Annotated in this window: 54 protein-coding genes (1 of these 54 running past the window's edge); 25 read left to right on the top strand and 29 right to left on the bottom strand. The window is 39.5% G+C overall.

Going from position 1 to position 57,671, the window contains the following annotated elements; translation table 11 throughout:
- Positions 1 to 443, top strand: partial view of a GDP-mannose 4,6-dehydratase gene (gene gmd / locus B2107_RS02775; protein ID WP_293952946.1) — the 3' portion only. 709 nt of this gene lie to the left of the window's left edge; only the last 443 of its 1,152 coding nucleotides appear in the window; the start codon falls outside the window, past its left edge; the stop codon is at positions 441 to 443.
- 90 nt (positions 444 to 533) lie between these two features.
- A complete protein-coding gene (locus B2107_RS02770; protein WP_293952944.1) occupies positions 534 to 1,463 on the top strand; it encodes a hypothetical protein in 930 nt (309 codons plus the stop codon).
- Between the two features lie 205 nt (positions 1,464 to 1,668).
- Here B2107_RS02770 and B2107_RS02765 read toward each other — a convergent pair whose 3' ends face one another.
- The 5 genes from B2107_RS02765 to B2107_RS02745 form a co-directional block, all read right to left on the bottom strand.
- Positions 1,669 to 5,421 carry an ATP-binding protein gene (locus tag B2107_RS02765; protein ID WP_293952942.1) on the bottom strand — a complete coding sequence of 1,251 codons (3,753 nt, stop codon included), beginning with the start codon at positions 5,419 to 5,421 and terminating at the stop codon, positions 1,669 to 1,671.
- 166 nt (positions 5,422 to 5,587) lie between these two features.
- Positions 5,588 to 6,361: a succinate dehydrogenase/fumarate reductase iron-sulfur subunit gene (locus B2107_RS02760; protein ID WP_293952940.1), complete on the bottom strand. Its 774-nt coding sequence runs from the start codon at positions 6,359 to 6,361 to the stop codon at positions 5,588 to 5,590.
- Positions 6,362 to 6,375: 14 nt separating this feature from the next.
- Positions 6,376 to 8,310: a fumarate reductase/succinate dehydrogenase flavoprotein subunit gene (locus B2107_RS02755; RefSeq protein WP_293952938.1), complete on the bottom strand. Its 1,935-nt coding sequence runs from the start codon at positions 8,308 to 8,310 to the stop codon at positions 6,376 to 6,378.
- 57 nt (positions 8,311 to 8,367) lie between these two features.
- The gene (locus tag B2107_RS02750) at positions 8,368 to 9,138 is read right to left on the bottom strand and encodes a succinate dehydrogenase cytochrome b subunit (protein WP_293952936.1); all 771 of its coding nucleotides are present in this window, start codon (positions 9,136 to 9,138) and stop codon (positions 8,368 to 8,370) included.
- Between the two features lie 171 nt (positions 9,139 to 9,309).
- Positions 9,310 to 9,906, bottom strand: a complete 597-nt coding sequence (locus B2107_RS02745) for a porin family protein (RefSeq protein ID WP_293952934.1) — start codon at positions 9,904 to 9,906, stop codon at positions 9,310 to 9,312.
- A gap of 87 nt (positions 9,907 to 9,993) precedes the next feature.
- Between B2107_RS02745 and B2107_RS02740 the strand changes: the two genes are divergently transcribed.
- The 6 genes from B2107_RS02740 (at position 9,994) to pruA (ending at position 14,426) form a co-directional block, all read left to right on the top strand.
- Entirely contained in the window at positions 9,994 to 10,203 is a 210-nt protein-coding gene (locus tag B2107_RS02740; protein ID WP_293952932.1) for a hypothetical protein, read from the top strand.
- Positions 10,204 to 10,208: 5 nt separating this feature from the next.
- Positions 10,209 to 10,541, top strand: coding sequence for a tRNA-binding protein (locus B2107_RS02735; RefSeq protein ID WP_409456568.1), 333 nt, complete (start codon positions 10,209 to 10,211; stop codon positions 10,539 to 10,541).
- Positions 10,542 to 10,550: 9 nt separating this feature from the next.
- Complete coding sequence (locus B2107_RS02730; protein WP_293952928.1) at positions 10,551 to 11,018, top strand: nucleoside deaminase; 468 nt, start codon at positions 10,551 to 10,553, stop codon at positions 11,016 to 11,018.
- Between the two features lie 101 nt (positions 11,019 to 11,119).
- On the top strand, positions 11,120 to 11,728 hold the full coding sequence (locus B2107_RS02725) for a superoxide dismutase (protein WP_293884679.1): 609 nt from the start codon (positions 11,120 to 11,122) through the stop codon (positions 11,726 to 11,728).
- A gap of 265 nt (positions 11,729 to 11,993) precedes the next feature.
- Positions 11,994 to 12,629, top strand: coding sequence for a peptide-methionine (S)-S-oxide reductase MsrA (msrA, locus tag B2107_RS02720; RefSeq protein WP_293952926.1), 636 nt, complete (start codon positions 11,994 to 11,996; stop codon positions 12,627 to 12,629).
- 159 nt (positions 12,630 to 12,788) lie between these two features.
- Positions 12,789 to 14,426 (top strand): L-glutamate gamma-semialdehyde dehydrogenase, encoded by a 1,638-nt coding sequence (gene pruA / locus B2107_RS02715; RefSeq protein WP_293952924.1) that lies wholly within the window; start codon positions 12,789 to 12,791, stop codon positions 14,424 to 14,426.
- Positions 14,427 to 14,733: 307 nt separating this feature from the next.
- Here pruA and recA read toward each other — a convergent pair whose 3' ends face one another.
- The 4 genes from recA to B2107_RS02695 form a co-directional block, all read right to left on the bottom strand.
- Entirely contained in the window at positions 14,734 to 15,759 is a 1,026-nt protein-coding gene (gene recA, locus B2107_RS02710; protein WP_209577765.1) for a recombinase RecA, read from the bottom strand.
- 68 nt (positions 15,760 to 15,827) lie between these two features.
- Positions 15,828 to 16,505, bottom strand: a complete 678-nt coding sequence (nth, locus tag B2107_RS02705; protein ID WP_293953263.1) for an endonuclease III — start codon at positions 16,503 to 16,505, stop codon at positions 15,828 to 15,830.
- Between the two features lie 162 nt (positions 16,506 to 16,667).
- Positions 16,668 to 16,859: a hypothetical protein gene (locus tag B2107_RS02700; RefSeq protein WP_209577767.1), complete on the bottom strand. Its 192-nt coding sequence runs from the start codon at positions 16,857 to 16,859 to the stop codon at positions 16,668 to 16,670.
- An 80-nt stretch (positions 16,860 to 16,939) separates the two neighbouring features.
- Positions 16,940 to 18,565: a S8 family serine peptidase gene (locus B2107_RS02695; protein ID WP_293952923.1), complete on the bottom strand. Its 1,626-nt coding sequence runs from the start codon at positions 18,563 to 18,565 to the stop codon at positions 16,940 to 16,942.
- A gap of 338 nt (positions 18,566 to 18,903) precedes the next feature.
- Here B2107_RS02695 and B2107_RS02690 point away from each other — a divergent pair, with 338 nt between their 5' ends.
- Positions 18,904 to 21,012 (top strand): S9 family peptidase, encoded by a 2,109-nt coding sequence (locus B2107_RS02690; protein ID WP_293952921.1) that lies wholly within the window; start codon positions 18,904 to 18,906, stop codon positions 21,010 to 21,012.
- Positions 21,013 to 21,036: 24 nt separating this feature from the next.
- Here the strand turns inward: B2107_RS02690 and B2107_RS02685 are convergent, their stop codons facing one another.
- On the bottom strand, positions 21,037 to 21,300 hold the full coding sequence (locus tag B2107_RS02685) for a hypothetical protein (protein WP_293884674.1): 264 nt from the start codon (positions 21,298 to 21,300) through the stop codon (positions 21,037 to 21,039).
- 576 nt (positions 21,301 to 21,876) lie between these two features.
- Here B2107_RS02685 and B2107_RS02680 point away from each other — a divergent pair.
- The 3 genes from B2107_RS02680 to argC all read left to right on the top strand — a co-directional run bounded on the left by B2107_RS02680 (position 21,877) and on the right by argC (position 25,039).
- Complete coding sequence (locus B2107_RS02680) at positions 21,877 to 22,593, top strand: GNAT family N-acetyltransferase (protein ID WP_293952919.1); 717 nt, start codon at positions 21,877 to 21,879, stop codon at positions 22,591 to 22,593.
- 142 nt (positions 22,594 to 22,735) lie between these two features.
- The gene (argG, locus tag B2107_RS02675; protein WP_209577777.1) at positions 22,736 to 23,920 is read left to right on the top strand and encodes an argininosuccinate synthase; all 1,185 of its coding nucleotides are present in this window, start codon (positions 22,736 to 22,738) and stop codon (positions 23,918 to 23,920) included.
- A 105-nt stretch (positions 23,921 to 24,025) separates the two neighbouring features.
- Entirely contained in the window at positions 24,026 to 25,039 is a 1,014-nt protein-coding gene (gene argC, locus B2107_RS02670; RefSeq protein ID WP_293952918.1) for an N-acetyl-gamma-glutamyl-phosphate reductase, read from the top strand.
- A 433-nt stretch (positions 25,040 to 25,472) separates the two neighbouring features.
- Here argC and B2107_RS02665 read toward each other — a convergent pair whose 3' ends face one another.
- Complete coding sequence (locus B2107_RS02665) at positions 25,473 to 25,607, bottom strand: hypothetical protein (protein WP_293952916.1); 135 nt, start codon at positions 25,605 to 25,607, stop codon at positions 25,473 to 25,475.
- Positions 25,608 to 25,965: 358 nt separating this feature from the next.
- On the opposite strand from B2107_RS02665, the gene B2107_RS02660 reads away from it, so the two are divergent.
- On the top strand, positions 25,966 to 27,258 hold the full coding sequence (locus B2107_RS02660) for a DUF3472 domain-containing protein (protein ID WP_293952914.1): 1,293 nt from the start codon (positions 25,966 to 25,968) through the stop codon (positions 27,256 to 27,258).
- A gap of 95 nt (positions 27,259 to 27,353) precedes the next feature.
- Here the strand turns inward: B2107_RS02660 and B2107_RS02655 are convergent, their stop codons facing one another.
- A complete protein-coding gene (locus tag B2107_RS02655) occupies positions 27,354 to 28,190 on the bottom strand; it encodes a hypothetical protein (protein WP_293952912.1) in 837 nt (278 codons plus the stop codon).
- Positions 28,191 to 28,461: 271 nt separating this feature from the next.
- Here B2107_RS02655 and B2107_RS02650 point away from each other — a divergent pair, with 271 nt between their 5' ends.
- The 4 genes from B2107_RS02650 to B2107_RS02635 are packed head-to-tail and all read left to right on the top strand — an operon-like array spanning position 28,462 to position 30,788.
- The gene (locus B2107_RS02650) at positions 28,462 to 28,977 is read left to right on the top strand and encodes an RNA polymerase sigma factor (protein WP_293952910.1); all 516 of its coding nucleotides are present in this window, start codon (positions 28,462 to 28,464) and stop codon (positions 28,975 to 28,977) included.
- 42 nt (positions 28,978 to 29,019) lie between these two features.
- Positions 29,020 to 29,709, top strand: a complete 690-nt coding sequence (locus tag B2107_RS02645; protein ID WP_293952908.1) for a hypothetical protein — start codon at positions 29,020 to 29,022, stop codon at positions 29,707 to 29,709.
- 6 nt (positions 29,710 to 29,715) lie between these two features.
- Entirely contained in the window at positions 29,716 to 30,237 is a 522-nt protein-coding gene (locus B2107_RS02640) for a DUF4252 domain-containing protein (protein WP_293952906.1), read from the top strand.
- 5 nt (positions 30,238 to 30,242) lie between these two features.
- Positions 30,243 to 30,788, top strand: a complete 546-nt coding sequence (locus B2107_RS02635; protein ID WP_293952904.1) for a DUF4252 domain-containing protein — start codon at positions 30,243 to 30,245, stop codon at positions 30,786 to 30,788.
- Between the two features lie 97 nt (positions 30,789 to 30,885).
- Here B2107_RS02635 and hemL read toward each other — a convergent pair whose 3' ends face one another.
- From hemL to B2107_RS02610, 5 genes are all read right to left on the bottom strand, one after another.
- A complete protein-coding gene (gene hemL / locus B2107_RS02630; RefSeq protein ID WP_293952903.1) occupies positions 30,886 to 32,196 on the bottom strand; it encodes a glutamate-1-semialdehyde 2,1-aminomutase in 1,311 nt (436 codons plus the stop codon).
- Between the two features lie 3 nt (positions 32,197 to 32,199).
- A complete protein-coding gene (gene hemB / locus B2107_RS02625) occupies positions 32,200 to 33,183 on the bottom strand; it encodes a porphobilinogen synthase (protein ID WP_293952901.1) in 984 nt (327 codons plus the stop codon).
- A gap of 93 nt (positions 33,184 to 33,276) precedes the next feature.
- Positions 33,277 to 34,863, bottom strand: coding sequence for a hydroxymethylbilane synthase (hemC, locus tag B2107_RS02620; RefSeq protein ID WP_293952899.1), 1,587 nt, complete (start codon positions 34,861 to 34,863; stop codon positions 33,277 to 33,279).
- A gap of 321 nt (positions 34,864 to 35,184) precedes the next feature.
- Complete coding sequence (hemA, locus tag B2107_RS02615) at positions 35,185 to 36,426, bottom strand: glutamyl-tRNA reductase (protein ID WP_293952897.1); 1,242 nt, start codon at positions 36,424 to 36,426, stop codon at positions 35,185 to 35,187.
- A 218-nt stretch (positions 36,427 to 36,644) separates the two neighbouring features.
- Complete coding sequence (locus tag B2107_RS02610; protein ID WP_293952895.1) at positions 36,645 to 37,484, bottom strand: hypothetical protein; 840 nt, start codon at positions 37,482 to 37,484, stop codon at positions 36,645 to 36,647.
- Positions 37,485 to 37,701: 217 nt separating this feature from the next.
- On the opposite strand from B2107_RS02610, the gene B2107_RS02605 reads away from it, so the two are divergent.
- Positions 37,702 to 38,100, top strand: coding sequence for a hypothetical protein (locus B2107_RS02605; protein WP_293952893.1), 399 nt, complete (start codon positions 37,702 to 37,704; stop codon positions 38,098 to 38,100).
- A gap of 45 nt (positions 38,101 to 38,145) precedes the next feature.
- Here B2107_RS02605 and B2107_RS02600 read toward each other — a convergent pair whose 3' ends face one another.
- The 4 genes from B2107_RS02600 to rbfA are packed head-to-tail and all read right to left on the bottom strand — an operon-like array spanning position 38,146 to position 40,928.
- Positions 38,146 to 38,796: a hypothetical protein gene (locus B2107_RS02600; protein ID WP_293952891.1), complete on the bottom strand. Its 651-nt coding sequence runs from the start codon at positions 38,794 to 38,796 to the stop codon at positions 38,146 to 38,148.
- A 2-nt stretch (positions 38,797 to 38,798) separates the two neighbouring features.
- Positions 38,799 to 39,887 carry an aminotransferase class V-fold PLP-dependent enzyme gene (locus tag B2107_RS02595; protein WP_293952889.1) on the bottom strand — a complete coding sequence of 363 codons (1,089 nt, stop codon included), beginning with the start codon at positions 39,885 to 39,887 and terminating at the stop codon, positions 38,799 to 38,801.
- Complete coding sequence (gene aat / locus B2107_RS02590; RefSeq protein ID WP_293952887.1) at positions 39,880 to 40,527, bottom strand: leucyl/phenylalanyl-tRNA--protein transferase; 648 nt, start codon at positions 40,525 to 40,527, stop codon at positions 39,880 to 39,882. The genes B2107_RS02595 and aat overlap by 8 nt, the downstream gene beginning before the upstream one ends.
- Positions 40,528 to 40,556: 29 nt before the next feature.
- The gene (rbfA, locus tag B2107_RS02585; protein ID WP_293952885.1) at positions 40,557 to 40,928 is read right to left on the bottom strand and encodes a 30S ribosome-binding factor RbfA; all 372 of its coding nucleotides are present in this window, start codon (positions 40,926 to 40,928) and stop codon (positions 40,557 to 40,559) included.
- 673 nt (positions 40,929 to 41,601) lie between these two features.
- Between rbfA and argH the strand changes: the two genes are divergently transcribed.
- Positions 41,602 to 42,933: an argininosuccinate lyase gene (argH, locus tag B2107_RS02580; RefSeq protein WP_293952883.1), complete on the top strand. Its 1,332-nt coding sequence runs from the start codon at positions 41,602 to 41,604 to the stop codon at positions 42,931 to 42,933.
- 84 nt (positions 42,934 to 43,017) lie between these two features.
- Here argH and B2107_RS02575 read toward each other — a convergent pair whose 3' ends face one another.
- On the bottom strand, positions 43,018 to 44,076 hold the full coding sequence (locus B2107_RS02575; RefSeq protein WP_293952882.1) for an aldose epimerase family protein: 1,059 nt from the start codon (positions 44,074 to 44,076) through the stop codon (positions 43,018 to 43,020).
- 246 nt (positions 44,077 to 44,322) lie between these two features.
- Between B2107_RS02575 and B2107_RS02570 the strand changes: the two genes are divergently transcribed.
- Positions 44,323 to 45,681 (top strand): deoxyguanosinetriphosphate triphosphohydrolase, encoded by a 1,359-nt coding sequence (locus B2107_RS02570; protein ID WP_293952880.1) that lies wholly within the window; start codon positions 44,323 to 44,325, stop codon positions 45,679 to 45,681.
- Between the two features lie 29 nt (positions 45,682 to 45,710).
- Positions 45,711 to 47,822: a type IA DNA topoisomerase gene (locus B2107_RS02565; RefSeq protein WP_293952878.1), complete on the top strand. Its 2,112-nt coding sequence runs from the start codon at positions 45,711 to 45,713 to the stop codon at positions 47,820 to 47,822.
- Positions 47,823 to 47,855: 33 nt separating this feature from the next.
- Here the strand turns inward: B2107_RS02565 and B2107_RS02560 are convergent, their stop codons facing one another.
- Genes B2107_RS02560 through B2107_RS02545 form a run of 4 tightly spaced genes read right to left on the bottom strand, consistent with a single transcriptional unit; the run spans position 47,856 to position 50,032 of the window.
- On the bottom strand, positions 47,856 to 48,746 hold the full coding sequence (locus B2107_RS02560) for a TIGR01777 family oxidoreductase (protein ID WP_293952876.1): 891 nt from the start codon (positions 48,744 to 48,746) through the stop codon (positions 47,856 to 47,858).
- A gap of 27 nt (positions 48,747 to 48,773) precedes the next feature.
- Positions 48,774 to 49,154 (bottom strand): hypothetical protein, encoded by a 381-nt coding sequence (locus B2107_RS02555; protein ID WP_293952874.1) that lies wholly within the window; start codon positions 49,152 to 49,154, stop codon positions 48,774 to 48,776.
- A gap of 4 nt (positions 49,155 to 49,158) precedes the next feature.
- Entirely contained in the window at positions 49,159 to 49,521 is a 363-nt protein-coding gene (locus B2107_RS02550; protein ID WP_293952872.1) for a hypothetical protein, read from the bottom strand.
- Between the two features lie 4 nt (positions 49,522 to 49,525).
- A complete protein-coding gene (locus tag B2107_RS02545) occupies positions 49,526 to 50,032 on the bottom strand; it encodes a GbsR/MarR family transcriptional regulator (protein ID WP_112373885.1) in 507 nt (168 codons plus the stop codon).
- Between the two features lie 218 nt (positions 50,033 to 50,250).
- Between B2107_RS02545 and B2107_RS02540 the strand changes: the two genes are divergently transcribed.
- From B2107_RS02540 to B2107_RS02530, 3 genes are all read left to right on the top strand, one after another.
- The gene (locus tag B2107_RS02540; RefSeq protein ID WP_293952870.1) at positions 50,251 to 51,234 is read left to right on the top strand and encodes a hypothetical protein; all 984 of its coding nucleotides are present in this window, start codon (positions 50,251 to 50,253) and stop codon (positions 51,232 to 51,234) included.
- Between the two features lie 122 nt (positions 51,235 to 51,356).
- Positions 51,357 to 51,755 carry an energy transducer TonB gene (locus B2107_RS02535; RefSeq protein WP_293952868.1) on the top strand — a complete coding sequence of 133 codons (399 nt, stop codon included), beginning with the start codon at positions 51,357 to 51,359 and terminating at the stop codon, positions 51,753 to 51,755.
- 79 nt (positions 51,756 to 51,834) lie between these two features.
- Positions 51,835 to 52,602, top strand: coding sequence for a suppressor of fused domain protein (locus tag B2107_RS02530; protein ID WP_293952866.1), 768 nt, complete (start codon positions 51,835 to 51,837; stop codon positions 52,600 to 52,602).
- A 59-nt stretch (positions 52,603 to 52,661) separates the two neighbouring features.
- Here the strand turns inward: B2107_RS02530 and lat are convergent, their stop codons facing one another.
- Together lat and B2107_RS02520 are read right to left on the bottom strand one after the other, a co-directional pair.
- Complete coding sequence (lat, locus tag B2107_RS02525) at positions 52,662 to 53,951, bottom strand: L-lysine 6-transaminase (protein WP_293952864.1); 1,290 nt, start codon at positions 53,949 to 53,951, stop codon at positions 52,662 to 52,664.
- A gap of 20 nt (positions 53,952 to 53,971) precedes the next feature.
- Entirely contained in the window at positions 53,972 to 55,501 is a 1,530-nt protein-coding gene (locus tag B2107_RS02520) for an aldehyde dehydrogenase family protein (RefSeq protein ID WP_293952862.1), read from the bottom strand.
- A gap of 126 nt (positions 55,502 to 55,627) precedes the next feature.
- Between B2107_RS02520 and B2107_RS02515 the strand changes: the two genes are divergently transcribed.
- Positions 55,628 to 56,800, top strand: coding sequence for an acyl-CoA dehydrogenase family protein (locus tag B2107_RS02515; protein WP_293952860.1), 1,173 nt, complete (start codon positions 55,628 to 55,630; stop codon positions 56,798 to 56,800).
- 449 nt (positions 56,801 to 57,249) lie between these two features.
- Here B2107_RS02515 and B2107_RS02510 read toward each other — a convergent pair whose 3' ends face one another.
- Positions 57,250 to 57,480 (bottom strand): hypothetical protein, encoded by a 231-nt coding sequence (locus B2107_RS02510; RefSeq protein WP_293952858.1) that lies wholly within the window; start codon positions 57,478 to 57,480, stop codon positions 57,250 to 57,252.
- Positions 57,481 to 57,671: the final 191 nt, after the last annotated feature.

Genomic DNA, 57,671 nt, shown 5'->3' with positions numbered 1-57,671 from the left:
ATGTGGAAGCGATGTGGTTGATTCTTCAACAGGAAACACCGGAAGATTTTGTAATAGCCACAGGTGTGACCACTACCGTTAGAGAGTTTGTACGGATGGCTTTTGCTGAATTGGGTATTGAGATTGAATTTAGTGGAAAAGGAGAACAAGAAAAGGGGGTTATTATTGATATTGATGAAGAGCGTTTGCTGCAGTTGAATATCGATCAGTCAGTGATTAAATTTGGTCAGACTGTTGTCAAAGTTGATCCTACATATTATAGGCCGACTGAGGTCGACTTACTTATTGGTGATCCCACAAAAGCAAATACAAAACTCGGATGGAAGCCAAAATATGATCTCCAAATGCTGGTAACAGATATGGTACAATCTGATCTTCACTTGATGAGGAAGGAAGAATATTTGAAAAAAGGAGGATTTGAAACTTTAAATTATTTTGAATAAGTTACAATCTGTAGCAGAAAATAAAACTGGAATAATTTTTGTTTAAACATTCAATAGTATAGATTTATACTATGAATATGACAGTATATTATGATAAATTCAGACGTTGTTTCGAGTAAGAAAGAAGAAGAAGAAAAAAAGAAAGATTCTTCGAAGATTTACTTCTTTATCATTGCGATAGCGGCATTACTTGCAACAAATATATATTTTTATGTTAAGTTTAAAACCAACGGTGAAAAGGTTTATACGCTTACAGTTGAAAAAGAGAATCTTCAGGTGCAGATAGATCGTATTGAAGCTGAATTGGATAAAATCGATGTAGAAAATGTGCAATTGACTCCAGAGATGACACTGCAAAAGCAGGATTCCAGAATGGAGATTGCGGTGCTTCGTAAGAAGCTCGAAAATAAAAGTATTACTCCTAAGGATATCGATGACGCGCAGCTAAAGATCGATCGGCTTAAAAAACAGGTTGATACTTATCGTGTAAATGTTCAAAGGCTGATTCAGGAAAATCAAATTTTATCTAAACAAAATGTTAATCTGAATGAATCTGTAGTCGAAAAGGAAAAGCAAATTACTTCATTGGTGACTTCAAATTCTGAATTGAAAGAGAAGGTTGCAACAGCTTCTGCCCTGAAAGTTTCAAGCATTAGTATAAATGGCCTTGAAGTCAAAAAAAATGGAAAGGAATTAGTAGAAGAACGTGCTAAGAAAATTGACAAGTTAAAAGTCAGTTTTACCATTGCTGATAATCCTTTAGCAAAAAATGGAGAACGTGATATATATGTCAGAATTATCGATCCACAAGGAAATCTAGTCGTGCAGGACGATAATATTTTCTATGTACATGGCGAGAAATTGCAGTATACATTTAAACATAATATTTTGTTTACCAACAAGGGTGAAGATTATATCATTTATTGGGCGGCAGAGCAGGGATTTTCTAAAGGTGCCTATACGGTATTGTTATATGAAGATAATGCAATCATGGGACGATCAACGATTGTGTTGCGTTAAAAGGAGATAAACGAATAGAAAAGCTCTTTACATGGTTGTAAAGAGCTTTTTTAATGAAATACAAATCCGTAATACATCGATCCTTAAAAAATAGGGTCATGGCTATCAAGTCACTTTAATGTATTGAATACCATCAATATTAGGCTATAAGCTCGATATACCTGGTTTCTCCAATTTCTGTTATCGCTGTTGCTTCTAATCACTATTAAGATTCTGTCAGCTGTAAGGGAAGCAGGATATGAAATGTCGTGCCTTCGCCTTCTACGGTCTCAAAATAGATCTGGCCGTTACTTGCTTCGATTGTTTTCTTGACAAGTACCAATCCTAAACCATTTCCCGAACTTTTTGTGGTGAAATTTATCTGGAAAATTTTATCCTGCATTTCCTTCGGAATTCCATATCCATTGTCTTTGATATCTATTTTAACAAAATTATCCGAGTAGCGTTCAATGAAAATTTCGATTTTCATGTTTTTTCGCCCATAGCCACCCTCGATTGCATTTTTTATCAAATTATTGAATGTCCGCAAGAGTTCATTACCATCAGCTTTTACAATCAATGTTTTATGATCAGCGTTATTGATGAGACGGATACTAACACTCGGTGTATTATTGTATAACGAAATCGACTTTATTATTTTTTCAACGATATTGATATTCTCCATTATGGTATTTGGAAATTTTGCAAAATGCGAAAATTCGGATGCAATATGCGTCAGTGCATCGATTTGCTCGATAAATGAAATAGAGAATTTATTAAATCTGTCTGGAAATTTAGGGTCATCATCTTTGTAAGACCTGCGTAGTTGCTGAATACCTAATTTCATTGGTGTCAGTGGATTTTTAATTTCATGCGCTATCTGCTGGGCCATCTCACGCCAGGTGGATTCCCGCTCCGTATCTTTGATTTTATTGGCATAGTCTTCAAGTTTTATGATCATGAGGTTATATTCTTTGATCAATGTGCCTATTTCATCATTTCGCTGCCAAAATAATGGCTCATTGGGTTGTCCCAAGCGCAGCTGTGAAATTTTCTTACTGATGATGCTCAGTGGATTGGTGACACTGTTGGCAACAAACGTGGCATAAAATCCAAAACCAATGATGATCAGTGAATAAATATTTACTATCGTATTTAAAAGAAGATTTTTATTGATATTTTCTTCTTTTTGAAGGGAGAAGTTTGGTATACCAATATACGCCAGTGTATTGTAATTTTTGTCCCTGATGGTGGCGTAGCTCGTCTCAAATTGGAAAGTACCTATCCGCTCATCTTCAATTGTCTCTGACTTTTTTAATATCGATAGATTCTTCAGTGCAGCGGGATTGATGAATGTAGAGAAAAGCTCCAAATCGTAAATTCTACGCTGTGAACTATACAGCAATCTACCTGATTTTGAATAAAGATTGAAGTCCTTCGATATTGTTTCGGACAATGTCTTTAGAATGCTGATGAGTTGAGTTTCGGTGGAAATTTCATCCGTATAGGTCAGCATATTTTCCATCCGTTTGCCAAGTTCGATTATAAAACGCTCTTTACTTGTTTTATTGTTGTTATAAAGTTGTTTATTGATACTTATATAAGAAATTACACCTGAAATGAGAATAGCGAGTATGACCGAGGAGATAATAGATGTTTGAATACGTGTAGAATATTGTATCTTATTCACAATTCTGTAGAACTGATACCTTAAATTCCGGAAAGTAAGTTTGGTGTTTTTAAGAAAAATATAGAGTGATTTTATGAAGTGGTAAAGCATAAAAATCATAAAGAACACCAGAAATAGAAAAGATGTAGTCGCTAAATAATCCCAAAAAGAAGGTTTTTGTTTACTGATAACATAGGTTGAAAATTTATTGGCGATGTAGGCCATGTGCAGATATGCATCTTTGTCTAGAATCTCAATATATTCTCCAGGAGTACCTTTGAGACCTCTTAAATTGTTTTCATAAGTGTATTTTCCAAATTGTGTTATTAGAGAACCTGCTTTATAAAGGGCTATCGAATAATCTCCTTTATTATAGTACTGTGAATTGTTGATCCGCATATCGGTAAGGATTTCGGGATAAGGGACGGTATAACTGAAGTCTTTATTGGAGAGATTGATAATAACGTTGACGATTCTATTTTGGTCAATCGCCACTGGAATGATAGAAAAGTATTCATGTGTACCCAGCTCTCCGCCAGCACGATAGAAGTTTTGAGTTACTTTTATCGACTTATTGATCACTTTTTCCCGATATTCATTGAGCTTATTCTGGCTTGCGGCATTAAGTGGATTATTGTTCTGATCATAATAATAGGCTTTGAATTCGTACTTGGAGAGATAGCCGCTGAAGTATTTTTTCTTAATGAAGTCGTTGATGCCCTCAGTGTTTGTGTAGGGTAGACTGATATTAAATAGATGCTTTAATTCTTGATCGTTTGCCAGACTACTTTCAATATCGGAGAATAACGAAACGGCATTCACATCATCTTCGGACTGTAGGTTGCCCAACAATATCTTCATGTCAATCAAGTTCCTTTCCTGGTAGAAACGGGCGTGCGTAATAGCACTTATGATTGCCCAAAGTATCAGTACCGCGATGTAGTTTGTGAGTATATGCCGATTGAAATACTTCTCACCAAATGATTTAATAAGGATTATTAGCGCAAGCAGTAAGTTGACTAGGCTATTTTTTTCTATATAAAAGGAAATGATCAAAATGACAAAGACGACACATGCCAGTTGAATGTTGAGTAACTGCGTTGGTTTTAACTCTAATTTTTTAAGGAAAAATAGCACAAGGTCGATGTAGATACTTAAAGCCAGAATACCGATGCCGACGACGCCAAGATCGACCCAACTTAGGAAATGTAAATCGACCAGTTTTGTAAAATCAAAATAAATATTGTTGGAGTGCGTAATTAACGTTCCGGAGATATCGTATAATAGCCCGAACGACAGGTATATACTCAGAATAAATCCGATGGCTATGGGCACTCGAAAGAGCCGGATGTTTTTTATTTTGTCAAAATTAAGCTCTTTGCGAATTGAATAGATAAATAGAATGAGCCATAATATTAAGATTGTGGTGGACATGACCGACCAGATGTTCGGGAAGAAACGATTATAGGCATAGTTGCGCGAGTCGAAAATTGAAAATGTCGCATTTTCAGAGAGCAAATTCCATTTAAGATCGGAGAATTTGACCAAACTAAATATCGCCAACAGCAATAGAATAGACCACCAGGCCCTGCCTGTTTTGGCCATATGTAGGCAAAGACTATTGAAGAAGATCAACCACGCAATTAAAGCAAGTAACCAGCAGAAAAATTGCAAAATTGTATAAGCATTTTCATGCTCTCCGTCTTTGAGCTTAACAGAAAAAAGGTAAGATCCCTCTTTACTGTAAATGTTTTTAATGGCTACCGTATCTGTATAGGATGCAATATCGATATTTCTGGAGTCGAAGAAGTTTCTCCGCAGTGAACTGCTTAAATAGAGATTGTTGTTATTGGTATATCCTTTTACAATAATATAGGCGAGTATACTGATATTGCCAATTGTTTTCTTTCTAACAACGTAAGAGCGGTTATCATCTTGGATAAAATTGGATTTTTCAGGAAATCCCTGATCAGTAATCGGTACAAATAGATGTGTGCTCCACATCTTCGGCTCATGGTCCTTAAAAAGAAATAGATAGACGTTTTCTTTGGTTTTGAATTTTTCAAAGGCCTGATAAACCGCGATTGGATACTGATCGTAGTTTTTGAAAGTTTTGAGTAAAAGAGAATCGTTGAAAATACGGTCCACTTTTTTCTCTTGTTGAGCGATATAGTTATTAAGCGATTTTGTATCAATGTCTAATATTTCCTTATTGGTAACAGATTCTTTGATGGTGATAGCTGTTCCTATAAAGCATAGCGTTAATATAAGTAAGAGTAGTCGAATTTTTATACCAGAATTCACGTTCATCAATTTACATTATTGTAAATATAAAAAAAAGTCCTTGCTTTCTTAGGGCAAGGACTTTTATATTATTTTTCTACATGACCTCCTTTGATTGGTCAGAGAGAATTTTTGCACTATTTTCGCTGCTTTGTAAGCTATTGAAAACACGAAAGGTATCGAATGCCGATAATTAAACGTGAGGCTCTTCTTGTCGGAAGATTTTAGCAGTCAAATACTCGCGGTTTAAGCGAGCGATATTTGTTAACTTGATACCTACAGGACATTCAGCTTCACAAGCACCAGTATTGGTACAGTTACCGAAACCTTCCGCATCCATTTGATCTACCATTGCCTGCGCGCGTTCATATCGCTCAGTTTGCCCTTGTGGTAACAGCGCAAATTGAGATACTTTTGCCGATACGAATAACATCGCAGAAGCATTTTTACATGCTGCGACACAAGCGCCACAACCGATACATGTCGCTGATTCGAAAGCTTCATCAGCAATACGTTTAGGGATAGGAATGACATTGGCGTCAGGAACACCACCTGTATTGATATTGACATATCCACCGGCCTGTTGAATGCGATCAAACGAAGTACGGTCAACAGCAAGGTCTTTTAATACAGGGAATGCAGCAGCTCTCCAAGGTTCAATCACGATCGTTTGTCCGTCGTGGAAGCTACGCATGTGCAATTGACAAGTTGTTGTACCTTCTTTAGGACCGTGAGGGCGACCGTTGATTACTAATGAGCACATCCCACAGATACCTTCACGACAGTCGTGATCGAAATATACAGGATCTTCTCCTTTACGAGTCAACTCTTCATTGACAATATCAAGCATCTCTAAGAAAGACATATCATCAGCGATATCGTTTGCCTGATAAGTTACAAATTGACCTTTATCTTTATCATTTTTTTGACGCCAAACTTTCAGCGTTAAATTCATATGTTGTGCCATGATAATTTTCTTTCTTATTTATAACTTCTTTGTGTTAACTGAACGTTCTCGAATACCAAGTCTTCCTTGTGCAATTGCTCAGGTACATTGTCTCCTTTGTATTCCCAAGCAGATACATAAGCGAATTCCTCGTCATTACGTTTTGCTTCACCTTCTTCGGTTTGGCTTTCCAAACGGAAGTGACCTCCACAAGATTCTTCGCGTTGTAAAGCATCCACAACCATCAATTCACCCAATTCTAAGAAGTCAGCTACGCGGCCAGCTTTTTCTAACGAAAGATTTAATTCTTCATTTTCTCCAAGCACTCTAACATTCGTCCAGAACTCTTTTTTCAACTCTTGAATCAAACCTTGCGCTTTTTTCAGACCTTCAGCTGTACGAGCCATACCACAATATTCCCACATGATGAGACCTAATTTTTTGTGGATATCATCAACAGTTTGTGTACCGTTTAAAGACAATAATTTGTTGATTTTCTCTTCAACTTCCTTGCGGGTAGCCTCGAAAGCAGGATGATTATGATCTACTGGTGCAAATGAACCTAATTTTGCTAAGTAATCTCCCACAGTGTAAGGAATTACGAAGTAACCGTCGGCAAGACCTTGCATCAACGCCGAAGCACCTAAGCGGTTTGCACCGTGGTCGGAGAAGTTACACTCACCTAAAGCATATAAGCCTGGGATTGTAGTCATCAAGTTGTAATCAACCCATACACCACCCATTGTGTAGTGAACAGCAGGGTAGATACGCATTGGTTGTTTATAAGGGTTTTCGTCAGTGATTTGATAATACATGTCAAATAAGTTGCCATATTTAGCACGTACAGCATCCTCACCTAAACGACCAATAGCTTCTTTGAAATCCAAGAATACGGCGAAACCGGTTTTACCAACACCACGGCCATCATCAACAGCTTCTTTTGCATTACGTGATGCCACGTCGCGTGGTACTAAGTTACCGAATGAAGGGTATTTACGCTCCAAGAAATAATCTCTGTCTTCTTCTTTGATATCGTTGGCTTTGATCTCACCTTTACGCAATCTTTCAGCCATTTCTTGAGTTTTAGGAACCCATACACGGCCGTCATTACGTAAAGACTCTGACATCAGTGTCAATTTAGATTGGTGATCTCCAGTTACCGGGATACACGTTGGGTGGATTTGAGTGTAACATGGGTTAGCGAAGTAGGCACCACGTTTGTGTGCTCTCCAAGCAGCTGTTACATTACAACCCATCGCATTTGTAGACAAGAAGAATACGTTACCGTAACCACCAGTACACATCAATACTGCGTGTGCAGCATGCGTTTCGATTTTACCTGAAACTAGGTCACGCGTTACGATACCTTTCGCATGCCCATCGATCATCACAAGGTCTAACATCTCATGACGGGTATACGATTTTACTTTCCCTTTTTTAATCTGGCGGTTCAATGCTGAATAAGCACCTAACAATAATTGTTGTCCTGTTTGACCACGGGCATAGAACGTACGGCTTACCTGTGCACCACCGAAAGAGCGGTTATCTAATAAACCTCCATATTCACGTGCAAATGGAACACCTTGAGCGACACATTGGTCGATGATATTAACAGATACCTCTGCCAAACGGTAAACGTTGGCCTCACGAGAGCGGTAATCACCACCTTTGATTGTATCGTAGAATAAACGGAAAACAGAGTCCCCATCGTTTTGGTAACTCTTTGCTGCATTGATACCACCCTGTGCCGCGATAGAGTGTGCACGACGTGGTGAATCTTGATAACAGAATGTAATTACATTGTATCCTAACTCGGCTAACGAGGCTGCTGCAGATGCACCAGCAAGTCCTGTACCAACAACAATAACTGTAAATTTACGTTTGTTAGCAGGGTTAACCAGCTTCAGATTAAATTTATGATTTGACCACTTTTGGGCTAATGGGCCCGCTGGTACTTTTGAATCTAACATATCTCTTAATTTTATATTGATCGATAGAGCCGGAGCTTTATCTTAAAAGATTCTGAATTATTTAAAGAAGAAAAACAATGGCATTATTGCAAAGCCAATTGGAATTAATACCCCAAATACCCAAACACCGATTGCTCTGACAATTCCAATATATCTTCTGTGGTTAAAACCTAAAGTTTGGAATGCAGATTGGAAACCATGAATTAAGTGGAACGCCAAAGCTGCCATTGCAATCACATACAAAGCTACCAATGCAACATTTTTGAAAGCAAAATCAACTTGCTTGTACAAATCTCTTGCCTTTACGATTTGAACATTGTTTTCTACCGTTTCTTGGTAGTCATGGAATTCAGATGCTTGAAGTTCTCTCGCTGTGGTTTGCCCAGTTGCCAAATCAGTACGGTATTCGATGTACGGCACTTCATCATTGTGAAACTTCCACCAAAAATTAGACATGTGTGTCGCTAAGAATACTAAAATGACAGTACCTAAGATACCCATGTTGCGTGAATTCCACTTGCTGTTTGCTTGACCATCATATTTGGCATAACCAATAGGACGGGCGGCCTTGTTTTTCATCGACAATATAATAGCGTAGATGACGTGAACAATTACCGAAGCATACAATAAGTAAGAGACAACTTTGATTGGTGTAAAGTGAGTCATAAAATAGGCGTACTTGTTGAACGCTAGACCCGCATCATCTTTAAATAATTGCAAGTTACCAACCAAGTGAACAACTAGGAATAAACATAGGAAGATTCCTGTTAAGCTCATGATTAGCTTCTTCCCAATCGAAGAACTGAAAACTGGCTTTGATTTACTCATTATCCTTGTAATTTAATTTTAATTAGGCAAATCTACTATTTGCTATTAAATATGATACCATTTTGACAAGAAAAAGCAACAATTTAGAACGGTTCTAAAGTTTATTGAAATAAAAAGTCCGTTTTGAATAAAAACGGACTTTCGAACGGTATATAAACTCAGCTTAACCTACTAAAGAATACTAAATAATCTGTAGCCTAAACCGATACTCCACATATTGATTTTTGGATTTGCCTGACTCTCATTATTGACTTTATTTAAGCCCATTTCATAACGTAGATCTACACGCAAACTGGAAACATCAGCGCCTACACCAAATGCCCATGAGGTACCACTCTTTTTATAGTTATTTGGATTTAATTGATCAAAAACCTTATCTTGTTTGTCATCCACCTTAAATGAGAATATTGGCCCCGTCTGGATTCGAGCGCCAATCGGACCTAAGCCAAAACGTTTGCCCAATAACACCGGAACATCCACTGTCGTAAATTTAACATCTGTAGATTCACCATTTTGATTGGTTACTTTTGTGTTTTTACCTGTTAAATAAACCTCAGGCTGAATATGGAAACCTAATACACCAACACGGCCATAAAGCCCCGCTTGATAGCCAGCTTTCGTGTCAGAATTGAAATATTTGCCATCGCTTTTAAGCTTTGAGAAGTTTAAGCCACCCTTAACACCCACCTCAAATCCAGGAAGAAGCTGCGCCTGTGCCGTTGCTACGCTACCAAAAATCAAAAGTAATGCTGGTAAAATCTTTTTCATAATCTTTTATTTATGTATATATTGTATCTTTAAACAAACTTTTACAGTTCAGTAAAGATATACAAATTTTATACCTAAATCTTAGTTATGCTGAAAATTAACGAAGAACAATGGCAAGTAGCCAAAGAGAAACTCCGTCGCAAGTACAATCATTTAAGTGATGAAGATTTAGCTTTTCAAGCAGGAGATGAAGATAAGTTGATCAATAGATTGTCTTTGCGTTTGCGGCGAAAACCTTCCTATGTTTTATTTACGATAGGTAAAGAGATTCAGGATATCAGTAGCAATAGATTATGAGTGATATGATTAGCTGGGGCGATTTTGAGAAGGTGGATTTGAGAGTAGCAACAATTTTGGATGCACAGGATTTTCCAAAAGCGAAGAAACCAGCCTATCAACTGAAACTTGATTTTGGTGATGAGATAGGGATACTGCGAAGCAGTGCCCAGATTACGGTACACTATAGCAAAGAAGAACTGATCGGAAAACAAGTCGTTGCAGTCGTGAATTTCCCCAAAAAACAGATCGCTAATTTTTTTTCGGAATGCCTGGTGACCGGTTTTCCAGATGAAAATGGCGATATTGTTTTGACTTCTGTTGATAAAAAATTACCAAATGGATCTAAACTTAGCTAAGTTTGTGTCATGACATTTATAGATTTTGAAGGAACACAACTGATCGATAGTGATGAGTCTTTTATGCGTATGGCATTGAACGAAGCAAAGATGGCATATGAAGAAGGAGAAGTGCCTATTGGAGCAGTTATTGTTCATCGTGGACGTGTAATAGGGAGGGGGCATAATTTGACACAGCGACTGAATGATGTGACCGCTCACGCAGAGATGCAGGCATTTACAGCAGCTGCAAATTATCTTGGCGGTAAATACCTGGATGAATGTACTTTATATGTCACCATAGAGCCGTGCATTATGTGTGCTGGAGCAGCTTATTGGACACATATCGGGAAGATCGTGTATGGAGCAAAGGACGAAAAACGTGGTTATTCACATTTTCATGATAAGATATTGCATCCCAAAACCGTAATTTCATACGGTGTTTTGCAAGCAGAATGCGCTGATTTAGTAAAATCATTTTTTCGTCAAAAACGTTAGTGAGATATTGAATTTATTGTAATACATAAAAACATAACGTTATATATTGTGTTATATTTGTATATATAAATAGAGTAATAAACATTTAAATTAAAATAGATATGGCATTTGAATTAGAAGCGTTACCCTACGCAGCCGACGCATTGGAACCACATATTGATAAGACTACAATGGAAATCCACCATGACAGACACCATCAGGCCTATGTGGATAATTTAAATAAAGCAATCGCAGGCACAGACGCAGAGAATCTATCGTTATTGGATATCATCAAAAATGTAAGTAAATATTCTGCAGCTGTACGTAACAACGGTGGTGGTCATTATAATCACTCTTTGTTTTGGAAAGTTTTAGGTCCAAACGCTGGTGGAGCCCCAACAGGTGAATTAGCTGAAGCAATCGATGCTACTTTTGGTTCATTTGATGAATTGAAAAAGCAACTTCAAGCTGCTGGCGCCACTCGTTTTGGGTCTGGTTGGGCTTGGTTAATCGTTGATGCTGATGGAAAATTAGCTGTAACTTCTACACCAAATCAGGATAATCCATTAATGGATGTTGCTGAAGTGAAAGGTACACCAATTCTTGGTATTGACGTTTGGGAGCACGCTTATTATTTGAAATTTCAAAACAAGCGTCCAGCGTATCTGGAAGAAATTTTCAATGTGATCAACTGGGATGCCGTAGCGCAAAACTATGCCGCATCGAAATAAAAGTTCATTTGATAATACAATCAGAAAAGCGACAATTCAATTTATTGTCGCTTTTTTTTTTGAAAGTTTCCCGCGGTATTAGCTAAGAAGAGCCTTCATTTCGCTCTACTTGCTAGTTGTAGCTACGAAATCACGAAGGTTTGTTTCAGTAAACAGCGTTTATTTTTATATTATTTGATTCTGTACAGCGTTGCTGATAAAACGAGTACTTTATCTAGCGTTTACAACCAAATTGATAACTATGCATGTGAAAAATCTTTTTATAATGTTGGTGGCATTTGTTGCCTGTACATCCTGTCAGGGGCATAAACCACAGACCAAGCAAGTGGACTTCTCTAAATTGCCTTTAAAAAATGCGGCTAAGCTGGATACGGCGACATTTGCCGCAGGCTGTTTTTGGTGTACCGAAGCACAGTTTAAAGAACTGAAAGGTGTTGTAAATGTTGTGTCAGGATATACCGGAGGATGGACCAAGAATCCGACCTATACCCAAGTTTGTAGTGGAAGCACCGGGCATGCCGAAGCAACTCAGATTATTTTTGATCCCGGTGTGATCAGTTATGATAAGCTATTAGAGGCATTTTTTGTAGCACACGATCCGACTGAACTTAATCGACAAGGAAACGACGTCGGTACGCAATATCGGTCGGCTATATTTGTACATACTAAAGAACAGCTTGACAAGACGCGGTATTATCTTTCGGCTTTGGAAAAAGAAAAGGTTTTTAATAAACCTATTGTAACCGAAGTAGTTCCGGCAACGATATTTTATCCGGCAGAAGACTATCATCAAGATTATTACCGCTTAAATGGAAAGGAACCTTACTGTCAATTGGTCATTAAACCGAAATTGGAAAAATTTAAACGTATCTTTTCCAAGGTGGTGAAAGAGGGACAGTAACTTTGGGTATTCATAATATTTAAGGTAATTTTACGCTATTAGCGCTATTTAGTGTCAAGTTAATAAGTTGAAATCATGATCTTTCATACCAAGTAATAGGGTGGATAGCCTTCATGATTAATGGATAGCATTTTTGATTGAATAATAAATACTTGTAATATGTCTAAAGGATTTTTTACAGTTCCTGTTCCTACCAATGAACCGGTGTATACTTACGCTGTCGGAACAAAAGAACGCAAATTGTTGAAAGCAGCAATTGATGAGGCACGTTCAAAACAGATCGATATCCCAATGTATATTGGCGGTGAAGAAATCACTACTTCTAAAAAAGTAACAATAGCTCCTCCACATGACCATCAGCATATTTTAGGTCAATACAACCAAGGCGATAAATCTCACGTAACAGATGCAATCAATGCCGCTTTAGCCGCAAAAAAAGATTGGGAAAATCTTGCATGGGAAGATCGTGCAGCAATATTCTTAAAAGCTGCTGAATTGATATCAGGAAAATACCGTTATGAGTTGAATGCTGCGACGATGTTGGGTCAATCTAAAAACCCCTATCAGGCAGAAATTGACTCAGCATGTGAGATCACTGACTTTTTGCGCTTTAACGTGCAATATATGACTGAGATCTATAAGCAACAACCTCCTATTTCAGGAAAAGGTGTTTGGAACCGTGTGGAACAACGCCCTTTGGAGGGCTTCGTATTTGCGTTGACTCCATTCAATTTTACAGCTATTGCAGGTAATTTGCCTTCATGTGTCGCTATGATGGGAAATGTTGTGGTATGGAAACCGTCCAATACTCAGATCTATTCGGCGAATGTATTGATGAAGATCTTCCGTGAAGCCGGACTTCCCGATGGAGTTATTAATTTGGTATACGTTTCTGGTCCTGATGCAGGTGATGTGATTTTCCAACATCCTGATTTTGCTGGTATCCACTTCACAGGTTCAACAGGTGTATTCCAGGATATCTGGAAAACGATAGGTAACAATATTCACCGTTATAAAACGTACCCACGTATCGTTGGTGAAACAGGCGGTAAGGATTTCATCGTTGTTCATCCTTCAGCAGATCTGAAAGTTGCAAATACAGCTTTGGTTCGTGGTGCTTTCGAATACCAAGGTCAAAAATGTTCTGCAGCTTCACGCGCCTATATTCCTAAATCACTGTGGCCAGCATTGAAAGAATCTATGACGAACGATGTGAAGTCATTTACGATTGGTGGTACAGAGGATTTTACAAACTTTATCAATGCTGTTATAGATGAAAAATCATTTGATAAATTGGCAAAATACATTGATAGAGCTAAAGAGTCTAATGACGCAGAAATAGTAGTCGGTGGTACTTACGATAAATCTAAAGGCTATTTCATTCATCCAACAATCATTGAAGCTTCCAAGCCTGATTACGAAACAATGGTTGAAGAATTGTTCGGACCGGTACTGACCATCTATGTTTACGAGGATGCTAAGTTTGAAGAAACATTAGCTATCGTTGACAAGACTTCTATTTATGCGCTGACAGGTTCAATTATTGCACAAGACCGTTATGCTATTAATTTAGCAACAGATAAATTGAGACATGCCGCTGGTAATTTCTACGTCAATGATAAGTGTACAGGTGCTGTCGTAGGTCAGCAACCGTTTGGTGGTGCTAGAGGCTCGGGTACAAATGACAAAGCGGGATCAATGATCAACCTGCTTCGTTGGGTATCTCCACGTACAATCAAAGAGACATTTAATCCAGATACAGATTATAGATATCCTTTCTTGGAAAAAGGAGAATAAGGAAGTTAAACTACCTGCTAAATAAAAAAGGACGCTTAAAGCGTCCTTTTTTATTTTTAAAAGAATCTCACTTCTGTACGCACATTTTTATTCTATTTGGATAGGATGAATTTTAATATAGAACTAGGCTCATTCAGTGTTTTTTTTGCGCGGTTAATTGAACATAGCAGTAATCGATTTCGTGTAGCTTTACAAACGCAGTCTTTGAAGTTTTTAGCCCTATTGGCAAGGTGTCAAGATGGGGCCTATAAAAAAGTAGCCATCCTATATAGAATGGCTACCTACATTATACTAATTTTTACAGCAACTAGTCTTCGTTTTCCTCAACGTTAAGCATCGGATCTTCTCCTGTTACCTCGGCGCGGATTTTTCCCTCAAGTTCATCCATTAAATCGGGGTTGTCGAATAACAAGGATTTGACAGCATCCCGGCCTTGTCCTAGTTTCGTGTCACCATAGCTAAACCAAGAGCCTGCCTTTTTGATGATACCGTATTCAACACCCAGATCAATGATTTCACCGACCTTAGAGATACCTTCACCAAAAATGATATCAAATTCTGCGATACGGAATGGAGGGGCTACTTTATTTTTTACAATCTTTACTTTTACGCGGTTACCCGATACTTCATCAGAGTCTTTGATCTGTGATGTGCGACGGATATCTAAACGAACAGAAGAATAGAATTTAAGTGCATTACCACCCGTTGTCGTTTCTGGGTTACCAAACATCACACCAATTTTTTCGCGCAGCTGGTTAATGAAAATACAACAGCAGTTTGTTTTTGAAATTGTACCCGTCAGCTTACGTAAAGCTTGAGACATTAAACGAGCTTGAAGTCCCATCTTAGAGTCGCCCATTTCACCTTCGATTTCGCCTTTTGGTACCAAAGCTGCCACGGAGTCAATAACAATGACGTCGATTGCTCCAGAACGGATTAGGTTATCCGCAATTTCTAAACCTTGCTCACCGTTATCTGGTTGAGAAATCAATAAGTTCTCCACATCTACACCTAATTTTTGAGCGTAGTATTTATCAAAAGCATGTTCAGCATCGATGATAGCTGCAATACCGCCTTTTTTCTGTGCTTCGGCAACAATGTGTGTTGCTAAAGTAGTTTTACCTGAAGATTCAGGTCCATATATTTCAATGATACGGCCTTTTGGTACACCACCGATCCCTAAGGCGATATCCAAACCAAGAGATCCTGTAGAAATAGCCTCAATAGGCTCAACAGCAGTATCTCCCAATTTCATAATTGAACCTTTTCCAAAGTTCTTCTCTAATTTATCTAACGTCAGCTGTAACGCTTTTAGTTTATCTGTGTTGCTCATATTTTTAGTATATATTTCTCAAAATTAAAAATTAAAAATCATAAACCAAGTATTATTCACTAAAAAAATTAGCTTTTTATTTCTAGCTCATCCGAAATACTTTTGATACGATGGTTTTTTTCAAAATATTTGCACATATAAGTGATCGGGCATTTCTCACACATTGGCTTTCGGGCCAGACAAATATAACGTCCATGTAAGATTAGCCAATGATGGGCGATCGCGATCGTATCTTTAGGTAGATTTTTTACCAGCTGCTTTTCCACGGCCAACGGTGTTGTGGCGCGATAGGTTAGACCTAAACGATTTGCAACACGGAAAACATGTGTGTCTACGGCCATAGCTGGATTATGGTAGACGACAGATGAAATGACGTTAGCGGTTTTTCGACCGACGCCCGGAAGTTTCACCAGGTCCTCGATTTTTTCCGGCACCTTATTATCGAACTGATCAATCAGCATTTTAGCCATGCCCACAAGGTGTTTCGCTTTGTTATTCGGATAGCTTACTGATCGTATATAACTAAATACTTCATCTACGCTAGAAGCTGCCAAACTATGTGCATCGGGGTAGCGCTCGAATAATTTGGGCGTGACCTGATTGATTCTTTTATCTGTACACTGCGCAGATAAAATAACCGCAACAAGTAATTCAAATGCATTGCCATAATTGAGTTCTGTCTGTGCATCAGGACTATTTTTGGAGAAATAATCTACAAAAGCCTTGTATCGTTCTTGTTTTAACATTGCTTCAAAACTAGCCAAAATTTCCATCAAAAAAGAAATTTTGGAATGCATTACATGGGGAATAATCTATCGTTAAATTACATAGCGCAAAAATAATGTAGCTGGTTTACACTGTATGGTACTGGTTGTGTAAGTTTAAAAAGAAAAGCCTAATCTCCGAGATTAGGCTTTTCTTTTTTCCAGTTGTTTAGAATATGCGAGGATATTCTTAATACATCTTTTGCTTGGATGAAGCAACATTTTTGGTAATTGAAGTTTTAATTCATTTTCAATGTCCTCGTCTGTCATTACCTTTTCATTTTGGGTGATCAAATTTTGAACTTCGTTTTCTGATTGGGTAAAATTTTCTACCATAAGCATCTTGTGTTTTGTCTCTGTAAGTTAAATAATTAAACGGACAAAAGGTGGTTTTGGTATAAAAAACGAGAAAATATTTATTTTTTCTTTCTGTTTGTATATTCCTCTGCTTTAATGATAGCATTATAGGCATTGACAATACCGCCAGTGACGGATATATCGGATAGGCGAACCGTTTTTGTTGCATCTTCACCAACTTTCACTTGTACCAGTTGGTCTGGCTTTTCCACTGATTCCATAATAATCCTTTTGGTTTCCACTGCACTCAAAGTTGGATAATAAGAACGGATCATTGCGGCTAAACCGGCAACAACTGGAGCAGCCATACTCGTACCCTGTTCTTCTTTATACTTCGAATCTGGTATAGTTGAATTGATGTGCACACCAGGTGCAAAAACATCGACAGTTTTTTTACCATAATTGGAAAAATCTGCGAGAAGCTCGTTGTCTAGGCGGAGGCCAGTTGCGCCTACTGTGATCCAAGCGTTGGCAACGCCGGTTGTATCCCCTTTTGCATCAGTATAATATTTCATCGGAAAATTAGGCTCAATATCGTTATCTTCACTGTCATTCCCTGCAGCATGGATCATCAATACATCTTTTGATTCAGCATATTTGACGGCATCATCAACGGTCTGTTTATTATACGCGTACCCCTTCCCGAAGCTCATATTAATTACTTTTGCGCCGTTGTCTGTTGCATAACGAATCGCATTTGCCACATCTTTATCGCGCTCATCACCATCAGGGACAAGTCTAACGGTGAGTATCTTAACATTGTCTGCTACTCCGTTAATACCAATATTGTTATTACGTTTTGCGCCAATAATTCCCGCCACATGGCTTCCATGTAATGCATCTGGACCTTTCACATCAGCATTACCATAGTACCGCTCCGAAGCATCTTCGTAATCATCTCCAACGATCGGTCGGGAATTGTACGTTTTATTTAAATGGTAATCTACCTGGTTATTGAAATATTTTGCGCCTTCGGTAATATCATCGAAAAATTTGGCAAAGCCACCATTTTGTATTTCATCTTTAGCATAGCCTAGCGCAATTCGTTGGGTGCTCGAGGTTGCCTTAAAATTGTCTATATCTTCTTGTGTAATCTCTTCGGGTTTCTTGCCGATTTCACGGACAACAGCATCTATGTTGCGTTTGAGTGCATCATATGAAAACTGTCCCATCTTCGCTTCTTCGAGTTTGTTTTTATATTCAGCAGTCATCTTTCGATAGTTGGCGAAGGCTTTTCTGCTTACCTCATTGAGCTCAGATGCAGCGGTAATGTTAGCAAATTTTTGATCCAATGTTTTAAGCATCCTTGTCAACTCCAAGTTGTCAAACTGAACATTCTTTCCATCAGCATTTCCAATAAAATTCCAGCCGTATTTATCGTTGATATAGCCATTACCATCGTTGTCCACACCATTGGAGAGACTATCTTTCGTGTTGATCCACACCACATCTTTGAGATCCTCATGATGAATATCCACCCCACCATCCAGGACACCAACAATGACTGGGATAGATTTTTTTCCTTTCAACAAAGTCTTATAGGTTTTTTCGGTACTGATTCCCATAACCCCGTCCGTTTTATAATCCAGATTGAACCAATTCGCTGGAATGGTGTCCGACTGCCCGAAAGAAAAGAGAGGTAAAGCGCCCAAAGTAATGAGATATAGTGATTTCTTCAAATTCATATGCAAATAAGTATTGATTAAGGTGTCTGCACTCATTCTTTTCAATGAAGCTACGACACATGATAAGCTATTCTGTTTATATTAAATTTTCTTCCTGCCCATGTTCTTCTTACGCAGGTAAGTGCAACAACGCCTGACTGAAGTAGAATAGCAAAGATAATGCTAATGCATCTTCTGAACTGTTAATTTTTATTAAAAGTACTTATAATCTATTCCTTCACGCCGAACTGTTGAAGAAATATCTTAAATTCAACCCATTTCTAAACAAACGCTGTTTTGCTCCAGTGAAACAGGCCGTTTCCTAAAAAGAGTTTATCAAAATAGCATATTACAAGAGAATGCAACACAATAAAAAAATATACTGGCCTAACGTGATGGCCCCAAAAGCAGCTGTTTATCCCCATATCAGAAAGGTGCATAATGATACTGTTCAAGATGATTATTACTGGATGATCGATTACTTTAAAAAGGGAGAAAAAGCTCAAGAAGTGATTGATTATCTTGAGAGAGAGAATTCTTATACCAACTTGATGCTTGAAGATACTGCGCACCTGCAGGAAGATTTATTTCATGAACTTAAATCTCGTATTAAAGAAAAAGACGAGTCAGTGCCTTATTACAAAAACGGCTACTATTATTATAGCCGGACGGAAGAGGGAAAACAATATTTTAAATTCTGTCGGAAAAAGGGGACACTCGATGCCGAAGAACAAGTGTTGCTAGATGTTGACCAGCTTGCTCAGGGACATGCATATTATACAGCAAAAGGATTTTCGGTGAGTCCGGATAACCGGTTGCTTGCTTTTAGTGTAGATACCGTTTCCCGTAGAGAATATACCATATATGTGAAGGACCTGGAGACTGGGGCAATTTTTCCCGATCAGATAAGAAATACCGAGGGGGCGGCAATTTGGGGAAATGATAACCTAACCCTTTTTTATACCGCAAAGAACCCTATTACGTTGCTCAGTGAAAAGATTATGCGGCATACATTGGGAAGTGATCCAGCTTCGGATGTGGTTGTTTATGAAGAAAAAGATAACACAAATTATATTGCAGTTGGTAAATCGAAAAATGGAAAATATATCTTTATCAATTCGGAGGGAACTTTATCTTCGGAAATCTGGTTGTTGGATGCGGATTTCCCGCAGTCGGCATTTCGTGTTTTTCAGCCTAGGATCCACGATGTTCTTTATTCTGTTGTTGTGTTGGAAGATCGGTTTTTAATCCTTACGAATGATGGGGCTATTAATTTTCGAATCATGCAATGTCCATTAGATCGTACCGAGCGTATTCATTGGCAAATATTCCTAGACCATCGACCAGATGTATTGATCAGTGATATTGAGGAATTTAAGGATTTTTTGGCGATTGCTGAACGGAAAAATGGATTGACTCAATTAGCGATTTATAATTTAAATAGTCATCAACAGCATTATCTGGATTTTGGAGAGGTTGCCTACACGGTATATCCTGCCATAAATGCGGAATACAATAGTCAGAAACTGCGATATGGTTATACTTCTTTAGTAACGCCAAACTCGGTCTACGAGTATGATATGTCCGAACAGCGTAAAGTATTATTGAAGCAACAGGAAGTTTTGGGGGGGTATGACCAAGCAGCCTATATCACCGAACGTATCTTTGCGATTGCAAGAGACGGTGTTCAGGTACCTATATCTATTGTATATAAGAAAGGAACCAAACTGGATGGCACAGCTCCTTTATTGCAATACGCCTATGGATCCTATGGAGCTTCGATGGATCCTACTTTTTCAAGCAATAGACTGAGTTTACTGGATCGTGGCTTTATCTACGCCTTGGCGCATATTAGAGGTGGAGAAGAAATGGGGCGTCAGTGGTATGAATCGGGAAAGATGATGCAGAAGATGAATACCTTTTATGATTTTGTGGATTGTGGTCAATATTTGATTGACCAGCATTATTGTGCACCGGAACATCTCTATGCACAAGGAGGTAGTGCTGGAGGTCTGCTAATGGGGGTAGTTGCTAATATTGCACCCGAGCAATACCATGGCATTATAGCTCAGGTTCCCTTTGTGGACGTTGTGAATACCATGCTGGACGATACCATACCGTTGACGACAAATGAATATGATGAATGGGGTAATCCAAATGAAGAGGAGGCTTATTTTTATATGAAAAGCTATTCGCCTTACGAGAATATTGAATCGAAAGAGTATCCAAATTTGCTTGTTACGACGGGGCTACACGATAGTCAGGTGCAGTATTTTGAACCGGCTAAATGGGTGGCCAAACTGCGGGCAACAAAAATTGGGGATGCGGTTTTACTTTTGAAAACAGATATGGATTATGGCCATGGTGGAGCCTCTGGTCGATTTGACTATTTAAAGGAAATCGCATTAGCGTATGCTTTTCTCTTTAAATTGGAAGGAATTATTCCAAACGATGCAAGCGAACAATAAAAAAAGCGGTTAATACCGCTTTTTTTATTGTTGAGCATGATTAATACTATCCTGTTGTTTTTGTAAACGCTCTTCCCGTTCGATTTCTCTCGAATCAATCTGATGCTGTTGATAATTGTCCATGGCCACTTTACTGGCTTTCTGCGACACGTAGATCGCCAATATGGCAACGATAGTAATGATTGCTATCCCCCAGGCATACTTATGTTTGTCCTGTTTAACGAGCCAATACATAAATACAATGTAAGGGACCGCAAAAATAATATAGAAAATTAAACTTGGTGACATATTACTCTCCGTTAAATGATCCTTACAAAAGTATCGTTTTTGACTAAAAATAACGAACCAATAGCGAAAACAACAATTTCAATTGATAAAGCCTTAAACCTTTATCTTTTTTATTGTCAAATTAACATCGCTAATGGGTGCAGTATAGTCCCGTATTGTTGCGGATTAATCGCTTGAAAATGAAGCTTACATGGTAGCTTTTGTGTTCGATTTTGAATTTTGAATTTTTGCAAAAAATCAATGAGAATATTGTGGAAAAGAAAAAAATATTTTTATACATTTGCATCGTCAGAAACAATTGACAGATCATAAAAAAATGAAACAGAACAAAAAGAAAGATTATTCTTGTATTCAAACTTTTGAAAAGTTTATGAAGAAGGTCTTCTGTGCTTTCATTTTCGTAGAAATACCTGTTTTACGCTTCCGACGACCCATACTACCTCGGGCTTGATTTGAGGTAGTGAATCTTTCCAAGTAAGACCATGATTGTCCGATGGTTTTGAATCCGTTATTTTAATTTAGTTAGTCAACAAAACACGGCGGTAGTTGTTGTTTTATTATTAGGGTCGTAAGTCAATGACTATATCAGATTTTTTAATTATCCCGGCTAAACCTGAGCATGCACATTATGCGGAGGTTATTTGCGACGAAATGTTCGAGTCTGCAAAGGCTCGTGGCACTGGTATTGCGCGTCGTAAACCAGAGTACGTTGCCAACAAAATGAATGAAGGTAAAGCAGTGATTGCTTTACATAAAGATGGCCGATGGGCAGGTTTTTGTTATATAGAAACTTGGGGACATGGCGATTATGTTGCCAACTCCGGTCTGATTGTCAATCCCGAATTCCGAAAAGTAGGTTTGGCCAAAGCAATCAAAAAAAGAGTCTTCGACCTATCTCGTGAAAAATACCCCAAAGCAAAGATTTTTGGCTTGACAACGGGGTTCGCCGTAATGAAAATCAATTCGGAATTAGGTTATGAACCGGTTCCATATTCTGAACTGACTACAGATGATGAATTTTGGAAAGGCTGTCAGAGTTGTGTCAACTATGAAATTCTGATGAGTAAAGACCGTAAAAATTGCATGTGCACAGCCATGCTTTGGGACCCGGAAGAAAAAGAGCGTGAATTGCGTGAGAAGATCCAGCGCAAGCATGAGGCCAAGGAACGCTTGGAAAGAATTACACAAAAACAATCGTTATTAAAACGTATACAGGCGAAGTTCTGGAAATCGGCAAATAAGTTTGCCTCTATCAATTTGTCTAAGCACAAAAAAGTCGCAAAAGGATTTTGATAAGTTTCATGCATAGTATGTCAACTGGCCTAGCAGCCATTGAAAATAAATAATGAACAGTGATGAAACAGCTAGCTTCAGGCTTAATTTGAGCCGGTCGCTTAAGAAGAGTTTCAGCATAATAAAAAAACAATTTATCTCAATGAAAAAAGTAGTTTTAGCATTCAGCGGAGGATTAGATACTTCGTTTTGTTGTATTTATCTTACGCAAGATTTAGGTTTAGAGGTTCATTCGGTCGTTGTAAATACAGGTGGTTTTTCGGATGAAGAATTGAAGAATATTGAAGCACGTGCTTATGCATTAGGTGTAAAATCACATACGGCGATTGACGAAACAGCAGACTATTACCGCGAAACTATTAAATACTTGATTTTCGGTAATGTGCTAAAGAATGCGACTTACCCATTGTCAGTTTCTGCAGAGCGTGTATGTCAGGCTACTGCTATTGCAAATTATGCAAAGCAAATCGGTGCTGAATGTGTTGCTCATGGATCTACAGGTGCAGGGAATGATCAGGTGCGTTTTGATATGATTTTCCAGACGTTAATCCCAGGGGTTGAAATTATTACACCTATCCGTGACCTACAATTGTCGCGTGAAGCCGAAATAGAATATTTGAACAAACATGGGGTTGAATACTCCGCTGAAAAAGCGAAATATTCGATCAATAAGGGCCTTTGGGGTACTTCTGTTGGTGGAGCAGAAACATTGACATCCAATCAATATTTGCCTGAATCAGCTTGGCCAACTCCAGTTACTTCTTCAGAACCACAGCAAATTACAATAGATTTTGAAAAGGGTGAACCAGTTGCTCTAAACGGAGAGAAAATGGCTTCTGTTAAGGTCATTCAAGAATTGCAAGCCATTGCTCAACCTTATGGTATCGGTCGTGATATTCATGTCGGAGATACAATCATCGGTATCAAGGGACGTGTAGGTTTTGAAGCTGCAGCTTCAGTGATTCTAATTAAGGCACATCACACCTTGGAAAAGCATACCTTAACCAAATGGCAATTATCCTGGAAAGATCAGATCGCTGCTTTCTACGGTAATTATATGCACGAAGGACAGATGCACGATCCTGTGATGCGCGATATTGAAGCATTCTTGCAATCCTCACAAGAGACTGTGACTGGCCGCGTGATCGTAGAACTTCATCCATACCGTTTTGTCGTTATTGGTGTCGAGTCCGAGCATGATTTGATGTCCAATAAATTTGGTAGCTACGGTGAAATGAATAAAGGCTATACAGGTGATGATGTGAAAGGTTTCTCCAAAATCTTTGGAAATCAAACGATCATTTGGCATAAAGTGAATCAAAAATAAATTACCTCTGTTTACGCAATGTGTTTTTTCCTACGGTAAAATTCGTTGGAAAAAATACATTGCACGACTTTTTATAACGCATACCTAAATACTAAATTCAAGAAAATGATAAGAGTAGGAATAATTGGTTCGGCAGGATATACCGGTGGTGAATTATTACGCGTATTGATTTATCATCCTGAGGTGGAAATCGTATTTGCCAATAGTGCTTCCAATGCAGGAAATAAGTTATATGAAGTTCACAATGATTTATTTGGTGATACTGAATTGAGCTTCTCTGCGGACTTTCACGCCGATATTGATGTCTTGTTTTTATGTGTTGGTCATGGTGATGCACGCAAATTTTTAGATGCAAATACAGTAGATGCTTCCGTAAAGATTATTGATCTTTCTCAAGATTACCGGCTCCGGGCGAATACGGCTTATCAAGGACAGCAATTTGTATACGGGCTTCCCGAACTAAACAAAGAAGCAATCAAAGCAGCTCAATATATTGCGAATCCAGGATGCTTTGCTACAAATATCCAACTGGCTTTATTGCCATTGGCTAGTAAAGGTTTGTTGCCAGACCAAATCCATGTGAATGCAACAACTGGATCAACAGGAGCAGGACAAAAGCCAGGAGCGACGACACATTTTTCTTGGCGCAACAATAACCTTTCTGCTTACAAATCTTTTGAGCACCAGCATTTGCAGGAAATTTCCGAGTCACTGGATCAGCTTCAAGAGGGGTTTTTACCTGTGTCAAATAGGTCGTTGCTGGAACGTGCCGCTGAAAGAATTAATTTTGTGCCGCAACGTGGTGATTTTGCAAGAGGAATTTTTTCGGCAATTTATGTTGATACGGACTTGTCCGAAGAAGAGGCTTACGAAGTATACGACACGTATTATGCAGCCCACCCTTTTACGCATGTCAGCAAAAAAAATATCGATCTCAAGCAGGTTGTCAACACCAATAAAAGTATTATCCACCTCGAAAAGCACGGAAATAAGTTACTTATTTTAAATGCAACAGATAATCTACTGAAAGGGGCATCTGGACAGGCAGTGCAAAATATGAACTTAATGTTCGGTTTGGACGAACGTACAGGATTAAACTTGAAAAGTGTTGGTTTTTAGCTATTTTTAAGATATCAAACAGCAATATCAACAAGTTGTGAGTAACTTGAGGGATCACCTTAAAAACGAAATGAGGTTTTCAACATTTTATTAACATCGTGTGGAAAAGTGAAGGGTGGATCCTTCACTTTTTTTATGTCATTCCCGCCAAAGACAGTGTGTTGTCTATCTTATAGCTCCACTCGTATATTCTTAATCTCAGCCATGCAACACAGGTTCCGATAAACTTAGTCTATCTTACAGGTGGAACCACGTTCAACCTGGGATCGGGATAAGAAAAAGTCAGGGTTGGAAAACCCGCAATTTTATGCTTCACTCAAGCTTGACACAAGAAACATACTACATCGACTAAAGGATCACCCTACCTTAGCCCTTGTTAAGCTCAAGGATCACTCTTGTTGAGGTCAGGGCTCCCCGTGTTTAGGTGTCATTTTTAACCGTTTTCCATCGGATTTGGGCGTATTTCTTCGCCGCTGTCTGCTGCTATTGACATCGCTTGATTTAGGGTGCATATTTGTATCGTGAAGGTAATGAGGGCCGAGGAAAGTAGAAAGATGCGTTGTACCATCGTACAGATGTTGATGTACAAGCTTAGATTGTGGATCTATTGACAGAAGTTGTTATAAATTTTGTCATGTACTTAGATAAATTTTACACAATCGATTGATATACATTTCCTTTCTTTTTCTGTAAATCTAAATCTTATCTTCATACAATAATCCAGCTCAAGAACCGATAAGATCCTTATTCAATAGTAAAGTGCAACGGAAAGATAGCTGATAAATTGAGTTTCAAAATAGCTAAAGGAGTTTGGTTTCGTGAAGTATTCGAGTATAGCAGCATCTCGAATTGATGGCAAGCATGAATAACCGCAGGTCGTATAACTAGCCTAGGTTTGATATATAAATTGATAAAAAAAATAAAGTATGAAAAGAAAACACTTTATCCAGTATCTCTTTATGGGAGTTTTATCCTGCCTTTCGATAAGCAGTATAGCGCAGGCAGTAGGGAAGACTTATGCCGTACCACTTGCTGGGAATGCTTTCATTACCGCAGGACAAGCTGGTGAAGCAGAAATTTCAGGTCGTAATGGCCTTGTAAAATGGTCAAGCGATCAGGAAGTGGTATCGGTGTATTTTAGGGCTCAAAAGGCGGGGAAATTGAATTTGAAACTGAAGGCAAAAAACGATGCTGGAAAATCCAAAATAGCAGTAGACGCTTTAGGAAAAAAGGCGATCGTGAATGTGGAAAGTACTGCGCTGTCGGAAACAGCGCCTTTTTCCATTGATGTAACATCGCCCGGTTACGTTCAGGTAAATTTAAAGGGCTTAAGTAAATCGGGAAGCAATTTTGCCAATGTAACCGAATTGCTTGTAAGCGGCGAAGCGGCTTCGGAAGGTCTTCTATTTTCCAATGATCCTGAGTATTACTATTGGTCCAGAAGAGGCCCTTCTTGTCATCTAAATTATACTGTTCCTACGGAGGGAAACGTTAGTTACTATTATAACGAAGTAACCGTCCCTCAAGGAGAAGATAAAATTGGGTCCTATTTTATGGCGAATGGTTTTGGCGAAGGCTACTTTGGTATACAGGTTAATTCAGAAACCGAGCGACGTATCTTATTTTCCGTATGGAGTCCATTCCACACAGATGATCCGAAAAGTATTCCGGAGGAACAAAAAATCCATCTACTAAAAAAAGGAAAGGATGTGCATTCGGGTGAGTTTGGAAATGAAGGGTCGGGCGGACAGAGTTACCGTAAGTACTTTTGGAAGGCAGGGGTAACCTATAAGTTTCTCTTGAAAGGCGTGCCCGATGGAAAAGGGAATACTGATTATACGGCTTGGTTTTTTGTACCCGAAGAGCATGCATGGAATTTGATCGCAAGCTTCAAACGTCCGCAGACAAACACCTACCTCAAACGATTCCATAGTTTCTTAGAGAACTTTAGTCCTAATCAAGGCTACCTGGGTAGAAAGGTTGAGTTTGGCAATCAATGGGTCTATGATGGACAATGGAAAGCTGTACAGGAGGCTTCTTTTAGTGTCGATAATACCTATCGTGCAAATCAACGCATTGATGCAATCGGCGGCATTACCAAAAAAGGGTACTTCCTTAGAAATGGTGGTTTCTTTAATGACGTTGTTAAGCCAGGAAGTAAGTTTGAATTCCAGCATAAAAATAATGCACCGAAAATTAATTTTGACAAACTGCCTTAATCAAAAAAGATTACAGACAATCTCTTTTTTTCGCTCAAAGTTTGTCCTAAACACAAAAGAGTCNNGACTCTTTTGTGTTTAGGACAGCCGTCAATTTATTTTTCAGACAGTTTGATATCACGTTCTACCGAAACGTTATCTCCAGTAACAGCATTACCTTCTTTATCTACCAAAGTTAGTTTTACCTTAGTATCACCTAATGGTAAGCCTTTTATTTCGTAAGGACCCCATTTATCCAATGTAAATGTCTGCCCATTGATATCCGCTACGACCTTATTTCCATCTGGTGCAAGTTTAGTATTGACCAAATAAAAATCCAACAGTAGATTTTTTGTTTCATCACCTTTGTACTCACCTTTAGGTCGAGAATAGAATAGTGATGGTTCCTTTGGCATCGCATCTGTTGTCAATTTACCCGTTGCATCAATCTTAAATTTTACCAATTTAGAAGCTTCAGTGGTTTTTATGGATTCATGATAGGATCTTGATAAAAATGAGAGCAGGTAATGTTCCGAATTTAACGGTACTGTTACAGAGTTCTCGGGCTTGTAAAGAGCCGTGTAAGGTTTATTGTCTAAAATAAAATGAATATGTTGTCCATCATGCGAATTTGCCATATGGGCAGCATGGGCATCATCGGTCATCTCAGTCAATTTGAAATTCTTAACCGCATATTTTACAGTTACTTTTGCGGAGTCTGTTCCTACCTTTTCTGCAGTGATCGACGCGATCTGTAGATCAGCTCCAGGAAATTCTTTGGAGTCTGCAATCGGACTAACCGTGATAGCGTCCATTTTTTGTGCGGTATTGGTGTCCATACTGCTGCTTGAGTCAGCCCTATCTGTACTTTTTGTCGAGGAGTTGTTACATCCGATAGCGCCAGCCATCAACGCTAATGCAGCAGTAATACCTGTAATTCTGTAGTACTTCATAATTTTTCTGTTTAATTTTTTAATCATTCAGCATATCAAGTAACAGTTGGTAACTATGTTTTGTTTGTAATAAGGTTAAAATAGGGCTTTTTCAATGCTGATTTAGGAATAATCTACTGTGAAATAAATAATCTTAAAAAAATAGTCATATTAGATGTAATAAATCAATATGCTGAAATGTCTTGATGATATAAAAGGCGGAGGTGATATTGAGATGGTGCAAAAGCCGATTAGAAACTAAAACAGAGTAAATCTCAATATTGACGATAGCATGAACCAAGAGCAATTTAAAAATACCGTTTTCATCCATAAGGATAAGCTATTTCGCTTCGCGAAACGGATCTTGGTCGATGATGATGAAGCTTTTGATGCGGTACAGAATGTGATGATGCGGTTGTGGCAATTAAAAGATCAGTTGCTTCAATATAAAAATATGGAAGCTTTTTGCATGCAGAGTGTAAAAAATGAGGCATTAAATCGGATTAAAAAAGATAAGGTTAGATCGGATTATGTCAATCAATATCAGGCGGTGTCGACAACAGAGTATACTATTGGAAATACAAAGGAAATTATCGTCAAGATGATCAATTCTCTTCCCGAAAAACAACGGCTTGTGATGCATCTGCGCGATGTTGAGGACTATGACATTGATGAAATCGCTGAGGTACTGGAAATGGGCGAGTCGGCAGTGCGGGTTAATCTGATGCGCGCAAGACAAAAGGTGAAAGAGCAGTTGACAAAATTATTCGATTACGAAACCGCGCGCATTTATTCCGATAAAAAATAGGTGTTATGGTTTTCAGATCAACGAACAATAAGATATAGCGTGATGGAAGATAAAAGGTTAAAGGAATTGAAAGACAAATACTTTAATGGGCAGTCGTCATTAGAGGAAGAAAAAGAATTGAAAAATTCGGAGGATTTCTTTTTTCAGTCATTGAACGAAGAGAAGAGTCTCAAGATGGAATGGTCCTTCGAGGATTTTGAAGGCAAGAGCAACGAAATTAAAAAAGAGAATATATGGTGGAATTACAGCTGGATAAAATACGCGGCAGCGGCAGTGCTTTTGATGGGTATAGGCTTAGCATTATTTCTAAACCAGCAATCAGCAATACAATCGCCTTTACTCGCCGAAAAGGAAATAAATAATCGCAAACCAGCGGACAATGTGCCCGTCGAACATCCGAGCACAGAAATAGTGCATCCTCCTGCTGAAGATAGGATTCAGGTAGTTAAGCGTACTAAAACATTACAGACAGCAGAGACAGTCAAACGTCCAAGAGTTGAAAAACAAACCGAAAATGGGATAGGGAAGAAGGAAGTGGCAACTGAAAGTTTGGAATCGAAAACAGCAGAGGCCTATCAAGCAGATTATGTTGTCTTGAACGGCAAGCCTGTTACTAACGAGCAGGAAGCCGTCGAATTGACTTTAAAGTCATTGGGCTTGCTGGCAAATAATCTGGAAAATGGCGTAGATAAAGCAATGAACATAAAACAAATGTCAATAACAATTAACTAAAATAATATGAAAGGTTTTTTTATAGCTTGCCTTCTACTTGTAGCAAGTATGGCAAATGCGCAAATTTCAAAATTGGATAAGCTATTTGAACAATATCAGGGAAAGAAAGGTGTAACAACACTTAAAATTGGAGCACCGATGTTCAAACTGTTGGGTAATTTGAAAATAGACGATGATGATATGCAGACGATCAGCCCGCTGCTAAAGAACGTTAAATCACTGCGTATGCTTATTGTTGAGGATGGTGAAGATAAAGCCTTGACAGATATTATCCGGGGGGCGGTTTCCAATTTAAAATATGAGGAACTCATGTCGCTCAACAGCGAAGGTCAAGATATTCGGTTTATGGTGGAAAATATGTCTGTAAATGCTGATATTTTAAACAATCTTCTACTCACAATCAACGGAGATGGACAAAATCTATTTATGATCCTTGATGGGGAAATACCGTTGAAAGACGTGACTAACTTGGTCAATGAAGGCAATAATAAAGCCAATAAGAATAAAGGCGATAACGAGAAAAAATAAGAATTATGAAAAGATTACTAACCTTGTTATGTCTCGTTGGACTGCTTCTGTCCATGCAGTCCTGCATGATAAAAAAAACTTCCAATATGGATTTCATCAGCCGGTCTAATGTATCTGACGATGCGGAGATTGTTGCCATTAATTTACCGATTTGGTTAACAAAACCCTTTATGAAAAAAGCCTTAAAGGATGGAAGTGATGAAGATGCCCGTGCAATGGCCGAAATTGTAAAGAAATTGAAGAAGTTCAGAATGCTGACGCTTTCTAATAATGATAAAACAAAGAATGCACGTATTTTAGACGACTACCATAAGTTTTTAAGGAAGAATAAATTTGAGGAACTTTTGGTTGTTAATACCGATGGACAAGAAATATCATTGAACGCCCGTATTGATAAAAATAATGTTATTGAGCGTGTTTCACTACTGGTCCACGACAATGAAGACGAAAGTGTATTCATGGATATCAAAGGCAAGTTTTCATTGGATGAACTTATCGCCGGACTGAATAAGATGAAGTCCAAAGATAAGAAGTTGGCCAACAAACTTTAATAAGGCCGCTGATTCAAAGCGAAACTTCCGCTAACCTATAAAAAAGCCCTCCATTAATATATTAATAATGGAGGGCTTTTTTATAGTAGTTTGATTTTTATGCGCTAAAGACAATATCCAAAGCATCAAAAATATGTTGTTTAGCCTGATCAAGGTCCGCTTTCGTATGTGCGTCAGAAACAAAGCCGACTTCATATCCAGATGGACCAAAATAAACACCACGATTTAACAATTCACGGTGCATTACTTTATACGATTCCATTGATTTAGGATCGATCTCACTGGCTTTTTTAATTTCTTGCTGTTCAGTGAATGCAAACCAAAAAATAGAAGCCACATGGAAAAGTTGAACCTTATATCCTTTCTCGGCAATGTAAGCACGCATATCATTGACGAAAGCTTCTGTTTTGGCATTTAAATTTGTGTAAAAATCCTTTTGAGCTAAGATGCCCAATGCTGCAATACCGGCAGCCATGGCAACTGGATTGCCCGATAAAGTTCCGGCTTGGTAAACGGCACCGTCAGGAGAAATACAAGCCATCAACTCTTTCGATGCGCCATAAGCGCCGACAGGCATTCCGCCACCAATAATTTTTCCATAGGTGATAATATCCGGTTGTATATCATAGTACGCAGAAGCCCCTTCAAAGCCGATCCGGAATCCGGTAATCACTTCATCCATTATCAACAACGCACCATTTTCTTTGGTGATCTCACGCAAGAAGTGAATATATTCCTTAGACTGCAACAATAGTCCATTGTTTGCAGGGATACCCTCAATAATAACTGCCGCGATCTGATCTTTAAATTCTGCAAATGCAGCTATTAAAGCTTGCTTATCGTTTAATTCAATAACAATGGTTTCGTCTGCAAATGCTTTAGGTACACCGGCCGAAGATGTTTCACCAAAGGTGACCAAACCCGAACCAGCTTTCACCAAAAGAGAATCGGAGTGCCCATGATAACAGCCATCAAATTTGATGATCTTATCCCGTTTCGTATAGCCTCTAGCCAAACGGATTGCAGACATTACAGCCTCGGTGCCAGAGCTGACAAAGCGAATTTTCTCAATAAATCTATTGTTTTCGATAATCAACTCAGCCAGTTGGTTCTCCAATGCCGTTGGAGCGCCAAAACTTAAGCCTTTGCCGAGTTGTGCCGCTACTGCTTCACGAACTTGATCATTATTGTGCCCTAAAATTAGGGGGCCCCATGAGCAGCAAAAATCGATGAATTCATTCCCGTCCGCATCCCAAAGATGTGCCTTATCGCCACGCTCAATAAATAATGGGGTACCATATACGGATTTGAAGGCCCTAACAGGAGAGTTTACACCTCCAGGGAAATATTGTTTTGCTTTTTCGAATAGCTCAGCAGATTGTGCTCTTGATATATCAGGTGCTTGCATAGTCTAAATAGTTGAATGCGGAATAAAGCCTTTCTCCAATACTTCTTTGGAGTGGTAAGATAGGATGGCAGTAGCGCCGGCACGTTTGAAACTTAATAGCGTTTCTAGAATGACACGTTCGTCTAACCATCCATTTTGAATCGCTGCTTTTAACATCGCATATTCGCCGCTCACATTATACACTGCAATGGGAAGATCGAAGTTGTCCGCTAGAAGTTTAACGATATCTAAGTAGGGAAGTCCAGGTTTTACCATTAGAAAATCAGCTCCTTCTTGTGCATCAAGCTGGGCTTCGATAAGCGCTTCTTTTGCGTTAGCAGGATTCATTTGGTAAGTTTTCTTGTCCCCATGTTTAGGTGCAGAACCTAAAGCATCTCTAAAAGGGCCATAATAAGCCGAAGCATATTTTGCCGTATAAGACATCAAAGAAACTTGGGTAAAACCATTATGGTCCAATAGCTCACGGATGTAACCGATGCGGCCATCCATCATATCCGATGGCGCGATAATATCAGCACCCGATTGTGCATGTGCCAAGGCCATTTTACCCAATACTTCTAATGTCTCATCGTTTAGGATTTCACCGTTTTCGACAATGCCATCGTGGCCATCGCTACTGTAAGGATCCATGGCAACATCTGTTACGATGCAAGCCTCAGGGAAATTTTTCTTGACAGCGGCAATAGCACGTAGGTATAAACTTCCGTCACGGTAGCTTTCTGTAGCATACTTGTCTTTTAGTGACTCCTCAATATTTGGGAAAAGATCAAATGAGCGTAAACCCAGTTTTAAGCAGCTTTCTACCTCTTTCAATAGGTTGTCTATAGAATAGCGATAGATGCCCGGCATCGATTTAACCTCAGTTTTTTGATTTTGCCCATCGACGATAAAAAGTGGGAAAATCAAATTTGACGCGTCTAAACGTGTCTCTTGAATCATGTCGCGAATCACGGCAGATTTACGATTTCTTCTCGGACGTTGTAACATTATATTAAGATTATTTATGATCTATTGTTGTTTAAATGCAAATGCGGTAAAACCATCAGCTCAGTTTGACTTACGAACGGCTTTTTCCAATGACTAATACTCCAATCCAAAAACGGCTTCGGAAAGACCAATTTCATCCGGAGAATAAGGAAGTGTATAAGAAACATTCATCGCATCGAATTTTGCGCCTGTAGAACGACCAATACAGATTACTTTCTGGCCAGGTTCCAATAGATTGTCCGCAAAATAAGCTTCCACATTACTTGGGCTCGTAAACACCAAGACTTCCGCATTCGATGGATCTACATTTTCTTCTAAAACAGTTTCATACACCGGCATATTGATGATTTTCGTTTCAGCACTCAATGCTTTTTGGATTGTTTCCAGAGATTCTTTTGCACGTGGAATAAGTACGGTACCACCATTTGCCAGTTCTGCAAATTTCTTTGCAATTTCTTCCATATTAATCCCCTCGCTGTCGCCAGAAAAGTCAGCGACGCGATCATACTTGCGTAAAATCTCTTCAGATCCGCGCCCAATGACACCGATCTTAGTTTTTTTACTCAAACGAGGTTCCAAATTGAAGAAGTGCTCAATACCATTTTTACTTGAAAATATGATCCAATCCACATGTTTCAAAATGAATGGATCCAATTTGTTGATGATAGGAAATATTTTAATCAATGAACGGCCTTCAATTGCAATATTATGTTTGGCCATGGACCTTGCAAAATAGGAGTTTTCGTCTACCTCCCGGGAAATGAATACAGACTGCGGCAGTTTTCTGTCCTTTGAATATTTGCTGAAGATGCGCTCTGCTAAACGTATTGTGTCGGTATCTCTCAGGTAAACCCGGTCAGGGAAGTCTTCACTTGTTTCGGCGATAGAAGCCCAAGCTTCATATTCATCGCCGCTCTTACGGCAATAACAGCCAAGCGGAGCATGACAGCCTGCGTCAAACTTATTCAATACCAAACGTTCTACAGCGATTGTTTTAGCTACTTCTTCATTATTCAATGGCTGCAAAGCGTCAAATAGCTCCTGATCAACTTCGCGAATCTGGATCGCTAATACTCCCTGCGCTGGAGCGGGAATAATTTCAACAGGAGGGATTTCTTCTACATGGAAATCACTGATATCCATTTCAATACGGCTAATCCCTGCCTTTGCAAGCACAATAGCGTCATACTGCTCGTCGCGTAACTTTTGCATCCTTGTCTGCAAGTTACCACGGAGATCGTCAAACTCCAGATCAGGGCGCAACGCTGATATCTGTGCTTTTCTACGGTTGGATGATGTACCAACAGTCGCATTGTGCTTCAATGAAAGACGCTTTTTAATGTCTACACAATCTTTATGTATAATTAATAGCTCCGACGGATCTTCGCGCTCAGAAACCGCTGCAATAATCAATCCCGGTGGGTTAACTGTAGGTAAATCTTTGTGAGAGTGAACAGCTAAATCAATGGTCCCGCTTAAAAGTTCTTCTTCAAGCTCTTTGGTGAAAAATCCTTTGCCTTCCAATTTATCCAAACGAAGATGCTGTATGATATCACCCTGTGTTTTTATGACTTTTAATTCTGCTTCAATTCCAATTTCTGCCAATCGATCTTTTACAAAATTTGCCTGCCACATGGCAAGAACACTTCCCCGGGTACCAATAATTAGTTTTCTATTCACGTTAATTTTACTTTACCTATTAAAACGATCACAAAAATGTTCTGCCGATAGCGACAAATGCTATGCACACTGGGCGCGCTATTGATTCAATTCAGCTTCGGAAATGAACAGTTTCGGAAAATTTGTTTAAAACAATTTATTGGAACAAAAATAAATAAATAGAGGGAATATGTTGACACGTTACTGTCATTATATGTCAGGAAATAGTTGATAAACCGAAATTTAAAGAAAACAGCCAGCGATTAGCTTCACTCGGCAGAAACAGAATATACTCAAGAATTAGAGGGTATGTTAAGCACAAAAAACTTCGGGATAGGAATGCTAATTTTTCTCGGTTTCGGGAGTTTTAACCAAAATTTCTTTCGCCATAACCATCGGAACCTTAATGTACTTTTTCTCCATATAGTTGATCACTTTTTCCAATACCTCTCGTGCCTCTGGCGTTAAGGCCTGCACTTCTTGGGCAAATACTTCATTTAAGGCGAAAGATTTAATTTCTTTGATCTTTTCAGGAACCTCACGCATTGCAACTTCCACACGGCGTTGTTTGATTAACGGTAAAAATTCCTCAATATTGTCCTGAATGATCTTCTCCGCACTTTCCAGTTCATTATAGCGCTCTTCAATATTTTTCTCTGCAATTGCTTGTAAGCTGCTCACTTCGATATAATGAATCGGATTGTTTTTGAGAACTTCAGCATCAATATCATTCGGAACGGCTAAGTCAATGATCACTTTTTTATCAGTCTCTCCGTTTAATAAGGATTGATAAAGAGCGTTATCTACAATTGAAGTAGGAGCCCCTGTACAGGTTATCAGAATATCGAAACCTTCTTTATATTGACCAATGTCTGCTAAAGGAAAAGCTTCAGCATTCAATTCTTCGGCTAAGGCTTTGGCATTCTCCACAGTACGGTTGAAAATAACAAACTTAGCTTTTTGATTTTTTTGAAAATATTTCGCTAAATTCTGATTGGTTTCTCCAGAACCGATGATGACGATTCTAGGGTTTTCAACCAGTTTTAACTCACGTAATTTGCGGTAAGCAAGCGAAACAACTGAAATGGGATTTCTGGAAATTTTAGTATAGGTGTACACCTCTTTGGCTGTTTTTACAAGTCGATCCATCATCAGGCGTAAGAAATCTCCCGTAAAACCAGCCTCTCTGCAACGATCATAAGCCCGTCTTACCTGTGCCAGAATCTCTTTTTCTCCAACGACAAGACTTTCAAGTGAGCAGGACATCCGAAGTAAATGATTTAAAGCATCCATCCCCTCATATTTATTGACCTGTCCTAAATAGCATTGTAGCCTTTCTTGGGGTACGCAGAAGTTTAACTTACCCATAAAATCGGCGATAAATTCATGGGTCAATTCATGAGCACCATAAAATACAAACTCTACTCGGTTACAAGTACCAATGTAAAAGATCTCCGGAATATCTAAGCTATGCTTTAGATTGATGAGCCGACTTTCTAAATCCTCATTGCAGATTACTAGATTACCTAGATCTTTTAGTTCGACATGTTTATGAGTAAACGCTAATACTTTAAGATTTTTCAAAGCTCTAATCCCTCGCTTATATTTAACGGTACAAATGTAGCTTAAAAGCTTTGTGCTTGTGTCAAAAATCTGTCAAAGGGATTAATTTAGAAAGATTTTAAATAGCTTTTTTTATTAAATAACTATCTGTATTACAGTGTTTTATTTTTGTATTTGTGGCCAAATGATTTTCATCACGATAGGCAGTGACGAAAGTTTTGAGCTAAAAAACGCAGTGCCTACTCTTTAATATCCGAATTTACCCCAACAGAGTCCACGGTGACATCTTCTAATTCTTCCACATACGGAGTCTCTTCTGCGGCGGTAGCTTCTTGAATTTCACTGTCACTATATTGGTAATAGCTGTCAAAAGTTTTGCTGCTTTTATTGTAAATTAATGCGTATTTGGAGTTCTTATTCTTGATGATAATTCCATCGGCAGGAGCGGGCACTAACTTCATCTCATCCATAAAAATTTTCTGTCCCTTTTTGAAGCTGTTGATGAGTGGCAGTTCGCTTGAATATTCCTTCCAGAATAAGATATCGCCTTTTGCGGATATGATCCAGATCGCACTGCTCTGGTAATCGTTTTTTTCAATCAAAAATGCCATTTCCTTATTCCAGCTATCTGAATCGTTGCGATCGGTAAAGTTTCCATAACAAAAAACGGATTTAGCACGGTCTTTTATCCGGGTAAATTTGTAGATGGGTTTATCCTCTACGGGTTCTAGATAGTTATTGCCCATAAAAATCTTTGTAATACCCCTTCTGTAACGCAAGGGGATGTTGTCATATTCCGGTATAGTGAAGATGGCATTGTTCCAGTGTTGATAGTCTTCTAATGAACTCCAACCATCAGCATCCTCTAGGTCTTTGGGGTCTGCGTTTTCATACCCGATAGCAGCGGTGGCCGTGCTGTCGACCTCCAAGCCTTGGATCGCTTGTCGCTGGTTATAATTGTAATATCCGCCGCCGGCCAGGATCACCAATAGGACGATACCGATAATAATAAAGACTTTTTTCTTTTTGTTTGGCTGTGCAGGTTGTTCTGCGGCTATTTCCTCAACTTCTCTTTTCATGTTTATTATTCAGCTTAATCGTAAAAATTTATTCTCCCATTTATAGACATCACCCCATTGTAGTACTACTCCGTGTATTCCTGATTAGCATCAATGTGGCTAACACTGAACGAGAATTGTCTCTAAAAATAGAATAATTTTTCAAAAAGCGAAAGACATGTTATATAAGTGTTAATATTCAACTTATATTCGTACGAATTTTAAAGCAATTTGAATTATGATTATTATCAAAAAATACGTTGCCATTGTCGGACTGGTGATCTGCTTTTTTTCCAGTATGACGCCGTTTTTAAAAGTACCTATTAAAGGAAATTGGAACCTCTATCAGGTAGATGCCTATTTGTTCTTTATTACCCTGCTGATTTTGGGGGTGACTGCGCTGTTGTTTTTTGTTCGAGCAGTTCGCGCTTATCAATGGATGACGCGATTGGCAGCCTGCTGGTATATTTTGAGTATAACAGCAGTCTGGTTTAAGATCAATAATTATTTCGGTTGGGGCTTTGCTGATAAATTGCTTTCTAAATCCCTGCATATGCGCTGGGGCTGGATTGTCTATCTGGTAGGTATCTTATTGTTGGCGTTAAGTACCAAAAAGGTTGGATCTTCGGTGGAGTAGTGAAGGCGTTTAAACAAAAAATAAGCTAGATGAAAAACACCTAGCTTATTTTTTGTTTGGACGATGCGGTATAAAATGATTTTTCAATTTGTCCAATCCTAAATCTTCTTCGATCTTATCCAATTCGTAGGACCATATCTTTTCGTCCAAAATTTCGTTAAGCATTTTAGGGTTAGTAAGGTCTACTGGACGCACACGTTGTTCTTTGTTGATTGGCGAGGTAAGCTCCTGCAAAATGCTGCTATGGCGTAAGATCTGAAAGCGGAAAGTCGGCCATTTTCCAACATTTGCAAAGTTTCCTGTATAAAACTGAATCGAGTCGTGTGGAGGTATCTTATTGCTGAAAATACCTTTAACTTTATTCGCAGTTGCTTCGGATATGGATATCAGTAGCTCAAAGCTTGTTTCATTGATGATATGTAATTTGGCGAGTCCATCTTTGTGATCTCCCGAGATCGCCAAAAGTATCCCTTTCTCGATAAATCGATGTGGTGTCAATGGTGTTGCATGCTGGTCGAGCTCATCATCCGCGCGCCGCATATTGCCGAATACAAGGGTGATTTTATCCATCGGTACAGGGATTTCGAAACCTGTATCGTCCGTGACGCCCACAATATCGTTGGGCTGCATGGATGTAATATGTCCCTCAATGGGTTCATCAACAAACCGTACTAAATCTCCTATTCTAAATTTCATGTTTACTTTACTTTGGTGTCAATAATATATAATAGCTTTTCAAGATCCGTGTGATCGTTGTATAAATGAAATCCGATACGGATTCCCGAACCTCGGGGGAAGCATTTTATTCCCTCATCCAAGAGGGTTTGATAATAGTCGTGGTCGATCTGTATGTTGAAAATGTTACTCTGCGGACGTCGTTTTACGATGCTATTCAATAACAGTTTTCTGTCGGACAGCTCAGCACGGGCATCTGCGATCAATTTTTGGGTATAGGCCACTGTTTCGGCAAACCCCCATTCCTCCAATTGAAGAAGAGACTGCTGTAGCGTTCCGTGTGACAACGTATCCAAATGGCCGGGCTCGAAACAGAGTTGTACCACAGATTTATTCATCCATTGGTTGTTGAGAAAGCTGTAGTTTTCCTGAATATTCGCATAGAGCATCGCTTTGAGCCTTTCGCTTAAGAACACAAAGCCATTGCCAAAGCCAGCCATAAGCCATTTATATCCACTGGATAATACGGCGTCAAATCCCGAAAGTGTAAAATTAAAGAGTTCTGTTCCCAAAAATTGGGTGCCGTCACCGACGATCAGCAAGTCGGGATGCTTGTGCTTCAATTCCTGTATGAAAGATAGGTCTATTTTTAATCCCGAAATGTATTGAACAATGGAGAGGATAAGGACATCTGGTTTAAATATCGCTATTGTGTCCAATAAATTTGCTTCCAGTTGTTCGTCCATCGTGACAAATTGGTGTTCAAAACCACTTAATATCGTCGGAAAATTAACGGAAGGATAATCATTATTCAGTAGAAGAACCTTAGCTTGCTTAGGTAAACCGGCCAGCAGTGCATTGAAAGCAGAGGAAAAACAACTGGATAAGAAGACATTTTGGGAAGGACAATTAAAAAATGTACCTAGTGTAGCCCGGCAGGCATCCAAGGTCGCACCCTGCTGTTCACGTAAGTTCGAGTTTGAATCAAAGAAATCTTGGTCTCTCTTGGCGCGCCACGCCTTTGTTTCACGTGAAAGTAAGCCCGATCCCGGTGTCGTTAGGTAAGTGACCTCTGTTGCGATGTCAAAATGTTTGCGATATGGACTAGTCATTGTTGTGCTTTTTTGTTAATATAGCTAAATAATCTGTCAGTGAAAGATATGTTCCGCCCATACGTTCCAGATGACTAGTATGGAATTGGCAATCAATTAGATGTAATTCGATTTCTTGTGCAAGGTAAATTAGTGCAGCCTTCGATGCGTTGGCGACTTTAGAAAACATACTTTCGCCGCAAAATACACCATTGATTAATACACCATAAAGGCCCCCAACCAGTATCCCATCTTGCCAAACTTCCACCGAATGTGCATAACCCAGCTCCGCAAGTTTGCTATAGGCATCTATCATGTCCGCTGTAATCCAGGTACCTTCCTGATCTTTTCTATTCATAGTTGCGCAATGATGAATGACTGCTTTAAAGTTGCGGTCTATTGAGAACGAAAAAATATTTTTCCGAAGGACGCTCGCCATGCTCTTGCTGATTTTTATTTTGCGCGGATCGATCACGAATCGAGGGTTTGGGGCATACCAGAGAATAGGGCTGCGCTCGTCAAACCAAGGGAAAATCCCATTACTATAGGCGAGTAGCAGGCGATCGGTGGAAAGATCCCCACCTACAGCAAGTAAACCATCTGCTTCTGCATAGCTTGGGTGTGGGAATTCAAGTTTTTTAGTATCCAGTTCAAATACCATTGTTGTTTAGCATACTGCGAAAGAGGATATTATTCTGGTTGGCGTGGCTCTTTACTGATCTCATCAAATAGTTTATCCATGTGTTCAACATATTCGTTGGTGTCGTCAAGGAAAAATTCCAATTGAGGAACGATCTTTACTTGGTTCTTAATTTTTGCGCCTAGTTTGTAACGTATTTCAGCTGTTTTGGAACGAATCGCCTGAATGCCTTCCTGTGCTGTCTTGGTGTTTAAAAAGCTCACATAAACGCGTGCGATCGCCAAATCTGGCGTAACACGAACACGTGTAACCGTAATAAATGCTCCGGGAGCCCATGAATGACCCTCGCGTTGAAATAATGCCGCTAAATCCTGTTGAATTACCCCAGCAAAACGTTGCTGTCTCTTGCTTTCTGTTCCCATCGTATACGTTTTTTGTATTGAATATGCTCAATTGTGTCAAACAAAAGTAGCCAAAATTTCAATTAAAAGAGAACTTTGGATTGACCTCTTGTCACACTTAGTTAACAAAGAATACCAGATAGCACACCTGCTTGAAAAGAATGGAGAATAGCAATTGGAAAATAAAATATGCTAAAAAGGAAAAAAGGCACATCTTGGTTTGACGTGCCTTTAAATTTCGATTCACAATTGGTTAGGTAATTTCTTTCAAGTTTTAAGACTTTGAGGTCTATCATATTTGGTTTGAAATTTTGGTGTATTTAAAGCGGTAAGTATTTACTAACCCTACCATCTTCTCTTTTTTCATCTCCCTTACACTACAAACATAGGAATACTTAAAAAACTGACAAAATAACTTTTAAAAATAAAGTGAGTGGTTACTTATAATATGTGTTTATCGCGATTTAACAAACTTTTAACATTATATTTTTTTTGTAATAGTCTATTTTATCGACGCTATTTTTCCATTTTTTAACGAATTGACCAAAAAATGTATGTAATCTTTGCATTGATATAACCGTTTGCAATTGGTATTTTTGTAAAAATCGGATGTCATAAAATTATCAGAAGCTTCAATCCATACTAAACCTGCCATAAGCTTCTGATTAAAATAGCATTTAAAAAAATAAGAAGAATGAAAATCTGGCAAAAAAATATAGATGTAGATTCTTTTGTAGAATCATTTACTGTGGGCAATGACCGGGTCATGGATCTGCAACTTGCTGCTGCAGATGTTTTGGGCTCATTGGCTCACACACGTATGTTGAACAGTATAGATCTCATGACGGATGAGGATCTGGCCCTCGTTCAGCAAGAGCTAAAAAATATCTATAGCGAAATCCTTGCTGGAGATTTTCGCATTGAAGATTCTGTGGAAGACGTGCACTCGCAGGTTGAAATGCTGCTTACACAGCGTATCGGTGAGGCAGGTAAAAAAATACATTCGGGCAGATCCCGTAATGATCAGGTATTGGTCGATCTAAAGTTGTACTTTCGCTCCGAAATTCAACATATCATCCACAATACAGAAGCGTTTTTTAGCGAATTAATAAAACTCAGCGAGCAGTATAAGCATATCCTAATCCCTGGTTACACCCATTTGCAGATCGCCATGCCTTCATCGTTTGGGTTGTGGTTTGGTGCATACGCCGAAAGCCTTGTCGATGATCTGGAGATGATGCGTGCAGCCTGGAAGGTTTGTAATAAAAATCCGTTGGGATCCGCTGCAGGTTATGGCTCATCTTTCCCTTTAGATAGGACCCTGACCACACAATTGTTGGGATTTGAGGATCTCAATTATAATGTGGTCTATGCGCAGATGGGACGCGGTAAAACCGAACGTATCTTGGCACAGGGTATGAGTTCAATAGCTGCAACCTTAGCTAAGTTTGCCATGGACGTATGTCTTTATATAAACCAGAATTTTGGATTTATCTCATTTCCTGCCCATTTGACCACAGGATCGAGTATTATGCCACATAAGAAAAATCCTGATGTCTTTGAGTTGATCCGATCACGCTGTAACAAGATTCAAGCATTGCCCAATGAGATCGCATTGATGACTACAAATTTGCCATCCGGTTACCATAGGGATCTTCAATTGTTAAAAGAGAATTTATTCCCGGCTTTCCAATCACTCAATGAATGTCTTGAAATTGCAACCTTCATGTTGGAAAACATATCCGTTAAAGAAAATATCCTAGACGATCCAAAATATGATTATCTATTCTCCGTAGAAGTGGTCAACAATGAAGTCCTTAAAGGGGTGCCGTTCCGTGAAGCCTATCGAACTATAGGTATTGATATTGATGAAGGGCGCTTCAAGCCATCGAAAGAAGTAAATCATACCCACGAAGGAAGTATTGGAAATCTATGCAACGATCAGATTCAACGTATGTTTGAAGAGGTGAAAGCGACTTTTTGTTTTGACAAAGTTAATTCTGCAATAGACGATCTTTTAAAATAAAAGGTACTGTTGTCTTCTTGGAAAAAGACAGCACATAGCAAAATATAACGGCCGGTAAGCNNGCTTACCGGCCGTTATATTTTCTTATTTTTTTATTGAGAACTTAAAGTGTGTCTCGGAGTCAAATGACTCTCCGGCTTTCAACAAAGTAGGAGGAAAGTCTTCTTGGTTGGGCGTATCCGGGAAATGCTGCGTTTCAAGGCAGAATCCAGCATAAGGGAGATACCTATGGCCTTTTTTGCCAAAATCATTTCCAGTCATCCAATTTGCTGTATAAAGCTGCACACCCGGTTCAGTGGTAAAAACATCCAGCTGAATGCCCGTATTTTTTGAATAGACCGTTGCGCAAGGCTGCGAAATAGGCTGGTTGTTGACATAACAATGGTCATAGCCTTTGGCAGCAATCAATTGTTCGTTATTTGCAGTAATATCTTGTACAATAGGTTTGGGTGTGCGAAAGTCGAAGGCAGTGCCCTCCACTGGTACTATTGCATTCGGTATCTGATTCTCGTCTACAAATAAAACTTCATCTGAATTGATCTGAAGGATCTGCTGCAACACGTCACCACTACCTTCTCCGTCCAGATTGAAATATGTATGGTTAGTTAAGTTGATGTGTGTATCGGCATCCGATTGCGCATGATATTTGATAATGATCTCATTATTTCGCGATAAGGTATAGGAAACCATCACTTTTAGGTTCCCAGGAAAGCCTTCCTCGCCATCTGGAGAAACATAATAAAATTCGACGTGCGATTGGTAGGTAACCCTTCTATCCCAAACCTTGTCATGAAAACCGGATATACCGCCATGAAGACAATTGTTGCCATTGTTTTGAGGGAGTGTATACTGTTTTCTGTTGAGTTCAAATTTACCATCTGCAATGCGATTTGCGAAACGCCCTGCAGTACAACCATGGTATTTCTCGTCAGAATCAAGATAGGCCTGAATAGAATCAAAACCCAGTGCAACGTCTACCAAATTTCCTTTGTTGTCAGGAACCAAAATACTGACAATACGTGCACCGTAGTCAGTTAAGAGGACTTGCATCCCCCCTTCATTTTTTAATAAGAGCAAATGCGTGTTTTTGCCGTCAATTGTACCTTCAAAATGTTTTGGAATAAGTGTTTGATATTTTGTCATGATTGATCCCTATTGGTATTGTAGCATAAAGATACAGAATCTAAGCAGTATAAAAACGATTTTGATCGAAGGCATTTATAAAATCTTTTATTATTCAATCCAGGATCCTGGTTTAATAATCGCAGTTAAATAAACGAAATAATGAAGTAAGCAACGAATGTGGGCCAACGCTGTTTAAGGCAATTTTGGGTCAGTGCCGCAAGGATTATAATTGTATTTAAGGGCAAATTTATCTAAGTTTGCGCTATGTCTGAAAAAATGAATTGGAAAGATTTGCTCTCCGCAAAGCGCTGGGGTTACGAAGATCGGAGCGTAGATAGCTATCTCGTGGCGCGATCGGAATTTCAACGGGATTATGATCGTTTGATCTTTTCTTCCCCATTTCGAAGATTACAGAATAAAACACAGGTTTTTCCGCTACCTGGTGCTGTATTCGTTCACAACAGATTGACCCATAGTTTGGAAGTAGCCAGTGTTGGGCGCTCTTTGGGACGTATGTTTTATGCAAAGTTGAAAGAGGAAAACCCCAATCTTGATGCGGATTATCCATTTCTTCAGGAAGTCGGCAATATTATTTCTGCAGCATGCCTTTCACATGACTTGGGTAATCCTGCCTTTGGCCACTCGGGTGAGTCTGCCATATCGACTTACTTCACAGACGGAGACGGGCGTAAATACCAAGAGCAGGTTACCGCTGAGGAATGGGCTGATTTAACCCATTTTGAGGGAAATGCAAATGCCTTACGTATCCTGACACATGCCTTTCAGGGAAAAGATCCCAAAGGATTTGCATTGACGTATACTTCTTTGGCGTCCATCGTGAAATATCCATGTTTGGCCATTGATGGCCATCTTAAGAAAAGCCATCACCGCAAGAAGTATGGCTTTTTTACAGAAGAGCAAAAAGCATTCGAAAAAATCGCCAATGAATTGGGCTTATTAAAAGATCCTTCTAATCCAAAAGGCTATCTGAGACACCCGTTGGTATATCTGGTGGAGGCTGCAGATGATATCTGTTACAATATTATAGACTTGGAAGATGCTCATCATCTGAAGATTTTATCTTATCAAGAAGTGGAAGAGTTGCTATTGCCGCTATGTGGCAAAGAGAATCTTCGCGACAGACTTGACGGTCTGCTGGATACGCCGAGCCGGGTAGCATTGTTGCGGGCCAAAGCGATCAATACCTTGATTAAAGGGTGTGTTGACGTCTTTATACGTGAACAGGATAAATTCTTGTCTGGAACATTCGGATCAGCGCTAATGGATGCACTTGATGAAGAGATTGTTGCACAGATGAACAAAATCTCGAAGATCTCCATCGCAAAAATCTACAATGCTCCCACGGTTGTACAGATTGAGATTGCTGGCTATCGGGTGATGGATGCACTTTTAAAAGAATTTGTTCCAGCGTACCTCAAGAAGAACAAGAATAATTACGATAAGAAACTTGTCGCTCTAATTCCTGAACAATTTTATACAGAAAAACAAGATTCCTATTCGAAGATTCGTTGCGTATTGGATTTTGTGTCAGGCATGACCGACGTTTATGCGATAGAGCTATATCGTAAGATCAAAGGAATAACGATACCTTCGATCGACTAACATCTAACATCTAATATCTCATAGCTAAAATGAAGGTTGTAATTGCTGAAAAGCCCTCTGTGGCACGTGATCTAGCTCGGGTGATGGGGGCGAAGGAAGTCAAAGACGGGTATATCGCCGGTAATGGTTATGCTTTTACATATGCTTTCGGACATTTGGTCCAACTCTGTACACCTCAGGCCTACGGATATAATTCGTGGACAATCTCAAACTTGCCAATCATTCCACAAAGCTTTAAACTGGAATCGAAAAAGGTGAAGCGTGATGGCAAGCAGATGGACGATACTGGGGCAGTGAAACAGCTTAATACCATTAAATCCCTTTTGGATCAAGCCGAAGAAATTATTGTGGCTACCGATGCCGGACGGGAAGGGGAATTGATCTTTCGCAATATATATTATTTTTTAGGGTCTAAAGTGCCGTTTAAGCGCTTGTGGATTTCAAGCCAAACGGATAAAGCCATTAAAGAGGGGTTTGCCAATTTAAAGGACGGTACGGAATACGATAGCCTGTACATGTCTGCACGTTCACGCTCGGAGTCGGACTGGCTGATCGGTATCAATGCAACACAAGCCATCACCTTAGCAGCTGGTAATAAGGGCCTACTTTCTTTAGGACGCGTGCAGACACCAACTTTGGCCATGATCTGTTCGCGCTATCTGGAAAATAAAGACTTTAAACCGCAGGCATTTTATAAAATTCAGGCCGGGTTTGAAAAAGACAATATCAGTTTTAAAGCTACCTCAGCTAAAATTGATAAGAAGGATGTGGCGGAACAAACCGTTGCGCGACTCACGATTGGTTCCAATGCACGCGTGGCAAAGGTAGAAGCCAAAGAAACAAAAGAGCAACCACCGCTGTTGTTTGATTTAACATCGCTACAACAGGATGCGAATAAAAAATATGGTTATTCGGCCGATCAGACACTCAATATTGCGCAAACACTGTACGAAAAGAAGGTTATTACTTACCCGCGTACGGGTTCCCGTTATATTGGTGAAGATGTTTTTGAAACAATTGGCACACTTTTTCAACATTTGGCAGATACTGCAGAAGAATCCATTGCGTCTATTGCAAAAAATCTGATCGGTGCAAAATTGAACAAACGCTCTGTCGATGACAAAAAGGTAACTGATCACCATGCCCTTTTAGTGACGGATGAAAAACCCGGACCCATGTTGAAAGAGCAGCAGAATATCTACAATATGATTGCCAAGCGCATGGTCGAAAGTTTTTCGGAAGTATGTATAAAAGATATTACTACCGTTACGATAGATGCACAAGGTGTTGAACTCATTGCCAAAGGTACTGTGATTAAGCAATACGGCTGGCGGTTGTCTGCAGAGCAGATCGAGGCTCCGGATGAAGACAAGAACAATGAGGATCAGGACAACGAAAATGCGCAATTACCGAAGCTGTTAGCCGAAGAATTATTGCAGATTCTGACCCTCGAACTTGCCGAACGTTTTACTAAAGCCAGACCCATACATACCGAAGCCTCATTATTGAAGGCCATGGAAACTTCGGGAAAGGAAATTGAAGACGATGAAATGCGCCAAGCCATGAAAGACTGTGGCCTAGGTACCCCAGCTACACGTGCTGCAACCATTGAGACGCTTTTTCAACGTGACTATATAAAGCGCGATAAGAAAAAACTGATCCCCACAGAAAAGGGACTGGCCGTGTATAACCTTGTAAAGGATCGTTCCATCGCTAAGGTAACTTTGACCGGTAAATGGGAACAGAAGCTGGAAGAAATGCGGGCGAATAAGGTTTCCTATGATGTTTTTATGAAGCATATTAAGGATTACACCGCCAAAATTACAAAAGAACTGTTGACACTGCGGATTTCACTTGCGCAGGCGGAAGTTAAACCTCAGCAGAAAGGAAAAATAAAATGTCCGAAATGTGAGCGCGGGTTAATTTTGCTCTATGATAAAGTCGCCCAATGTGACCATTATGCCCGTGGATGTGATTTTAAGATCTGGCGGACATTGAACGGTGTCTTTCTAGACGAAAAAGAGATGAAGAACCTGTTGGAGAAGGGAAAAACTTCGGAGTTTAAAGGTGTGAAAAATAACGAAGGCACTCTTGTCAATGCGCCGCTTGTATTTGAAAATTTTAAAGTCAACGTGGGATAAGCTAGTGTACCCCACGTTGTTATCTTTTTGATGCTATCCCGGCTGCAGAATATCCTCCAGCGCAGTTGAAATGGTAGGAAATTTGAACCTGTAAGCATTATTGTCCAATCTTTCCGGTAATACCCAACGGCTTTTTAAAAGCAGCTCTGTCTCCGTACCGATTAAAGCCGCACCTATTTCCAGTAGCCATTTTGGAGATGGCAGGCCAATTTTGCGGTTCATTACCTGTCGAAAGATCGACATAAAAGTCTTATTCATAATCGGATTGGGGGCCGCACAATTTATAATACCGTCGATGTCATCACGACCTTGTAAGAATAAAATGATTTGAAATAGATCTTCAATATGGATCCAGCTAAAATATTGCTGGCCATTTCCCTGTATACCACCCAGTCCAGCGCGGACAAGATTTTTAAAAGGCAGGATAACACCCCCATCGGGCCCCAAAACAATCGCCATCCGAAGTGCCACCTGTCTTGTCTTTTCCAATTTGAAGTCGAAAAAAGTCTTTTCCCATAATTTTGCAACATCAACGGAAAAACCTGTTCCGATTTCCCCCGAACTTTCTGTCATCGGACGATCTTCGGCGTGCCGATAGATGGTCGCCGTACTTGAGTTGAGCCACAATTTTGGTGGATTGGTACAGCCTGCTATGAGCTCGCCGAGAAGCGTAGTCGTTGCTGTTCGTGAGGAAAATATTTCGGCTTTATTTTTTTTAGTGTATCGACAATTGACAGATTTTCCGGCTAGATTGATTAGGATGGCCGCATTTTCCAGCGCCTCAGAAATGCTGGAATGATCATCCCATTGAATAGTGCCCCGTCGACGTCCAATCATAACAACTTGAAAACCTAAAGTTTGAAATCTCTTGGAAAGATATTGTCCAACAAAACCTGTTCCTCCAGCAATGACTATTTTATCCATGGTGTTTCTATTTGAGAACCTTTCAGATTAACTATCGTAAGTAGCATCCATTGCTCTTCTTTGTTTTGCAATCCGTTTGCCTCTAAAGAAGAGAAACATATTAAGAAAGAGCATTACACCAAGATATATGCTAAATCCACCGATTTTATAACTCAGACGTTCAATGAGTTCCTGAATGCTCGGCTTGTACAGGCTGATTTCAAGTATGTAGAGTGCAAATCCCAAATTCATGAGGTAGAATCCGATGCGAAATAGATTATTCGTCGCATGGGCGACCTCCGGTCTACCGGCAAAGATATCATTCATGTAAACAATGCTATTTTTAAAAAGCACGTAGGCAACATAATAGGTTAATCCTATTGCAATGGGTAAGTAGATAAAGTACCCGATAACTGTTAAATTTCCCATGATATTAATGTTTAATGGTTAATGAATTCTTTCTTTTTGCGAAAAAGTAAATACTGAGCATATTGAAGTAATGTAGCCCAACAAGGACAAAAAGTAATCGTCCTGTTTTAAAGGCAATGCTGCAGATCATTTCATCAAATGATTCAATTTGTCGCCAATAACTAAATTGCAGGATTGCATAGCCAATGTTGAACAGATAATATCCCAGCAGCAATAAGTTGTTTGTCGTGTCAGCCAAGTTGACCTCCTGACGGAAAAGCGATAGGATGAAAACTCGACCATTTTTATGGAATAACCGGCCGACCCAAAGAATAATATAACAGGTGAGCAGGCCATAGATTGCGTACGCTAGGATATTGAAGTTCATGACGCTACATCATTAGTTTGATCAATTTGATTAATAAATCTCCACCGCTGGTATTGAAAATCTTGTTGGCAATAGTTTCGAGTTGATCCGTCAGATTTTGGATGTCCTTTACCGTTTTATGGAACTCCTTACCTTCTGCTGTCTGGTCCTTTTCGGTATTCCGGCTTATATCCTTTAGAATATCCATAACGGGGTCAAGCTCTTTCTGCTTACGCATCACTGCAATTTTCATCGCCCATTTTAAGACCTCTTTCTCTGCGACGAAATATTCTTTTCGATCACCAGCAATATGTTTTTTGTAGACAATACCATAATCGATCAATTGCCGGATACTCATATTGGCATTCCCGCGGGAGATCACCAACTTTTCCATAATCTCATCTGTAGACATGGGATTGCTTGCGGAAAGGAGTAGGGCATGAACCTGAGCAACAGATTTGTTGATTCCCCATTCAGAACCTAATGCGCCCCAGGTGTCTATGAATTGTTGTTTTGCTTCTTGTAATTCCATTGACCTTTCTTTTTGTTCGTATTTAAATTTTGCCGTAAGCGATTTACATCCAGCTTATTTACAGCATCTTGATAATTTGTTACATCAAAGTTATTTAAAGTTCTTGAATTTTCAAAAATTTCTGAAAGTAAAATAAGTTATTCCTTCGAGTCACCCTTTCGTAATAAGAATTTGCTTTTCTTGTGGACTTTTTGATTTGTTTTAACTTTGTCCGCATTATGGCGACAACTTTGTATAATCCTTTCAAACAATTTCAGTTTGATTCAGCTATTTGTTTTTTAACAGGAAGTAAGCTTCAGTCGGAAGAAGAATCCATTCAGGTCTTTCCAGTATGGATGATGAAATCCTTTCAATTGGAAGATAAACCTTTTAAAATGCTAGATGAAAATCTAGTGACTTACAAGTCGTTGAAACTACCTTGTTCCATGGCGGCAGCAGCGGCGATTGAGCAAATGGAAAAGGAGGTAGAGCAGTCATTTGAGCAGGGATATGAAGCGGTTAAGCAGTTAGATCCGCTACTGTTGTTTCAATGGATGACAAAAATTATTTATGGCGTAGTTTTTAATGAAATTCTTGCAGGAATTCGCCAACAAAAGGCTTCAGGAGAGGAGATGAATTTTTCACAAGCGCTTGCACAGCGTTTTACAAATTTGCATGCGATGTTGCAATCATTGGTAGTACCAATGGAGTTTGAAAATACGTTTCCATTTTCACTGGTTGTTGTACCTGTGGAGAATGCGCCCGATACATTTATGTACCGTGATGAAATCAATACCTTGATCTTCTCGATACGTATGAAGGACTTTGCTGTAGTTGCCTGTCTTCAAGATAATGGGACAAACAATATTTATCATGAAGACATTCTCAAAGTCATTTCGGGTAAAACATTGCACCCGATCCAATTTGAGGAATTGTGTGCGCGCTATTTTTATTCAGCCTACTTATTTAATCGTTTGCCAGATTATACGTACTTAAATACACCACAGAAAGTGTATGTGGAGCCGATGCCATTAGCTGATATGTCGATGAAACCTATCTTTGATCCTTGGCAAAATAAAACCTATGGCCAGGTGCTTGAAAATTTTTGGAAACCCTGGGGGTTGACCTTGTTCGAGATTATTAAGAACCCGGAGCATCCCATTAGCTTTCTCATTAACGAAAACGGAGACTTTGTTGCTCAAGTTGATATGCCACTGAATTAATCCAGTATTGCTAAACGCAATAAATGATCGTATCCAAGCGTTAAATGGTACGATTATGGTTAGTATAGGGTATGTATTTAACAAGCTTCAACACTTTTTTTTCGATTCTACTTTTCTTATTTATGTGTACTTGTGCAAGTGCGCAGATGATTGCTAAGCGCGATATCCCGACCGACAGTATTGCACAGGACGTTGATAATTTTCCTTATTTTAAAGGTGGGGCAGTGGCATGGTCCAGGTTTTTGCAATATAATCTGGATTTATCACGAACTGTTGGAACGATGGATAGTGTGGCCTATGCAAAATATGGTCCCAAACAGACAGCCATCCTCAAATTTATTGTATGCGAAGACGGGTCTATCTGCAATATTGAAATCGAGAACCCAGAAAAAATTAGCCCTGAGTTTGCAAAAGCTGTGTTGTCCGTTATGCGAAAATCGCCGCACTGGATGCCAGCACAAGTTAATGGAAAACCAGTTAAAACAAGATTTAGACAGCCTGTAGTAGCTGTAATTGAATAAAATTTGAATAGAAAATAATCGCTTAAATTTTCACCATTTATAAGATACTATGACATTCTGGGATAAAGTCAAAAAAATTATGAGCAGCGGAGCGGAAGAGTCCGCATCTGAAAGAAAGGATCCGGAAATTACACCTGGAGGATCTACCGTATACCGTTATGAAGATCAGTCTGAAGATAAGGATCCTAAGAACTTATTTCCAGAGATCCAATGTGTCTATCTGGATGAAATAGAGGAACACTTGACAAAATATATCGCCGAACCCGATATGGTGTTTCATGAGATTGTCTCCGAACTAGTCCATATTGATGTGCATTGGATAAAACCAAGTGCAAATTATCCATATCATATATTGGTCACCTCAGGTATGAGTGATTTACCGATGAATGTTCCGGATGAGGTGGAAAATAAGGAAACTTATGAACGTGCTGAGTTAATGGTTGTGTTGCCCGCAGATTGGAAAATAGGGGAAGAAGAATTTCAGGACGATGACAATTATTGGCCAGTATACTTTTTGAAAAGATTAGCAAGGTTTCCACATGAGTACAAAACCTGGTTAGGTTATGGGCATACCATTCCCAATGGAATGGAAGCCGAAGATATCGCAAATACCGGGTTTGGTTGTATGTTACTGCTTCCGCCTATGCTAAGTTTTGATGAAGACTTTTTGGAGTTGAAAACTAAAGATGGAAATATCATCAATTTTTATGCGATGATTCCGGTATATAAGGAAGAGATGGATTATAAACTCGAGGAGGGCACCGATGCCCTTTTAGATCGTTTTGATGAATACGGAATTTCGGAACTGGTTGATATTGATCGTCCTAATGTTTGTAAAGATAGATAGATTTAAAAAAAGGGTATGCAATGCTACAAGCGAAGAAACAGTATAGCATTGCATATCCTTTAGGATATACTTTTTTCCATTAGGGTGATCGTTTTGTCGATATCCGTATAACTCACATTAAGATGCGGTCTAAAGCGAACACTTTTCTCACCACAACCTAACATGATAAGCTTATTTGCATAGGCATTTTTGATAAATTCATTGCGCTCGCTTTCAGCGTCAAAATCCAATGCAACAAATAGTCCCTCACCCCTTAAATTAGACAGCTGTGTTTTTTTTGTGATCAACTTCTGGAGCTCCCCTTGCAGGTAGCGTCCTTTTTCGGCTGCATTTTGAACCAAATTTTCCTGTTCTATGACTTCAAGAATTAATTTGAAGCGAAGCATATCCATAAAATCGCCACCAAATGTGGAATTGATACGACTTGATTCTTTGAAAACATGGTGTTCCACCTGATCAAATTTTTCTTTGCTGGCCAGTATCCCGCATACCTGTGCTTTTTTGCCAAAGGCAATGATATCGGGAATTATATTGTAATGTTGGTAAGCCCACATTTTTCCAGTGATTCCCAATCCCGTCTGTACTTCGTCAAAGATCAATAGAATTTGATTTTCGTCACAGATTTTACGGAGTTGTAAGAAAAATTCCTTACGGAAATGATTGTCGCCGCCTTCACCTTGAATCGGTTCAATTAAGATACAGGCGATATCATGTGGGTTCGCTGCAAGGGCTTCATGTATTTCGTAGACAGCTTGTTTCTCCAAAGCAATGGTTTGATCAATATGTTCCTTTGTTAAGGGGTAGCTCAGCTTCGGATTGGTAATGCGTGGCCAGTTGAATTTGGGAAAATAGAGGTATTTTCTGGGGTCTTGAGTATTTGTCAAGGAAAGCGTATAGCCAGATCTACCATGAAATGCCTGTTTAAAGTGAATAACTTGGCTTGCTTCTTTTTGTATTCCTTGGGCAAAATTCAGCCTTGTTTTCCAGTCGAAAGCAGCTTTTAAAGCATTTTCCACGGCAAGGGTTCCCCCCGAGATGAAAAAGGCATAGGAAAGTTCTTTCGGTATGGCCACGCGATCAAATGTGTCAACAAAATCAGCAAACTCTTTCGTGTAGATATCCGACATAGCAGGTTTATTGACTGCCATTTTACCTAAGAAATCACGTTGGTTGACCAAATGGGGATGATTGTAGCCCACGGCCATCGATGCAAACATGCTGAACATATCCAGGTATTCGTCACCATTTTCATCTACGACATAAGAACCATGGGATTTTTCCATATCCATCACCAAAGGAAATCCATCAGCTAATATATGTTTGCTTAATCTTTCATGTACATTATTCATAGTTTTGTGTGTAAATGGGTTTATAAATCAAATTTGATCCCTTGTGCTAAGGGTAGATCAGTCGTATAATTGATGGTGTTTGTCTGACGGCGCATATAGGCTTTCCACGCATCAGAACCAGACTCCCGACCGCCACCAGTTTCTTTTTCGCCTCCAAATGCACCTCCGATTTCGGCTCCTGAAGTGCCTATATTAACATTGGCAATACCGCAATCAGAGCCGGCAGCACTTAGAAACAGCTCAGCTTCCTGTAGATTGTTTGTCATGACCGCAGATGATAATCCCTGGCCAACATTGTTCTGAATATCTATAGCAGCACGGATATCCCCCTTATATTTGATCAAATAAAGAATCGGGGCAAAGGTCTCTTGCTGTACGATTTCATAATGGTTTTCCACTTCTGCAATGACTGGCTGCACATAACAGCCGCTTTCATACCCTTTACCTTCAAGAACCTTTCCCTTAATTAGCAATTTTCCCCCTTGTTTTTGAATGTTTTCCAGTGCGTTTAAGTATGATTTTACGGCGTCTTTGTCAATTAATGGTCCTACATGATTTTTTGTATCCAAAGGGTCTCCAATTTTTAGTTGACCATACGCTTTAATCAGTTGTTTTTTGACCTCTTCATAAATGCGCTCATGGATAATAAGTCTCCTTGTGCTCGTACAGCGTTGTCCAGCAGTACCTACAGCTCCAAAGACGGCACCGATAATGGTCATTTTTAAGTCTGCATCGGGCGTCACAATGATTGCATTGTTTCCACCAAGTTCCAAAAGAGTCTTTCCAAGACGTTGCGCTACAGTAACGGCGACTTCTTTTCCCATACGGGTAGAGCCTGTGGCAGAAATTAAAGCAATGCGACTATCTTCGGCGAGCCACTCTCCGGCTTGCCTGTCGCCAGTAATAAGGTTGGATATTCCTTCGGGTAGTCCGTTGTGATGTAAGATTTCTGCAAGAATTTTTTGGCAGGCTAGGGCACATAATGGCGTTTTTTCGCTAGGCTTCCACACCACAGTATTTCCGCAGACTAAGGCTAATGCCGTGTTCCATGCCCAAACGGCTACTGGAAAATTGAATGCGGTAATAATACCCACCACGCCCAAGGGGTGATACTGGTCGTACATACGGTGCCCCGGGCGTTCCGAGTGAATGGTATTGCCATATAATTGGCGGGATAGACCCAAAGCGAAATCACAGATGTCAATCATTTCCTGTACTTCGCCCATACCCTCCTGATAAGATTTACCCATTTCATAGGAAACTAACTTCCCAAGAATAGGTTTCAGTTCACGAAGTTTTTCCCCAAACTGGCGAATGATGTCCCCTCTTTTTGGAGCGGGCAGTAGACGCCATTGTAAAAAAGCATCACCGGCCTGCTTAACAACTGCTTCATAGTCTTTACTATGACTGCCTTTTATCTTGGCGATGAGGTTTCCATCTACAGGTGAAAAGGACTTGAATTCTTTGCCTTTGGAAAACCATTGCTGTCCAGTTGATGACCCCAAATTTTGAGAGGATATCCCAAGTATTTTAAGCGCTGATTTTATCATAATGGTTTATTTTATTCGTTGAATGATTTAAATATATGAAATAAATTTTTTGCTATCAAGTTGATGCTGAATATTGTTCATCGGAAAAATATTCTTTATCTTAGATAAGCTAATGTAGACTATATCATGACTAAACAGATCAATACCGATTATTATCAAGTGGATGATTTATTATCCGAAGAACATAAACTGATACGGCAGTCTGTCCGCGATTTTGTGAAAGCAGAGATTAAGCCTTTTATTGAGGATGCGGCACAGGAGCATCGTGCTATTGCTGGCTTGATGCCTAAATTGGGCGCTATTGGAGCCTTAGGCCCTTATATTCCGACTGAATATGGCGGAGCTGGTTTGGATCAGATCTCCTATGGCTTAATCATGCAAGAACTGGAAGCTGGTGACTCGGCTATTCGTTCGGCAGCTTCCGTGCAATCCTCTTTGGTAATGTTTCCGATTTACACCTATGGTAGCGAGGAACAGCGTGTTAAATATTTGCCGAGGCTGGCATCGGGAGAGTTGGTTGGCTCTTTTGGCCTTACTGAGCCCAATCATGGGTCTGATCCCGGTGGAATGGAAACTAAATTAACAGCCAAGGCTAATGGCTTTTTATTAAATGGAGCCAAGATGTGGATCACAAATTCACCCGTATGTGATATGGCTGTCGTTTGGGCGAGGGATGAGTCCGGAAAAGTCAGAGGGGTGATCGTTGAGCGTGGAATGGCAGGTTTTGAAACTCCAGAAACGCTACATAAATGGTCGTTGCGCGCATCCAAAACAGGTGAATTGGTTTTTCAGGATGTTTTTATTCCGGCAGAGAATGTGCTTCCAGGTGTAAATTCAATGCGGGGACCGCTTTCCTGTTTGAATTCGGCCCGCTATGGTATTTCATGGGGCGTTATTGGAGCAGCAATAGATTGTTATGAAACTGCCATTCAGTACGCCCAGGAGCGTCATCAATTTGGTAAGCCAATCGCTGGTTTTCAATTGCAGCAAAAGAAACTTGCAGAATTTCTTACGGAAATTACCAAGGCGCAGTTGTTATCGTGGCGTTTAGGTGTACTCAAAAACGAGGGACGGGCGACACCAACACAAATCTCGATGGCCAAAAGGAACAATGTGAATATGGCTTTGCAGATTGCGCGTGAATCCAGGCAGATCCTTGGGGGGATGGGGATAGTAGGGGATTTTCCTATGATGCGGCATATGATGAACCTCGAATCTGTGATTACCTATGAAGGGACCCATGATATCCATTTATTGATTACAGGTCAAGATATTACTGGTCTGAACGCATTTTCATAATGCAAATTTTGGTTACGTAACAGGGATTGGTGTTCCTTTATCTTGAGCATATAGGAGTATTTATTTTATAAAATCTATTTTTCGGCATAGATAAGCTAGGGTTGGTGCTACGGTTAAACTCGTATTTGACCTTGGTGTTATCCTTAGTTATAGCAGTTTCTTATCCCTAAAAAAACACATAGTTATTACCTTTTTATTCCTTAGTATAGAATTTGTATACCTATAGCTTAGTCTTAAGTTAGGTTTAGTATGGGTTCTACCTATACTAAACCTAAACAAACCCTAACTAAACCCTAAGTAAACCCTAAACTAAGCTATAACATGATAGCGTTTTTGATGCCTCGATCGGCCGTCTTATATTTCGAATTCGGCAGGGCGTCTAGCCCGGCGGCGCCTGCGGCATACAACCTATGAGAGAGACCACGCTGTAGTTCGCGGCGGCGTGCCTTTCACAGACTTCGTCCTCCCGGGACATTTTGTCCTGGCGCAGCTGCCTGCCGCCCCGTTTCCCCGCCCGGAGCTCCGTTATATGCAGTCTGCCCCTGTAATTTGCCTCCGGGAGGGGCCTGCTGAAAAATAATCTCCCATCCTTCCAGGGAGTTATGTCGAAAATGAAATAAATAAGAACAAAAGGCTTGGAAGTTTGTCCCCAAACTTCCTATCTTTGCACCACTCCGCAAGGGAGGGACGGTTACTTCGAGAGAAGGAACCCTGAAAAAAGAAGGGTTTAAGAGCGCCTGACAGGATCTAAAATCCCGCCCGGTTTATTTTAAACGCGGAAATCGAAAAAAGGGAAAAGAAAAAAAAACTTCAGTAAGTTTTTGGAAGTTCAAAAATGATTTCTACCTTTGCAGTCCCAACGGAAACGGAG

It is taken from the genome of Sphingobacterium sp. UBA7855, from assembly GCA_002500745.1.
GTDB lineage: Bacteria > Bacteroidota > Bacteroidia > Sphingobacteriales > Sphingobacteriaceae > Sphingobacterium.
The sequence above is the reverse complement of the archived record's forward strand: the minus strand, read 5'-3'. Positions and strand labels throughout refer to the sequence as shown.

Coding starts and splice junctions, on each gene's coding strand:
- B2107_RS02735 (WP_409456568.1), top strand. CDS start 10,209: ATGATTAGCTGGGGCGATTTTGAGAAGGTGGATTTGAGAGTAGCAACA.
- B2107_RS02635 (WP_293952904.1), top strand. CDS start 30,243: ATGAAAAGATTACTAACCTTGTTATGTCTCGTTGGACTGCTTCTGTCC.
- B2107_RS02745 (WP_293952934.1), bottom strand. CDS start 9,906: ATGAAAAAGATTTTACCAGCATTACTTTTGATTTTTGGTAGCGTAGCA.
- hemL (WP_293952903.1), bottom strand. CDS start 32,196: ATGCAAGCACCTGATATATCAAGAGCACAATCTGCTGAGCTATTCGAA.
- B2107_RS02730 (WP_293952928.1), top strand. CDS start 10,551: ATGACATTTATAGATTTTGAAGGAACACAACTGATCGATAGTGATGAG.
- pruA (WP_293952924.1), top strand. CDS start 12,789: ATGTCTAAAGGATTTTTTACAGTTCCTGTTCCTACCAATGAACCGGTG.
- B2107_RS02685 (WP_293884674.1), bottom strand. CDS start 21,300: ATGTCACCAAGTTTAATTTTCTATATTATTTTTGCGGTCCCTTACATT.
- B2107_RS02700 (WP_209577767.1), bottom strand. CDS start 16,859: ATGGTAGAAAATTTTACCCAATCAGAAAACGAAGTTCAAAATTTGATC.
- B2107_RS02545 (WP_112373885.1), bottom strand. CDS start 50,032: ATGGAATTACAAGAAGCAAAACAACAATTCATAGACACCTGGGGCGCA.
- B2107_RS02595 (WP_293952889.1), bottom strand. CDS start 39,887: ATGACTAGTCCATATCGCAAACATTTTGACATCGCAACAGAGGTCACT.
- B2107_RS02645 (WP_293952908.1), top strand. CDS start 29,020: ATGGAAGATAAAAGGTTAAAGGAATTGAAAGACAAATACTTTAATGGG.
- B2107_RS02560 (WP_293952876.1), bottom strand. CDS start 48,746: ATGGATAAAATAGTCATTGCTGGAGGAACAGGTTTTGTTGGACAATAT.
- B2107_RS02610 (WP_293952895.1), bottom strand. CDS start 37,484: ATGAAAAGAGAAGTTGAGGAAATAGCCGCAGAACAACCTGCACAGCCA.
- B2107_RS02600 (WP_293952891.1), bottom strand. CDS start 38,796: ATGAAATTTAGAATAGGAGATTTAGTACGGTTTGTTGATGAACCCATT.
- B2107_RS02750 (WP_293952936.1), bottom strand. CDS start 9,138: ATGAGTAAATCAAAGCCAGTTTTCAGTTCTTCGATTGGGAAGAAGCTA.
- B2107_RS02515 (WP_293952860.1), top strand. CDS start 55,628: ATGACTAAACAGATCAATACCGATTATTATCAAGTGGATGATTTATTA.
- argH (WP_293952883.1), top strand. CDS start 41,602: ATGAAAATCTGGCAAAAAAATATAGATGTAGATTCTTTTGTAGAATCA.
- B2107_RS02770 (WP_293952944.1), top strand. CDS start 534: ATGATAAATTCAGACGTTGTTTCGAGTAAGAAAGAAGAAGAAGAAAAA.
- B2107_RS02760 (WP_293952940.1), bottom strand. CDS start 6,361: ATGGCACAACATATGAATTTAACGCTGAAAGTTTGGCGTCAAAAAAAT.
- aat (WP_293952887.1), bottom strand. CDS start 40,527: ATGGTATTTGAACTGGATACTAAAAAACTTGAATTCCCACACCCAAGC.
- B2107_RS02575 (WP_293952882.1), bottom strand. CDS start 44,076: ATGACAAAATATCAAACACTTATTCCAAAACATTTTGAAGGTACAATT.
- B2107_RS02570 (WP_293952880.1), top strand. CDS start 44,323: ATGTCTGAAAAAATGAATTGGAAAGATTTGCTCTCCGCAAAGCGCTGG.
- B2107_RS02530 (WP_293952866.1), top strand. CDS start 51,835: ATGAGCAGCGGAGCGGAAGAGTCCGCATCTGAAAGAAAGGATCCGGAA.
- B2107_RS02665 (WP_293952916.1), bottom strand. CDS start 25,607: ATGGTACAACGCATCTTTCTACTTTCCTCGGCCCTCATTACCTTCACG.
- B2107_RS02520 (WP_293952862.1), bottom strand. CDS start 55,501: ATGATAAAATCAGCGCTTAAAATACTTGGGATATCCTCTCAAAATTTG.
- B2107_RS02680 (WP_293952919.1), top strand. CDS start 21,877: ATGACTATATCAGATTTTTTAATTATCCCGGCTAAACCTGAGCATGCA.
- msrA (WP_293952926.1), top strand. CDS start 11,994: ATGTTGGTGGCATTTGTTGCCTGTACATCCTGTCAGGGGCATAAACCA.
- B2107_RS02565 (WP_293952878.1), top strand. CDS start 45,711: ATGAAGGTTGTAATTGCTGAAAAGCCCTCTGTGGCACGTGATCTAGCT.
- B2107_RS02650 (WP_293952910.1), top strand. CDS start 28,462: ATGAACCAAGAGCAATTTAAAAATACCGTTTTCATCCATAAGGATAAG.
- B2107_RS02655 (WP_293952912.1), bottom strand. CDS start 28,190: ATGAAGTACTACAGAATTACAGGTATTACTGCTGCATTAGCGTTGATG.
- B2107_RS02765 (WP_293952942.1), bottom strand. CDS start 5,421: ATGAACGTGAATTCTGGTATAAAAATTCGACTACTCTTACTTATATTA.
- B2107_RS02660 (WP_293952914.1), top strand. CDS start 25,966: ATGAAAAGAAAACACTTTATCCAGTATCTCTTTATGGGAGTTTTATCC.
- lat (WP_293952864.1), bottom strand. CDS start 53,951: ATGAATAATGTACATGAAAGATTAAGCAAACATATATTAGCTGATGGA.
- recA (WP_209577765.1), bottom strand. CDS start 15,759: ATGAGCAACACAGATAAACTAAAAGCGTTACAGCTGACGTTAGATAAA.
- B2107_RS02740 (WP_293952932.1), top strand. CDS start 9,994: ATGCTGAAAATTAACGAAGAACAATGGCAAGTAGCCAAAGAGAAACTC.
- B2107_RS02540 (WP_293952870.1), top strand. CDS start 50,251: ATGGCGACAACTTTGTATAATCCTTTCAAACAATTTCAGTTTGATTCA.
- rbfA (WP_293952885.1), bottom strand. CDS start 40,928: ATGGGAACAGAAAGCAAGAGACAGCAACGTTTTGCTGGGGTAATTCAA.
- B2107_RS02555 (WP_293952874.1), bottom strand. CDS start 49,154: ATGGGAAATTTAACAGTTATCGGGTACTTTATCTACTTACCCATTGCA.
- argG (WP_209577777.1), top strand. CDS start 22,736: ATGAAAAAAGTAGTTTTAGCATTCAGCGGAGGATTAGATACTTCGTTT.
- argC (WP_293952918.1), top strand. CDS start 24,026: ATGATAAGAGTAGGAATAATTGGTTCGGCAGGATATACCGGTGGTGAA.
- B2107_RS02535 (WP_293952868.1), top strand. CDS start 51,357: ATGTGTACTTGTGCAAGTGCGCAGATGATTGCTAAGCGCGATATCCCG.
- B2107_RS02690 (WP_293952921.1), top strand. CDS start 18,904: ATGCAACACAATAAAAAAATATACTGGCCTAACGTGATGGCCCCAAAA.
- B2107_RS02550 (WP_293952872.1), bottom strand. CDS start 49,521: ATGAACTTCAATATCCTAGCGTACGCAATCTATGGCCTGCTCACCTGT.
- B2107_RS02640 (WP_293952906.1), top strand. CDS start 29,716: ATGAAAGGTTTTTTTATAGCTTGCCTTCTACTTGTAGCAAGTATGGCA.
- hemB (WP_293952901.1), bottom strand. CDS start 33,183: ATGTTACAACGTCCGAGAAGAAATCGTAAATCTGCCGTGATTCGCGAC.
- B2107_RS02725 (WP_293884679.1), top strand. CDS start 11,120: ATGGCATTTGAATTAGAAGCGTTACCCTACGCAGCCGACGCATTGGAA.
- B2107_RS02605 (WP_293952893.1), top strand. CDS start 37,702: ATGATTATTATCAAAAAATACGTTGCCATTGTCGGACTGGTGATCTGC.
- B2107_RS02755 (WP_293952938.1), bottom strand. CDS start 8,310: ATGTTAGATTCAAAAGTACCAGCGGGCCCATTAGCCCAAAAGTGGTCA.
- B2107_RS02695 (WP_293952923.1), bottom strand. CDS start 18,565: ATGAATTTGAAGAAATCACTATATCTCATTACTTTGGGCGCTTTACCT.
- nth (WP_293953263.1), bottom strand. CDS start 16,505: ATGTTAAAACAAGAACGATACAAGGCTTTTGTAGATTATTTCTCCAAA.